Origin of the sequence: Rhodoferax lacus (genome assembly GCF_003415675.1) — a bacterium.
In the GTDB taxonomy this organism is placed as follows: Bacteria; Pseudomonadota; Gammaproteobacteria; order Burkholderiales; family Burkholderiaceae_C; genus Allorhodoferax; species Allorhodoferax lacus.
Genome location: NZ_QFZK01000002.1, coordinates 279,662 through 336,901 on the forward strand (window position 1 = coordinate 279,662; position 57,240 = coordinate 336,901).

Sequence of the window (57,240 nt, forward strand, 5' to 3'; positions counted from 1 at the left end):
CAGGCCGCCACCAGGCCCACTTCCACGGCCACCGTCAGGTCGAACACCACCGTTAAAAAGAACACCGCCAGCAGCGTGGCCCGGTAGGGCATGCGGTACTGGCGCAGATGCAAGAACTCGCGCCACTCGCCCATGTTCCAGGCCACAAACATCAGGATGGCGGCCATCGCCGCCAGCGGGATGTCCTGCGCCAGGGGTGCAGCCACCAGCATCACTAGCAGCAGCGTGAATGCATGCACCATGCCGGCAATGGGCGAGGTGGCACCGCCCTTGACGTTGGTGACCGTGCGGGCAATGGTGCCGGTGGCCGGCATGCCACCAAAAAACGGCGTGAAGAAGTTGGCAATGCCCTGGGCCATCAGCTCCTGGTTGGGGTTGTGGCGGTCGTCAATCATGCCGTCGGCCACGCGCGCGCACAGCAGCGACTCAATGGCCCCCAGCATCGCCAATGTGGTGGCCGGGATGAACAAAAAGCGCACCGTCTCCCAGCTGAACGCGGGCCACTGCAGGCCCGGCAGCGCCGAGGGGATGCCGCCAAACTTGCTGCCAATGGTCTCCACCGGCAGGTGGAACACGGCCACCACCACGGTGGCCAGCACCAATGCCAGCACAGAGCCCGGCACCAGCCGCAGGCGCTGGTTCCAGACCGGGTTGCCAACCAGACGCGGCATGCCGAATTGCCAGCCTACGATCAGCGCCAAAGAGCCCAGCGCGAGCAGACTGGCCGCCGGGTTGAAAGTGGGAAGCGCTTGGATCAGCGCCTGGGCCATGCCGAAGAAATTGGCCGGCAGGTTGGCGATGGACAGGCCCAGAAAATCTTTCACCTGAGAGAGCGCAATCAGCACCGCAATGCCGTTGGTAAAGCCGATGATCACTGACACCGGTATGAAGCGCACCAGCGTGCCCATCTTGAACACGCCCATGGCAAACAGCATGACGCCCGACATGGCCGTGGCAATCACCAGATTGGCCAGACCGTAACGCTCCACGATGCCGTAGACGATGACGATGAAAGCACCGGCCGGCCCGCCAATCTGCACGCGGCTGCCGCCCAGAGCCGACACCAGAAAGCCCGCAATGATGGCGGTGAACAGCCCGGCCTCGGGCTTGAGGCCACTGGCAATGGCAAAGGCCATGGCCAGGGGCAGGGCCACCACGCCCACCGTCAGGCCCGCGCCCACATCCTTGGCAAAGCGTTGCTGGTTGTAGCCCTGCAGGGCGTCGAGCAGGCGCGGCCGAAAGTAATGGTTGAAGCGGGCTGCGATGGAGGGCAGGTCAGTAGCCATGGTGGTCAGTGCGGTTCAATCCAGTTGCGGGCGTCGTTGAGCACCGGGCGCAGCACCAGCAGCAGGAGCAGGACGGACAGGGGGACGGTGGCGTAATAGCCCATGGTCTTGAAGCCAATGGCACCGGCCAGCCCACCGATAAAAAAGCTGCCAATCAGCTTGAGGTGAATGGCCAGGCGCGCACGGTCCGCCACCACCAGCGTGTCGCGCGTCAGGCGGTTGACGTAGAACAGCTTGCCCAGCTCAATGCCCAGGTCGGTCACCAGGCCGGTGACGTGGGTGGTGCGAATCTCGGCGTGCGAGATCTTGGTGATCACCGCGTTCTGCAACCCCATGATGAAGCACAGCAGCAAGACCGTGAGCGGCGCAAACAAAGGCGCAAAGAAGTTGATGCCGGTGCCAAACACGCCGAACACCAGCAGCAAGCCGGCCTCCAGCAGCAGCGGCCGGCCATAAGCGCTTTGCATCTTGTGGCGCAGACCCCAGTTCACCATCCAGGCCGTGGTCATGGCGCCCAGCAAAAAAGCCAGCACCGCAGCGATGCCGGCCAGTGCCAGCTGCACCTGGCCCAGCACCAGGTTGTCAGCCACGGAGGACACGATGCCGCTCATGTGCGAGGTGTATTGCCCCACAGCCAGAAAGCCGCCGGCATTGGTGGCACCGGCCACAAAACACAGCGTGACCCCTAGCCGCAGATTGTTCTGGGCGGTGCGCTGCACCGAAGTCCAGCCGCGCAACAGGGGGATCATGGCTGCACCTAGTGAATCCGCATTCCGGGTGCCGCGCCGGGCCAGGGGTTGAGGATGTAGATGCCCGGGTTGGCCTTCTCATCGCCGTGGCTGGCAGCCAGCACCATGCCCTCAGACACGCCAAACTTCATCTTGCGCGGCGCCAGGTTGGCCACCAGCACGGTGAGCTGGCCGGTGAGCTCCTCGGGTTGGTACATGCTGGCAATGCCGCTGAAGACATTGCGCAGCTTGGGTGCACCGGTGGCGTCCTGCTCGCCAGCGTCCAGTGTGAGGCGCAAGAGCTTGGTGGAGCCTTCCACGGCCGCACAGGCCACGATTTTGGCGATGCGCAAATCGATCTTGGCGAAGTCGTCGATGGTGATGGTGGGTGCGAGTTCCTCGCCGCCGGGGGGCAGAATTTCCACGGTGGGTACGGCGGGCTCGGGGATTTCAAACAGGGCGTCGAGTTGCTTCACGTCCACGCGCTGCATCAGGTGCTGGTAGGGCTGGATGGACACTACATTGCTGTCGATGTCACTCCACTTTTGCATGCCCTGTCCGGTGAAGGTTTCCACCGACTGCGCCAGCGCAGGCAGGATGGGCGCCAGGTAGCGGCTGAGCACGGCAAAGGCGTTGATCAGCACCGAGCAGACCTGGTGCAGGGCCTCGTTGTTGGCGGCATCCTTGGCGAGGTCCCAGGGCTTGTGCTGGTCCACATAGGCGTTCACCTTGTCGGCCAGCAGCATGACTTCGCGGGTGGCTTTGCCCAGCTCACGGCTGTCGTACAGCGCGGCGATGGCGTCTGACTCGCTGCGCAGGTCGGCCAGAATGGCTGCGCCCACAGCGCCAAAGTCTTGCGTCAGTTTGCCCTCAAAGCGCTTGCTCAGGAAACCGGCGGCGCGCGAGGCGATGTTGACAAACTTGCCAATCAGGTCGCTGTTGACGCGGGCCATGAAGTCATCGGCATTGAAGTCAATGTCTTCATTGCGCACCGACAGCTTGGCTGCCAGGTAGTAGCGCAGCCACTCGGGGTTCATGCCCAGGCTCAGGTACTTCAAAGGGTCCAGGCCGGTGCCGCGGCTCTTGCTCATCTTCTCGCCGTTGTTCACGGTCAAAAAGCCGTGCACAAACACGTTGTTGGGGGTCTTGCGGCCGCTGAAATGCAGCATGGCCGGCCAGAACAGGGTGTGGAAGGTGACGATGTCCTTACCAATGAAGTGGTACTGCTCCAGCTTCGGGTTGGCCATGTAGGCCTCATAGTCCTGGCCGCGCTTGTCCAGCAGGTTCTTGAGCGAGGCCAGGTAACCCACGGGCGCGTCCAGCCAGACGTAAAAGTACTTGCCCGGCGCATCGGGAATCTCGATGCCGAAGTAGGGCGCATCGCGGCTGATGTCCCAGTCGCCCAGGCCTTCACTGGTCGTGCCGTCCGGGTTGGTCCGCACCGTGAACCATTCCTTGATCTTGTTGGCCACCTCGGGTTGCAGCTTGCCATCCTGCGTCCATTGCTCCAGGAAGGCCACGCAGCGCGGGTCCGACAATTTGAAGAAGAAGTGCTCCGAGCTTTTCAGTTCGGGCTTCACACCGCTGAGTGCCGAGTAGGGGTTGATCAGGTCGGTGGGCGCGTAGACCGAGCCGCACACCTCGCAGTTGTCGCCATACTGGTCTTTCGCGTGGCACTTGGGGCACTCGCCTTTGATGAAGCGGTCGGGCAGGAACATGTTCTTCTCGGCGTCGAAGAACTGCTCAATCGTCTTGCGCTCGATCAGCGAGCCGCCAGCGGACTCGGGGATGTCGCGCAGGTCGCGGTAGATCTGGCGTGCCAGTTCGTGGTTCTCCGGCGCGTCGGTGCTGTGCCAGTTGTCAAAGGCGATATGAAAGCCGTCCAGGTAGGGCTTGCGTCCGGCGGCAATGTCGGCCACAAATTGCTGTGGCGTTTTGCCGGCCTTCTCGGCGGCAATCATGATGGGCGCGCCATGCGTGTCGTCGGCCCCCACGAAGTTGACAGCCAGGCCCCGCATGCGCTGGAAACGCACCCAGATATCGGCCTGGATGTACTCCATGATGTGGCCGATGTGGAAGTTGCCGTTGGCGTAGGGCAGGGCGGTGGTGACGAAAAGTTGGCGCGGCATGGGGACGTGGGGCTTTCAGGCAGGCTTATGAGCTGGGGTGCTGATTTTAGTCGGGGCGCCAGCCACCCCGACAGAGCGCCACCAGGCTTTGGTCTATCGCACCCGCAAAGGGTCGGACCGCCGCTCCACAAAGGGCTGGCCCGCCCGCACCCGGAAGGTGGCCGCCTCGGGGTCGGTCCAGCCAAAAAACGCACAGACTTCGGCGCGTTGTTTTTGCGCATCGGCATAGCCCAGGGCCATCAGCTCGCTGGTGTAGCTGGATTCAAACAACAGGTAGCTGGCCAGGGCCGAGCCCTTGACGTCGGCCTGGGCCGACGACACGCCCACGCCGCCCAGCATGGTGCGCACCGCGTGTGGCAGCTCGTCAATGTGGCGCGAGGCCAGTACGTCCAGGCGCTGGCTGGGGGCAATCACCAGCAGCTCGATGGGCTTGAGGGCGCTTTGCTGGCGCAGGGCTTCGGGCACCAGCTGCAGGGTGTGGTTGATGCGCCGCACCCGCTCTACGTCCACGGCCAGCGCATCCAGAAAGATGTTGGACAGCGCATGGCCCGCAATCTGCGCAATGCTGGGGTAGCTGTTGGCGCTGCCGTTGTTGCCGGGGGCCTGGCCTTTGGGCTCGCTCATGCGCCCGGCGCCCACCACCAGCAGGCGCTCAGCCCCCAGGTGGATGGCCGGGGCCACCGGCGCGCTCTGGCGCATGGAGCCGTCGCCAAAGTACTCCATGTGCCCGCTGATCTGCAGCTCGGTGGCCGGGAACACAAAGGGGATGGCACTGGAGGCCAGCAGGTGGGCGTGGCTGATGCGCCCGCGCACTGCCAGGCGTTGGGAGCGCACCCAGGGCATGAGGCGTTTGTCGCCGTCGAAAAAAGTCACATGCTCGCCAGAGCTGTAGCTCGACGCCGTGACCGCCAGGGCCTGCACATGGCCCGTGCGTATCAGCTCGGGCAGGCGCTCCAGCGGCACCAAACGGGCCAGCAGGTCACTCAGGGGGCTGTTGTCCAGCAGCGAGCGCGGCTTGATGCGCCGCCACTTGGCCAGCAGCCAGCCGGCCGAGAGCAGGGTCATCCACTTGGCGCCGGAGCGCAGCATGCTCAGGTGGTCGGCGCGGTAGACCTGGTCGGCACTGAAGTGGCGCCAGGTGTCGGCAATCATGCGCACGGTGGCGTCGAAGTTATCGGCGCCACAGGCCAGGGCCGCGGCATTGATGGCGCCGGCCGAGGTGCCGGTGATGATGGGGAAGGGGTTGGGCTCGTTGCCTGCGCCGCAGCGCAGCCGGATATCGGCAATGGCTTCGAGCACGCCCACCTGGTAGGCGGCGCGGGCGCCACCGCCCGACAGCATCAGGCCCGCTGGCCTGCGCCGCTTGGTCTCTGCGACCATGACTTCTGTGTCGTTGCTTCCCATGCGAACGATTATGAAGTGCGACCCTGTTATTTACCGTGTGGAATTTGTGGGGTTAACCCTGAACATCGCGGCTATGCACCTGCGATACCGAGGGCAAAGCCCGGTTCGCTAGACTACCCGGTCCACAGGAGTAAGACATGGCAGTGACAGAACAAGCAATCATGGGCGCCTTGCAGGGCGTCATCGACCCGAACACGGGCAAAGACTTCGTTTCCAGCAAGTGCATCAAGAACCTCAAAGTCGACGGCGGCCAGGTCAGCCTGACTCTGGAACTGGGCTACCCCGCCCAAAGCCAGTACCCGCAGTTCATAGAAGCCCTGACAGCCGCTGCCAAAACGGTAGACGGCGTGCAGGGCGTTGCCGTCACCCCCACCCTGAACGTGACGGCGCATGCCGTGCAGCGCGGCGTGGCCTTGCTGCCCGGCGTGAAGAACATCGTGGCCGTGGCCTCAGGCAAGGGTGGCGTGGGCAAGAGCACCACCGCGGCCAACCTGGCCCTGGCCCTGGCCGCCGAGGGCGCGCGCGTGGGCCTGCTGGATGCCGACATCTACGGCCCCAGCCAGCCCATGATGATGGGCATTGAAGGCCGCCCTGACTCCGAAGACGGCAAGACCATGGAGCCCATGGAAAACTACGGCGTGCAGGTCATGTCCATCGGCTTTCTGGTAGCCCCGGACGAGGCCATGATCTGGCGCGGCCCCATGGCCACCCAGGCGCTGGACCAGCTGCTGCGCCAGACCAACTGGAAAGACCTCGACTACCTGGTGGTGGACATGCCTCCGGGCACCGGCGACATCCAGCTCACCTTGAGCCAGCGCGTGCCCCTCACCGGCGCCGTGGTGGTGACCACGCCGCAGGACATCGCCCTGCTGGACGCCCGCAAGGGCATCAAGATGTTCGAGAAGGTGGGTGTTCCTATTCTGGGCATTGTGGAAAACATGGCGGTGCACGTGTGCAGCAACTGCGGCCATGTGGAACACATTTTTGGCGCCGACGGCGGCAAGAAAATGGCCGCCGACTACGGCATGGACTACCTGGGCGCCTTGCCCCTGGCCATGCAAATCCGCGTGCAGGCCGATGGCGGCAAGCCCACCGTGGTGGCCGAGCCCGACAGCGAAGTGGCCGGCCTCTACAAGGGCGTGGCGCGCAAGGTGGCCCTGGCCATTGCCGCCAAGAACAAGGACTTCTCCAGCAAGTTCCCCAGCATCACCATCAGCAAGAACACCTGATGCCTGCCGCCCGGCCCGAAGTGTCATGAACCTGCTGCCCTCCCTGCGCTACCTGGTGGCGCTGCAAGAGCACAAGCATTTCGGGCGCGCTGCTGCTGCCTGCCACATCACGCAGCCCGCGCTCAGCAACGCCCTGCGTGCGCTGGAGCGGGAGTTCAATGTAGTCATCGTCAAGCGTGACCGCAATTTTGTGGGCCTTACACCCCAGGGCGAGCGGGTGCTGGCCTCGGCCAAGCTGATGCTGCATGAGCATGCCAACCTGCAGCAGGACCTGCAGAGTGAAACCCTGCTGCCACGTGGCGCCATCCGCATAGGCGCAGTACCCACGGCCGTGCCGATTGCAGCGCGCTTTGCGGCCATGCTGCACGCCCGCCACAGCGGCATACAGCCGGTGGTGCTGTCGCTGAGTTCCTCCGAGCTGGAGCGCGGCCTGGAAGACCTGACGCTGGACCTGGCCCTGGGCTACAGCGAACGCATGCGGGTGCAGGAGCGCAAGCTCACCGCCTGGCCGCAGTACACCGAGCATTACTTTCTGCTGCGCCGCGCCCCCAAGCCCAGTGCCAAAGGCCTGCAGCTGGCCAAGCCCATGCGCTGGAAGGACGCCGCCGCCTTGCCCCTGTGCCTGCTTACACCAGAGATGCACAACCGCGCCATTGTGGACGCCGCCTTCACCACCGCCGGTGTGCGCGCAATCCCTGCCATAGAGACCAACTCCATCATGACCATGATGCTTAGCGTGGTCGATGGCAACGTTTGCAGCGTGCTGCCCGGCGCACTGGTGGACACGGTGCGCGGCTACAAGGAGTTGGAGGCCGCGCCCCTGATAGGCCCGGATGTGAAAACCCGCATCGGCTTTATCTCCCACGCCCAGGCGCGCCCCTCGCGGGCGCTGGAGGCGGGTCTTGTGCTGGCGCAGGACGGCGCTTGGCTGCGCCATGCGGCGGCGCATAGTGGGTTGCTGGCGGCTTGAGTTCGGGCGAGTGCTGAGAGGCTGATTGCGGTCTTGTTCGCTCGCTCGCTGCGGTGCAAGGGCTATGCCGGGCTCCTCATGGTGGAGTACCGCAAATCGTCGCCCAGCATAGCCCTTACACCGCGAGTGTGGGTTGGCCGAGGTTCAAAAGCCACTGAGCAGAAAGGTAGGCTGCTGAAGATGGGTGGAGTTGCTCAGAGTGACTGATTGCCAGTAATCAATGGGTTAATTTCGATGTCGGGTTTGCCGCGTTTGCGGTCATACGTCTTTTTCGCTCGCGGCGCGGGAAGGGGGTAGGCCGGGCATCTCATGGCGGGGTACCGCAAATCGGCGCCCGGCCTACCCCCTTCCCGCGCGACCCCCGTGTGAACCCGCGATTCAAGACAGTGCGCGTCGGTTGTACGGTCGGTGTTTGGTATTTTTCGTCAAGCGCAGCCGCGCCCCAGTGAGCAGGAGGGACAAGGGCGGGCGACGATTTGCGGTACTCCGCCATGAGGAGCCCGCCCTTGCCCCTCCTGCGCACCCACCCGCCGGTGCGAGATCTCTGACCGCCAGATACCGGACGTATTTGAAGACCCGCTTCCAGCCCTTCAGAGCCTTTCTCGGCCAAGGCCGCAACAGTTTCTTACGCTGTACCCCTGACTTCCCTCTCCGCAACCAACCCCTAACCCTGGCAGGTGATGCGGGTGCCCGGGCGCAGGCCCCCATTCGCGGTTGCCACAGAGCAGGCCAGACAGCACGTAGTTAACGCAGCAACGCAGCAGCACCCAAAGCAGCCGCCCGCGAGCAGGGCCGGAGAACGGGTACCCGCATCGCCTGCCTCCCACAAAAGCAGGCGCGTGAATCCATAAAAGTTGGAGCGCAAATCCACAAGAACAGGCACGCAACCACCCAAGGCCGCAACGCCAATTGCCGCACCGCGTCATTCAATCCCCGAATCAAGCCATGTAGCGATTCAATTGGACGGCTATCAGTCCGGCGTCCGATACTCCGCCCACGCCGCAAAGACGTCAGTGAATGTCGCGCCGTCAATAGACTCAAAAACATAAACACGTAGGAGACACCATGACAACTGCATCCCCCGGGCTGCTCGACAAAGAGCGCATCATTGCCGGCCCCGGCTTCAACCGCTGGCTGGTACCCCCGGCAGCGCTGGCCATTCACCTGTGTATCGGCATGGCCTATGGCTTTTCCGTGTTCTGGCTGCCTTTAAGCAAGGCACTCGGCATCAAAGAGGCCATCAAGTGCGGGCCCGAGGTGGGCTTTATGGGCCAACTCTTCACTACTACCTGCGACTGGCAAATCTCCACCCTGGGCTGGATGTACACCCTGTTTTTTGTGCTGCTCGGCTCCAGTGCTGCCACCTGGGGTGGCTGGCTGGAACGGGCCGGCCCGCGCAAGGCCGGTGTGGTGTCGGCCGTGTGCTGGTGCGGCGGCATGCTGATCTCGGCATTGGGCGTGTACCTGCACCAGTTCTGGATGATGATTCTGGGCTCCGGCGTGATAGGCGGCATTGGCCTGGGCCTGGGCTACATCTCGCCCGTGTCCACGCTGATCAAGTGGTTCCCGGACCGCCGCGGCATGGCCACCGGCATGGCCATCATGGGCTTTGGCGGCGGCGCCATGATCGGCTCACCCCTGGCGGCTGACCTGATGAAATACTTTGCCACCCCCACCGATGTGGGCGTGATGCAGACCTTCATCGTGATGGCGCTGATCTACTTTGTCTTCATGATGGCGGGTGCCTTTGGCTACCGCGTGCCCGAGACCGGCTGGATGCCCAAGGGCTGGAGCGCGCCCACGGGCCAGACCGCCAACGTCATGATCACCAAAAAGCATGTGCATGTGAAGAAGGTCTGGGGCATTCCCCAGTTCTGGCTGATCTGGATGGTGCTGTGCATGAACGTGAGTGCGGGCATTGGTGTGATCGGCATGGCCTCGCCCATGCTGCAGGAGGTGTTTGGCGGCTCGCTGATTGGCGTGGCCAAGAAGTTTGGTGAACTCGACAAGGCGCAACTGGCCTCCATTGCCACCGTGGCCGCCGGCTTTACCGCGCTCTTGAGCCTGTTCAATATCGGCGGGCGCTTCTTCTGGGCCAGCCTGTCCGACAAGCTGGGCCGCAAGCTCACCTATGTGGTGTTCTTTGTGCTGGGTGGTGCCATGTACTTCAGCGTGCCCGGCAGTGCCGCAGCGGGCAGCACGGTGCTGTTTGTGTCGGCCTTCTGTGTGATTCTGAGCATGTATGGCGGCGGCTTTGCCACCGTGCCGGCTTACCTGGCCGACATTTTCGGCACGCAGATGGTGGGCGCCATCCACGGCCGCCTGCTCACGGCCTGGGCCACGGCGGGTGTGCTGGGCCCGGTGGTGGTGAACTACATGCGTGAGTACCAGCTTGGGCTGGGCATTCCGCGCGAGCAGGTCTACAACCAGACCATGTATATCCTGGTGGGTATGCTGGTGGTAGGTCTCATCTGCAACCTGCTTGTTCGCCCCTTGGACAACAAGTGGTTTATGACCGAAGCAGAATTGGCAGAAGAAAAGCGCCTGGCCCATGACAAGGCCGTGTCCAACGAGGTGCACCGCGCCAATGGCGGCGGCGCCGACACGGTCAGCCCCGCGGTGGTGGTGCTGGCCTGGGTGGCGGTAGGTGTGCCGCTGGCCTGGGGCGTGTACCGCACCCTGCTGAGCGTGGCCAAGTTTTTCGCCTGATCTTTTTATTACTGGTATTGGTAAGAGCACATGCATCCTTCTGCAGCCCCTGATGTGAAGCCCGTGACCCTGGGCACGGTGGACGATATGCGCGAGCGCATCCGTCGCAAAAGCAAACTCAAGGGGCGACAGCCGGATGATGTGTCTCTGGCCGAGGTGCGCGCCCTGATCGGGGCCGCACCGCACCGGCGCGACCTGCTCATCGAGCACCTGCACAAGCTCAACGACGCCTACCGCTGCCTGCATGACCGGCACCTGGTGGCCCTGGCCCGCGAGATGAACATCCCCATGGCCGAGGTCTACGAAGTAGCCACCTTCTATCACCACTTTGAGGTGGTGAAGGGCGACGCCGCCGCACCGGGCTTGACCGTGCGCGTGTGCGATGGCCTGAGCTGTGAGCTGGCCGGTGCCCAGGATTTGCTCAAACGATTGCCCGCGTTGTTGGGCAGCACCGATGTACGTGTCATCCCCGCACCCTGCCTGGGCCGCTGCGAGCAGGCCCCGGTGGCCGTGGTGCACCAGCACCCGGTGCCACAGGCCACGGTGGAGTCTGTGGCCAGCGTGGTCCAGGCCGCCCAAGCCCAGCATCCGCAGGCGCGCATGGACAGCGTGTTTGTGGCGTCTGCCCTGGCCGAGCGCAGTGTCTCGCCCGAGCCGCATGCGGTGGACGTGGCGCCAGACTACACCGGCTACGATGCCTACCGGGCCCATGGTGGCTACAGCCTCGCTGCCGCCTTGGTGAATGGCGAGCACGATGCCGAAGCCGTCATCAAGGCCATGGAAGACTCGGGCCTGCGCGGTCTGGGCGGGGCAGGCTTTCCGGCCGGGCGCAAGTGGCGCATCGTGCGCGACCAGCCCGCACCGAAGCTGATGGCGGTGAACATCGACGAGGGCGAACCCGGCACCTTCAAGGACCGCACCTACCTGGAGCGCGACCCGCACCGTTTTCTGGAAGGCCTGCTGGTGGCAGCCCAGGTGGTAGGCATCGAGAGTTGCTACATCTACCTGCGCGACGAGTACCATGGCTGCCGCGCCATCCTGGAGGCCGAACTGGCCCGGCTGTACGCCAACCCGCCATGTCCCTTGCCGCACATTGAACTGCGCCGCGGCGCTGGTGCCTATATCTGCGGCGAAGAGTCCGCCATGATCGAGAGCATTGAAGGCAAGCGCGGCGAGCCGCGCATGCGCCCGCCCTACATCGCCCAGGTCGGCCTGTTTGGCAGGCCCACGCTGGAGCACAACTTCGAGACCCTGTACTGGGTGCGCGACATTGTGGAAAAAGGCGCAGGCTGGTTCAGCAGCTTTGGCCGTAACGGCCGCAAGGGGCTGCGCAGTTTCAGCGTGAGCGGGCGCGTCAAGCTGCCCGGCGTGAAGCTGGCGCCTGCAGGCATTACGCTGCGTGAGCTGATTGCCGAATACTGCGGCGGCATGCAGGACGGCCACACGCTCTACGCCTACCTGCCCGGTGGCGCCTCGGGCGGCATCTTCCCCGAAAGCCTGGCCGATGTGCCCCTGGACTTTGACACCCTGCAGCCGCATGGCGGCTTCATCGGCTCGGCCGCAGTGATTGTGCTGAGTCAGCACGACTCGGCGCGCGACGCCGCCCTGAACATGATGCGTTTCTTCGCGCATGAGAGCTGCGGCCAGTGCACGCCTTGCCGCGTGGGCACCGTCAAGGCGGCCACGCTGATGGAAGCCCATGTCTGGGACACAGAGACCCTGGAAGACCTCAACCAGGTGATGACCGACGCCTCGATTTGCGGCCTGGGTCAGGCGGCGCCCAACCCGGTGCGCTGCGTGGTGAAATATTTCGCGCACGAAGTACGCGGCGCAGGAGCAGCAGCATGAACGCCCCCACCAAGCTCAACGAAGTCACACCCGCAACGGTCACCTTCACGCTGGACCAGAAGACCATCCACGCCTTTGAGGGCGAAACCATCCTGAAGGCCGCCAAGCGCCACGGCATCGACATCCCGCACCTGTGCTACAAGGACGGCCTGCGCGCCGACGGCAACTGTCGCGCCTGTGTGGTGGAGATCAAGGGCGAGCGCACCCTGGCGCCGAGCTGCTGCCGCAATGCCACCGCCGGCATGGAGGCCTTGGCCAACAGTCCGCGTGCTATCAAGAGCCAGAAGATGGTGCTGGAGATGCTGCTCTCCGACATGCCGGATGTGGGCTACAAGTGGAATGACGCGGAAGATAAACCGTCGGTGCACCCAGGTTCCTCTGACACGGCGGTGACAGTGGGCGGGCCGGGTGACGATTTGCGCTCGCGCCATGAGGAGCCCGGCCTGCCCGCTGGCGCCGCCGGGGCAGAGGCGATCACCCATAACGCAACAAATACAAAAACAACAGGCCAACACGGCGAACTCAGCGACTGGGCCAGCCGCATGGGCGTCACGGTACGTCCCCAACTCAAAGCCCTCCGAAGAGAGCAACCCAAGGCCGACGTTTCACACCCCGCCATGGCCGTGAACCTGGATGCCTGCATTCAGTGCAACCGCTGCGTGCGCGCCTGCCGTGAAGAACAGGTGAATGATGTCATCGGCTACGCCATGCGCGGCTCGCACAGCGAGATCGTGTTTGACCTGGGCGACCCCATGGGCGATAGCACCTGCGTGGCCTGCGGCGAATGTGTGCAGGCCTGCCCCACGGGCGCACTCATGCCCAAGACGCAAATCGGCTCGCAAGTCGTCGACAAAAAAGTCGACTCGGTCTGCCCCTTCTGCGGCGTGGGCTGCCTGCTCACCTACAACGTCAAGGACAACAAGATCGTCAGCGTGGACGGCCGCGACGGCCCGGCCAACCACAGCCGCCTGTGCGTCAAGGGCCGCTTCGGCTTTGACTACGCGGCCAGCCCGCAGCGCCTGACTGTGCCGCTGATACGCAAGGCCGGTGTCGCCAAAGACCCGGCCCTGCTGCAAAACCTGAACCGCGACAGTGCCGACTGGTCCGAGGTATTCCGCGAAGCCACCTGGGAAGAGGCTTTGTCATTCTCCGCAGGCAGCCTGGTGCGCCTGCGGGACACCCATGGCAAGAAATCGCTCGCCGGTTTTGGCTCGGCCAAGGGCAGCAACGAAGAGGCCTATCTGTTCCAGAAGCTGGTGCGCACCGGCTTTGGCAGCAACAACGTGGACCACTGCACCCGCCTGTGCCATGCCTCCAGCGTGGCGGCCCTGTTGGAGGGCGTAGGCTCCGGCGCGGTGAGCAACCAGGTCAACGACGTGCAGCACTCGGACCTGATTTTTGTCATCGGCTCCAACCCCACGGCCAACCATCCCGTAGCCGCCACCTGGATGAAGAACGCCGCCAAGCTGGGCGCAAAAATCGTGCTGGCCGACCCGCGCATCACCGACATCGGCAAGCACGCCTGGCGCACCCTGCAGTTCAAGCCCGACACCGATGTGGCCATGCTCAATGCACTCATCCACGTTGTGATTGAAGAGGGCCTGGCCGACCAGGACTTCATTGCCAAGCGCGCCAACAATTACGAGGCCTTGCGCGAGAACGTCAAGGGCTACAGCCCCGAGGCCATGGAGCCCATCTGCGGCATTCCGGCCCAGACCCTGCGCGAAGTGGCGCGCGCCTATGCCAGCGCCAAGGGCGCCATGATTCTCTGGGGCATGGGCATCAGCCAGCATGTGCACGGCACCGACAATGCGCGGTGCCTGATCGCACTGGCCACAGTCGCCGGCCAGATCGGCAAGCCGGGCTCTGGCCTGCACCCTTTGCGCGGTCAGAACAATGTGCAGGGCGCATCCGACGCCGGACTCATCCCCATGATGTTCCCCAACTACCAGCGCGTGACCAACAAAAGCGCACACGCCTGGTTCGAGAACTTCTGGGACACCAAGCTCGACGACCAGCCCGGCTACACCGTGGTGGAAATCATGCACAAGGCGCTGGCCCCGGAGAGTGACCCACACAAGATCCGCGGCATGTACATCATGGGCGAGAACCCCGCCATGAGCGACCCCGACCTGAACCATGCGCGCCACGCGCTGGCCAGTCTGGAGCATATGGTGGTGCAAGACATCTTCATGACCGAAACCGCCTGGCTGGCCGACGTGGTGCTGCCCGCCACCGCCTGGCCGGAGAAGACCGGCACCGTCAGCAATACCGACCGCATGGTGCAGCTCGGCAAGCAGGCTATTCAAGCGCCGGGACAGGCCAAACCCGATCTGTGGATCATCCAGGACATTGCCCGGCGCATGGGCCTCAACTGGAATTACGAAGGCGAGTTTGACGGCGTGGCCGCTGTCTATGACGAAATGCGCCAGGCCATGCATGCGGCCATCTCGGGCATTACCTGGGAGCGCCTGCAGCGCGAGTCCAGCGTCACCTACCCCTGCCTGAGCGCGGAAGACCCGGGAGCACCCACCGTGTTCCTGGATAAATTCGACACCACGGACGGCCGCGTCAACCTGGTGCCTGCCGACATCATTCCGGCCAACGAGCGGCCCGATGCGGACTTCCCCTTTGTGTTGATCACCGGCCGCCAGCTGGAGCATTGGCACACCGGCAGCATGACGCGCCGCGCGGTGGTGCTGGATGCTATCGAACCGATGGCCACGGCCTCCCTGTGCGGTGCCGACCTGGTCGCCTTGGGGCTGGAGGCAGGCGATGTGGTCACGGTGCAGTCGCGCCGCGGCGAAGTGGCCATCCATGTGCGGCGCGATGACGGCACGCCGCGCGGTGCGGTGTTCATCCCCTTTGCCTACTATGAGGCAGCAGCCAACCTGATGACCAATGCGGCGCTGGACCCGTTTGGCAAGATCCCCGAGTTCAAGTACTGCGCCGTGGCCATACGCCGTGGCGGCACGCCCACGTTTGTGGCGGGCTACGGCACGGCGGCACTGGCGGCCTGAACCCATGACGACCCTAGCCACCCATGCGCCGCTGTACCTCACGCAGGCCAGCGCTGCACTCACGCACAGCGTGGACGTGGTCAACGAGTTTGGCGAGACCTACCAGCTCGCCATCCCATCGGAGCGCGCCCTCACCGTGTATGTGGACAAGCGCGAACTCATCACCGTCATGACCCTGGGCGCACACCCGGAGTGGCTGGTGCTGGGCTACCTGCTCAACCAGCGCCTGGTCAGCAGCTTTGACGACATCGAGTCCGTCACTGTGGATTGGGAGGTGGGTGCGGCGGCCGTGAAAACGCGCAGCGGCATTGCCGACCTGGAACAAAAAACCGCACGCCGCGTGGTCACCACCGGCTGCGGCCAGGGCAGTGTGTTTGGCGACATGATGGACGGGCTGGACGCCCTGCAGTTGCCCGACACCCGCATCACCCAGGCCCAGTTGTACTCCGTGGTGAATGCCATCCGCCTGCAGCAAAGCGTGTACAAAACGGCCGGCTCGGTCCACGGCTGCGCGCTGTTTGCCGGGGAAGAAATGCTGCTGTTTGTGGAAGACGTGGGCCGCCACAACGCCATCGACACGATTGCCGGCTGGATGGCCTTGAACGGCGTGCAGCCCGAGGGCAAGGTGTTCTACACCACCGGGCGCCTGACCAGCGAAATGGTGGTCAAGGCCGCGCAAATGGGCATTGCCGTGGTGGTGTCGCGCAGCGGCATGACCCAGATGGGCCACTCTGTTGCCCAGCGCCTGGGCCTGTGCGCCATAGGCCGCGCCACCAACAAGCGCTTTGTCTGCTTCAGCGGCGCCGGGCGCTTGCAGCTGCAGCCGGAGCTGGCGGGATTGCCGGTGCGGGCGGCTGCATAGCGTCTGATTTCTTAGCGCAGCATGTCGATGTGCGCAATGCCGTCCTCGTCATAGGGCGCTGACACGGTGACAAAGCCAAAGCTGGCGTAGAAGGCTTCCAGGTACTGTTGCGCGCCAATGCGCAGGCGCGCCTCCGGGTACAGCGCTTGGGCTTCTGCAATACCGCGCCTGAGCAGCGCGCGTCCGGCACCGGTGCCGCGGCCTGCTGCGGTGGTCAGCACGCGGCCCAGCGAGGCTTCGGCAAATTTCACACCGGGGGCCAGCACGCGCAGGTAGGCGCAGAGCTGGGCCGTGGGGGTGTCGTCGCTCCAGCCCAGAAGGTGGTGCGCGTCCTGGTCCAGGCCGTCCATGTCCGGGTACAGGCATTGCTGCTCCAGCACAAACACCTGCTGGCGTGCGGATAGCACAGCGTAGAGCTGTGCGCCTGTGAGTTGCTCAAAAGAAAGACACTGCCAGTTCATGGACTCCAATCCTTTCTGGCTCGGCCGTCCGATGGTATGCATCAGCTAGGCCAGCACCAGCAGGTTTTCAAACGCAAAGCTCAGCGACACCGTGTCGCCGCGCACCGGCAGCTTCTGGTTCGGGTCATTGAATACGTCCATGGAAACCACCTCAGCGCCCAGGTGCGTTCGCATACGCACGATGGAGCCCAGAAAGCTCACATCATCCACCACCGTCTGCACCGTGTTCTTGCCGTTGGTGACTGCGCCGGGAGCATCCAGGGTAATGGCTTCGGGGCGGATCGCCAGGGTGCATTTCTGGCCGTTCTTCAAATCATCCAGCGGGTTGCTGGTGACCAGCACCTGCGTGCCCACACGGATCTCGCCCTTGGCCGTGTCCACCACCTCGCCGGAGAGTTGGTTGAGTGTGCCAATAAACGAGGCCACAAAGCGCGTGCGCGGAAAGTTGTAAATCGCCGAGGGCGTGCCGGTCTGCTCCACACGGCCTTCGTTCAGAACCACGATACGGTCGGAGATGGACAGGGCCTCCTCCTGGTCGTGTGTGACAAACACGGTGGTGATGTGCAGCTCGCGCTGCAGCTCGCGGATTTCTTCGCGCAACGAGATGCGGATCTTGGCGTCCAGCGCCGACAGCGGCTCGTCCAACAACAAGACCTTGGGGCGGTTGGCCAGTGCGCGCGCCAGTGCCACGCGCTGCTGCTGGCCGCCCGACATCTGCCAGGGGTAGCGCTCGGCCAGGGCATCGAGCTTGATGAGCTTGAGCATCTCGCGTACGCGCGCTTCGGTCTCGTCTTTGCCCACATTGGCTACCTTGAGGCCAAAGCCGATGTTCTCGGCCACCGTCATGTTGGGGAACAGCGCATACGACTGGAACACCATGCCCACATTGCGCTTGGCTGTTGGCACATGCGTGACATCCTTGCCGTCAAACACGATGCTCCCTACCGAGGGTGCTTCAAACCCCGCCAGCATGCGCAGGATGGTGGTCTTGCCGCAGCCCGAGGGGCCCAGGAAGGTGATGAACTCGCCCTTCTCGATCGAGATGGAGAAGTCATGCACGGCGGTCTGGCTGCCGAAACGCTTTTGTATGTTGGAAATTTCCAGGAAGGCCATGGCGTGAATCTTTTTATTGGGTGGGTTAGCGGGTGGGCTTGGTGTGGGCGTTGCGGCCAAACACATTGATAAGGCCCATGGAGGCCCAGGTCACGATGAAGGCAATCACGGCCAGGGCCGACGGCTCATACGCCCGGTTGGCGCCTATAAGCTGCAGGTAAGGGCCAAAGGCCGGGCGGTCCAGCAGGCTGGCCATGGTGAACTCGCCAATCACCACGGCGAAGGTCAGGAAGGCACCCGACAGAATGGCCGAGCTGATGTTGGGAAATATCACCCGCAACAAGATGGTGGCACGCTTGGCACCCAGCACCTCGGCGGCCTCGGTGAGTGTGCGCACATCAATCGTGCGCAGGCCCGTATCCACCGAGCGGTACATATACGGCAGGGACAGCGTCACATAGCTGCAGACCAACAAAAAGTCGGTGGCGTGCTCGCTGCCGGTGAGCGGAATGATGGAGCTGCTGTTGTACATGCGCAGGTAGCCAAACACGATGACAATGGCCGGTATCACCAGCGGCAGCAGCGTGATGAACTCCACCAGCGGGCGCAGCTTGGGCATGCGCAAATGCACCCAGTAGGCGGTGGGCACCACCAGCAGCACGCCCACCAGAATGGTGGCAATCGCCATCACGATGGAGTAGCCAAAGGTGGCCTGGAACTGCGGGTCGCCAAACACCACCTTGTAGGCCTCAAAGCTGTACTCACCGCGCTTCATGCGCAGGCTGAATTCAAAGGTGGCAATCAGAGGCAGCAGGAAGTAGGCGCTGCCCACAGCCATGGCAATCCATGCACCCAGGCGCGATTCTTTTGTGGCTTTGCTCGCGGTGCTCATGCGCTCCTCCGGTCGGTCTTGCTGCGCAACACCATGTAGCCGGCGTTGGCCAGGCCGGTGATGACAATCATGCCCAGGGCCATGGCGTAGCCCAGATTCGGGTTGTGCAGCACGTCGCCGCGTATCTGCGCATAGAGCAGGATGGGCACGATGTTGAGCGAGCTGCCGGTGAGCGCATAGGCCGTGGCCACCGCGCCGAAGGCGTTGGCAAACAGCAGCAGCATGGCGCCCAGGATGCTGGGCCATAGCACCGGCAGGGCAATAAAGCGCCAGTACTGCAGGGTGCTGCCGCCCAGGCAATCGCAGGCCTCGCGCCACTCTTTCTTCAGGCCTTCAAGTGCCGGTGTGATGATCAGCACCATGAGCGGAATCTGGAAATATAAATAGGTGAGCGTGAGGCCCGTGAAGCTCAAAATCGAAAAGCCGGTGGAATAGATATTGATATCCAGATAGGTGCGCAGCAGGATGGTCACCAGCCCCATACGGCCCAGCGTGGCCAGAAAGGCAAAGGCCAGCGGCACACCGGCAAAGTTGGAGGCCACACCCGAGAAGGTCATCAGCGTGGGCCGTATCCAGCCCGGCAGCTTGCCCAGTACTGCAGCCCAGGCCAGCAGGCAGCCCAGCAGGCCACCCGCCACGGAGGAGGCGATGCTGATCTTGAAACTGATCCAGTAGGCGCTCAGCACATTGGGCTCCAGCAGGCCGGCCAGGTTGTTCAGCGTGAAGTGTCCCTCGGCATCCTGGAATGCGCCCACCATCAGGTAGGCCGTGGGCAGCAGCATGAACATCAGCGCAAACACAAAGAAGGGCAGCACGCCCAGCAGGTTTAGGTTGAGTGGCTTGTTGCCAGGGGGCGCCGGTATGCGCCCGGGGTTTGGAATGGAATCAGCAGACACGGTGCAACTCACTGGTGAAACAGGGCAGGCCGGGGCCCAAACAAAATCGGGCATGACCGCAAGAGTCATGCCCGATGGGAGGCTGTCAGCGGGTCAACTTACTTGACCGCTGCACCTACGACGGCATCCCACTGCTTGGTGATGACTTCCTTGGCAGCACCCTGCTGATCCAGCGTGGGGAACAGGGCCTTGGCATAACCAGCAGCCGGAGGCAGCTTGTCCAGTGAGGCCTTGCTGAACTTGTTCTTGGCAACCATGTCGTTGAAGCGGATGGGGTGGCAGTAACCGTTGAGCAGGCCTTGCTGGCCTTCGTCAGAGTACAGGTACTCCATCCACAGCTTGGCGGCATTGGGGTGGGGTGCGTAGGCGCTGATGGCCTGCACATACACGCCCGCCACCACGCCGGTCTTGGGCACTACCACGTCGACCTTGGGGTTGCCAGCGAGCTTGTCGCGGTCGGCCAGGGCGTTGTAGTCCCAGCTGATGATGATGGGGGTGGTGCCCTGGGCCAGCGAGGCCGCCTTGCCGATCACCGGCACAAAGTTGCCGGCCTTGTTCAGGTCAGCAAAGAATTTCAGGCCCGCAGCGGCGGCCTTGGAGGTGTCGCCACCGGAGATGCTCAGGCCTGCAGCGTACACACCCTGGATAGCCTGGTTGGAGGCACGTGGGTCGCCAGCCAGGGCCACGGCGTTCTTGTACTCGGGCTTCTGCAGATCGGCCCAGTCTTGCGGTGGCTTGACCATGTCGGAGTTGACCTGGAAGGCCAGCACGCCGTAGTAGTCGCCAACCCAGTAGCCTTCAGGATCCTTGGCGCTGTCAGGGATGCTGGCCCAGGTGGATACCTTGTAGGGCTGCAGCAGACCGGCGGCCTTGGCGCTGGGGCCAAAGGACAGGCCGACGTCAATGGTGTCGGGGGCCTGGGGGCCCTTGTTGTCCTTGTTGGCCTTGATGGCCTCGATTTCATCGCCGGAACCTGCATCGGGATTGAGCTCATTGACCTTGATGCCGTACTTGGCCTTGAAGGCGTCAATGATGGGGCCGTAGCCACACCAGCTGCGCGCCAGCGCGATCACGGTCAGCTGGCCTTCGGCCTTGGCTGCGGCAATCAGCTGGGCCGACTGGGCGGACGCGCTTTGCGCACCGCAAACGGCCAGGGCGGCCAGGGCCAGTGAAGTCAATTTATTTACATGCATAACGGTTCCTATGAAGTTGCCAGCGCAGTGTGGCGTTAAAAGAAGTCAGTTCCGTGACAATCAGTTTACAGTTAGCAAACGTATTTGGATACAAATAAAAATGGATCAAGATTTAGTGACGATGACCATGCACCTGGTAGGTGCCATGGCAGTCGGTGGTGTGATTGGACTGGAGCGCAGCTACCACGGCCGACCGGCGGGTTTTCGCACCCACACCCTGGTGTGCCTGGCGTCGAGCCTGCTGATGCTGGTTACGCTGTACCAGAGCAAATGGCTGCCGGCCGGGGCCTCCATGGACTCCTTCCGCACCGATCCCACCCGCATGGCACAGGGCATCATGACGGGCATCGGCTTTTTGGGCGCGGGGGTGATCTTCAAGGAGGGCCTGAGCGTGCGGGGCCTGACCACGGCCGCATCGATCTGGATCACCTCGGCCATTGGCGTGCTGATCGGCATCGGGTTCTATTACCCCGCCATCGTGGCCACCATACTCACCGTGGGTATTCTGTCGCTGTTCCGTTTGATAGAGGCGCGCATACCCTCGCACCACTATGCCCAGCACTTCATTGCCTTTGACCGCAACAACGCCATGGAAGAAGAAGAGGTGCGCGCACTGCTGGAGAAGCATGGCTTCACCATCGCCAACATCAGCTACCGGGTGTCCGACGATGGGGCGGATTTTGAATACCGCATGGTCATACGCACGTCGGATGCCCACAAATTCTCGGCACTGGCCCGCTACCTGCGCGCCAGTGTGCAGATCAAGACCTTCCGCATCTCGCCCACGGGCGATTGAGACAGCGCGCACATGCCGGGCGCTCATCGTTAGCACAGCGGCAGGCCTTTGCGCTTGTGGTTACGCACACTTACATTCGAAACAGTTTGCTCACGACTTATCCATAAGATGCATGCCGGCTTTGGCGATACTGGACTCTACGTATTTACTTGACGGAGCTACCCATGAGCCTTGCAGAATCTGCCAAACGCATTCACCCCCTGGTTGCAGTCGCAGCCGGTGCAGTCACCCTCTTCAGTCTGGTGGGCATTGCCGCCATCACGGGGCTGCTGCCCAACTCGTATGGCACCACCGCAGAAGGCAACCGCGACAATCTGCAAGGCACTTCCATGTCCGCGCCTGACCAACGCAGCGCAGACAACTGGGACAACGGTGTGCCCGCAGCCAAGAGCCAGCAGCAAAGGCCTGTCAGCCACCTCAAATCCGGCAACACAAACGTGGCCGCGCAGGACACGGCACAGCGCAATGCACCCGTTGCACCTCCCGCACAGCCAGCACCGGTTGCCCACAAGGCGCCACAAAACAGCCCGGTGGGCATTGGCGTGGGCGCCGTCGTAGGCGGTGTGCTGGGCAACCAGGTGGGCAGTGGCGACGGCAAGACCCTGGCCACCATCCTTGGCGCCGTGGGCGGCGGCTACATTGGCAACGAAATCGCCAAGAAAAATCAGTAAGCACCTGCGCACACCGTGGCCCTACCGGCCACTGGGGCCAGTCTGGCACTTTGCCGCCCTGGCGCTCCTGCTGTGCGCCAGTGGCTGTACCACCGTACTGTCCGAGAGTGCCAAAAGGGCTGCTGAAAGCCGCAACAGCAGCGACTTCATTACCGACGCCCAGATCGGTACCAGCCTGTTTTCCGCGCTGGCTCAAAAGGACACCGCCTTGGCCATGGACGTCAACATCGATGTCTGGGAACAGCGTGTGCTGCTGACCGGCACGGTGGCAGACGCCCGCACGCGGAACGAGGTGGCGCAGTCCGTGCGCGCCGACAAGCGCGTGCTCAAGGTCTACGACGAAATCCAGATTGTGTCTGCCGAAGAGTTGGCCCGACGCCGTGCCTCGGTCGCCAAGCGCGACGCCAACAAGAAGGAAGGCCTGGAGCGCTTTGCCAGTGACTACTGGATAGAGACCAAGATCACCGGGCAACTGCTCTCCACCCGCGATGTGTCGTCTGTGAACTTGCGCTGGCGCTCTGTGCGCAACACTGTCTACGTCCTGGGCCGGGCCCAGTCCGCAGACGAACACCGCAAGGCCATGGAGGCCATACGCGCGGTAGACGGCGTGGCGCAGCTGAAGTCGTTTGTGGAAATCAAAAAGTATCCCTAGCCAACTTCGCTGGATGCGACGCCGTCTGGTCTGCTTTCGACGTGCTGGCACAGCAGCCTCACACGCAAAAGCCCATCCGTCAGATACTGCTGTGCTCTGAACTAGGAGCGCCATGCAAGACGAAGACAAGTTCCCGGGCCGCGTGGCCCGCATGCTCAGCCGCTGGTCTGGGCAGCGCCTGACCTTCACCCGCAAAACCACAGAAGAAGGCGAGGTGCTGCAGCACACGCCGCCCGCACCAGGCGAGCTGGATGCTGACAAAGGCGTCTACATCGAGGCACCCAAGGCCTTGCCCATCCTGGCCGAATGCGAGGTGCTGGTGGTGGGCGCGGGTCCGGCCGGACTGTCTGCCGCACTGGCCGCGCGCCGGGCCGGTGCCGATGTGGTCCTGCTGGAGCGCTTTGGCTGCTTTGGCGGCGCCATCACCACCGTGGGCATGGAAACCCTGTCCTGGTACCGCTACGAGGGCACCATCGAGTCCGAAGGCATTGGCATCGAAATGGAGCGCCGCGCCGCCGCCATGGGCGGCACGGTGAAGTGGCCCTACAACGACAGCGAATGCCTGGATGCCGACTTCTTCAAGGTGGTGGCCGACCACCTGGTGCGCGAGTCCGGCATACGCCCCATCCTGCATTGCTATGCGGTGGATGTGATTTTTGAAGAAGGCTCCAAGCGCCTCAAGGGCATCATCACCGAGAGCAAATCGGGCCGCCAGGTGGTGCTGGCCCAGCGCATCATCGACTGCACTGGCGACGCCGACATTGCCCACCTGTCTGGTGCCAGCTACCGCAAGACCCCCAAGGACAAGATGCTGGGCATGACCACCGTGTTCAACGCCTCCGGCGTGGACAAGGAACGTTTTCTGGAATACACCGAGGCGCAACCGGCCACCTACGCCGACTGGAGCCGTACCTGGCAGCAGCAGACCACGGGCAAGGAAGAAGCCTTGCGCAGCCCCTACCTGGACAAGGAGTTTGATACAGCCCGCGCCCTGGGCGTGATCCCGCAGGACAGCACCAACCTGGGCGGCTCCTGGTCTTCGCTTACAGAGGCAGGCGAGGCCAATAACCTCAACCTGGTGCACATGTACGGCTTTGACCCCACCGACGTGAACGACCTCACCCGCGCCGAGATGCAGGGCCGCGGCGAAGCCCTGCAGGCTCTGCTGGCCCTCAAGGCCGTGGTGCCAGGCTTTGAGAAAGCCAAGCTGCGCAACTTCGCCATGACGCTGGGCGTGCGCGACTCGCGCAAGATCATCGGCCGCACCAACCTCACCGGTGACGATGTGCGCAACCAGGCCACCTTCAGCGACTCGATTGGCATCTTCCCGGAGTTCATCGACGGCTACGCGGTGCTGATCCTGCCCAGCACCGGTCGCTACTTTGAGGTGCCCTATGGCTGCATGGTGCCGCTCGAAGTGGACAACCTGCTGGTGGCCGGGCGCTGCGTGGCCGGTGACATGGTCTCGCACGCGGCCATGCGCAACATGATGGCCTGCACCGTTACCGGCCAGGGGGCAGGCGTGGCGGCAGCTGTCTCCATCCGCCAGAAGCAGAGCACGGCCGAGGTGGATATGGCCGCCGTGCAGGCCGAGCTGGAACGCCAGGGGGTGCGGCTGCATTGAGCAAGCAGGGCCGGCACCTGCGGTGGCGACTGCCATCGCACCGCAAGCCATAGGCCTTCTGTGGGTTGCTGCACCGTGCATACACACACATGCGCTATGGTTGCGCCATGAAGCAATCTTTTTGGAGCCTGGGCTGGCAAAGCCTGTGGCGTGATGTACGCAGCGGCGATTTGCGCCTGCTGATCGTGGCCGTGACACTGGCCGTGGCCGCACTCAGTGCCGTGGGCTTTTTTGCCGACCGCCTGCAGGGTGGTTTGCAGCGTGATGCGCGCCAGCTCTTGGGCGGCGACGCGGTCATCGCCAGCGACAACCCGACGCCTGAAGTGTTTGTGGCCAAGGCGCGGGCACTGGGCCTGTCCATGGTCACCACACTGGGCTTTCCCACCATGGCGCGTGCAGACGACGCCAAGGGCGGCGGCTCCAAGCTGGTAGCGCTCAAGGTAGTGGAGCCGGGCTACCCGCTGCGCGGCAAGCTGATGCTGGCCACCGGCATTCCCTCCAAAGATGAGGCCGCCACCGGCATTCCCCGGCCCGGCGAAGTCTGGGTCGATCCCTCCCTGCTGGAGTCGCTGGGTGTGGTGCGCGGCGACAGCTTGTTGCTGGGCGATAGCCGTTTCACCATTGGCGGCGTGATTGCGCTGGAGCCGGACCGGGGCGCGGGCTTCATGAACTTTTCGCCGCGCGTGATGATGCGCAGTTCTGATGTGGCCGCTACCGGCCTGATACAGCCTGCCAGCCGCCTGAACTACCGCCTGGCTGTGGCCGGTGCCGATGAGCCGGTCAAGACGTTTGTGGACTGGGCCGACAAAGAGGTGAAAGACGGCGCCAACCGGGCCGAGCGCGGTGTGCGCGGCGTGCGCGTGGAGTCGCTGCAGACCGGGCGGCCGGAGATGAGCCAGACGCTGGACCGCGCCAACAAGTTCCTCAGCCTGGTGGCCCTTCTGGCCGCCTTGCTGAGCGCGGTGGCCGTGGCCCTGGCCGCGCGCGCCTTTGCCGCCAAGCACCTGGACGACTGCGCCATGCTGCGCGTGCTGGGCCTGAGCCAGCGCGCCATAGCGTCCAGCTACACGGTGGAGTTTGCGCTGGTGGGCGTGTTTGCCAGCGCCCTGGGCGTGCTGCTGGGCTTTTGTGTGCATTACCTGTTTGTGGCGCTCATGGCGGGCCTGCTCAACACCGCGCTGCCAGCGGCAAGCCTGTTGCCGGTAGCCCTGGGCATGGGCATGGGCCTGACCCTGCTGCTGGCCTTTGGCCTGCCGCCGGTGTTGCAACTGGCGCAGGTGCCGCCGCTGCGCGTGATGCGCCGCGATGTGGGCAATTTGCGGCCCGCGTCCATGGGCGTGCTGGCCGTCGGTGTGCTGGGCTTTGCCGCGCTGCTGCTGGTGGCCAGCAGCGACCTGACACTGGGCCTGATCGCCGTAGGTGGTTTTGCCGGGGCCGTGCTGCTGTTTGCAGCCATGAGCTGGCTGGCCGTCAAGCTCTTGCGCCGCAGTGTGAGTGAGCAAACCGCGCCACGCTGGCTGGTGCTGGCCACGCGCCAGATTGCCGCGCGCCCGGCCTTCGCCGTGGTGCAGGTCAGCGCGTTGTCGGTGGGCATGCTGGCGCTGTTGCTGCTGGTGCTGTTGCGCACCGACCTGATTGGCAGCTGGCGCCGCGCCACCCCGCCGGATGCGCCCAACCGCTTTGTCATCAACGTCATGCCCGAACAGGGCCCGGACTTCCGCGCCGCATTGGCCAAAGGCGGTGTAGAAAAGTACGACTGGTACCCCATGATCCGCGGCCGCCTGATTGCCATCAACGGGCGCACCGTGTCGCCCGAGGACTACACTGACGAGCGTGCCAAGCGCCTGGTGGACCGGGAGTTCAACCTTTCGCACAGCGCCACGCAGCCGCCACACAACGAAATTACGGCCGGTGCCTGGACGGCCGAGGAGGCGGGCGCCATCAGCGTGGAAGTGGGCATTGCCAAGACTCTGAGCCTCCAGTTGGGCGACAAGCTGGAGTTCGACATGGGCGGCGTGCAGACGCAGGCGCGCATCACCTCGCTGCGCAAGGTGGACTGGAGCTCCATGCGCGCCAACTTCTTTGTGCTGTTCCCGGTGGATGTGCTGGCCGACGTGCCCAGCACCTTCATGACCGCCTTCAAGGCCCCGGCCACGGCCGGCTTTGACAACGCGCTGGTGCGCCAATTTCCCAACGTTACCGAGGTGGACATGAGCAGCGCCCTGAACCAGGTGCAGCGCGTGCTCGACCAGGTGATCCGCGCGGTGGAGTTTTTGTTCGGCTTCACGCTGGCCGCCGGGCTGGTGGTGCTGTTTGCTGCCGTGAGCGCCACGCGCGAAGAGCGCGCGCAGGAGTACGCGGTGATGCGCGCCGTGGGCGCCCAGGCCAGCCTGTTGCGCCAGGTGCAGCGTGCCGAGCTGGCCGGGGTGGGTTTGCTGGCGGGCTTTCTGGCCTCGTTGGTGGCCAATGCCGTGGGCTGGGCGCTGGCCCACTATGTGTTTGAGTTTGAATGGACGGTGAGCCTGTGGCTGCCCATCTGGGGCGCTCTGTGCGGAGCCGTATTGGCGCTGGCAGCAGGCTGGTGGGGCTTGCGCGATGTGTTGCGCAGGCCGGTGGTGGAAACCTTGCGCAGGGCGGCCAGTTAGGCGTTGCTCAGGCTGCTGCCGAAGCGCGCGGTTCCTGTTGCGTGGCGCAGTGCACGCTGCCGCCACCAGCGGCGATGGCGTCCATGCGCAACTGCTCGACCACTCTCCCGGCAAACACCTGCTGCAGCAGGTGCCTGGCAGCCTGGTCCGCCTTGTCATCACCAAATTTTTGCGAAATAACGGCGCCATTGCACAGGTAAAAGCCGATGTAGCCCGCCGCAAAGTTGGCGCCTTGCGCCTTTGGGCCCAAGGCTTGCGGCGCTTGCAAAACCGCCACCTCCAGTTGCAGGCCTCGGGCGTCCCGGGCCTTGCGCAGAATCTGCAGGTGCGCCTGGGTCACCGCGTGGTCATAGGATTGGGGGTCGGGGTCATAGCCGGCCACTACAACACCGGGCCTGGCAAAGCGGGCATAGAAATCGGTATGCCCATCGGTGATATCACGCCCGCGGATGCCTGGCAACCAGATGATCCGGGTCAGCCCCAGCAGGCGCTTGAGTTCGGCCTCTACAGCTTCTTTTCCCAGGCCAGGATTGCGGTTGGGGTTGAGAACGCAACTCTCCGAGATGATGGCCGTGCCCTGTCCATCCACCTCCAGACTGCCGCCCTCCAGCACCAAGGGGGTGTGCAGCAGTGGCACGCCTGCATGCCCGCTTATCAAAGCCGCCACGCGGGCGTCCTGGGCATGGGCCTGCTTGTTGCCCCAGCCATTGAAGTTGAGCTGCAGCGCGCCCCGTTCCCCGGGACGGCTCGGATTCACCACAAAGCTGGGGCCGGTGTCGCGTATCCACAAATCATCCAACGCAGCCTCAATCAGACGGATGGGCGCGCCAGCCAGCAGCTTTTCGGCGGTGGCGCGCTCTGCGTGACGCACCAGCATGGAGACCGGCTCGTAGCGGGCAATCGTTCGTGCCAGCTCCGCCAGGTCGCGCTGCACTGCGGGTAGCAACGCCTGGCCCCATATGTCGGCACTGGCACCAAACGCCATCCAAGTCCGCAAGTGCGGTTCCCCCTCATCGGGCATGCGCCACGGAATCTGCGCTTGGCTGTGGCCCGGCGAAGCCCAGGACAGCACACTAGCACCCACGCATGCTCCGGTTTTTGTAAGCAGTGTGCGGCGTGTGCCCATAGGATTTGTCTCCTCTACAAGGCCTGCATCAGACAAAGGCCGAAACAACCATGCTTGAAAACGCCACCACGATGCCGCCCATATAGAGCCGCAGCGTGCGCGTGTAGTAGCGAGTCATGTCCTGTGGCTGCGCCGGTGCAAGCATGCGGTACAAGGCGACCAGCAGCAGCACCACACCCAGCAAGCAGCCAGCAAAGACGATGTAGTCGGCCCCACTGCCCAGATGGAAGGCCGGCTCAGTCACCCACTGCCCCAAAAAGCCCATCAAAAAACCCAAAATGACACCGATCGACGTCACCATGGGCTGCCGGTAGTCTTTGATTTCCATGGGTGTGGCCCTTTCCATTTCCTGCGGTCAGCGCATTGTTAACCAAATCGTGACGCGCAAACTACCGACGTTTGGGTGCTGCTCACGGTTCACTGCGCACGCCTTGTGGGCCACGGTGCCTGCCCCGTGCATGTGAAAATGGCCCACCCCCAGACTTGAGAAAGCCCGTATGAATGACGAAGAGACGCAGGGCGAATCGGCCTTTGCAGTGATCGGCGGCGAGCCTGTAATCCACGCCCTGGTGGAGCGCTTCTACGACCTGATGGACCTGGAACCCGCCTACAAGGAATTGCGCGCCGCACACGGCAGTGACCTGGTGCAGGCGCGCGAAAAGCTCAATTGGTTTTTATGCGGCTGGATGGGCGGGCCGCAGCACTACACCGAGCGCTTTGGCCACCCGCGCCTGCGTGCGCGCCACATGCCCTTCAAGATCGGCATCCAGGAGCGCGACCAGTGGCTGGCCTGCATGGGCCAGGCCATGGCCGAGGTGCAGGTGCCCGAGCCTTTGCGCACCCGCCTGCAGGAGTCGTTCTTCCAGACGGCCGACTGGATGCGCAACCTCTGAGCCCCTGGTGCGCTGCGGCGCGTCGCGCTAGCGAACAATAATCGCCATCGCCTCCTCCACGCTGTCCACCAACTGGATGCGGCGCTTCAGGTCGTCATTGGATATCAGGCCCCGCGCCAGCACGGTGTTCTCCAGCCATTCCAGCAGGCCAGACCAGAAGGCGCGGCCGAACAACAGCACGGGTACCTCGGGCATCTTGCCGGTCTGTATCAGGGTCAGGCATTCAAACAGTTCGTCCAGGGTGCCTACGCCACCCGGCATGCAGACGAAGGCCCGGGAGTGGCGGCAAAAGGTGATCTTGCGCGATGCAAAGTGTTCAAACATCAGCGACAGGTCGTGGTGCTGGTTGGGGGTCTCAAAGGGCAGCAGGATGTTGAGCCCCACGCTGGCGCCGTGCATGCCCGCGCGTGCTCCCTTGTTGGCCGCCTCCATGATGCCGGGGCCTCCGCCCGAGATCACCGGTATGCCGGCTGCAGAAATGGTGCGCGCCAGCTCTATGGTGCTCAGGTAGCAGGCGTCGTCGGGCTTCACGCGGGTGCCGCCAAAGATGGTGACTGCCGGAGCCAGGCTGTGCAGCACCTGGTTGGCGCTTTCGAGTTCCATGGTGATGCGCTTGCCGATGCTGGATGTGAATGGGGACGTCATGGTCTTGGTTTCCTTCTAGATGGCCGTCAGGCCGATAAGGGTGATGCACAGTACGCTGGCACTGATCTCCCAGGCCCGCAGCGCCTGGCCGGTCTGGTGCTTGCAAAGTGGGTACACGGCAAACAGTGCGAACAAGGTCATTGACAGGCTTTGGGTGAGCAGCAGGGCCAATACGGCCGTGCCAACGAGGTAGGGCAGTTCGCGGGGAATGTGTTGGCCGGCGCCGCCGGGCGCTGCGGTGGAGCCCTCGGGCATGGCGGCAATCGCGTGCCGGGCAATGATGAAGCCCACATAGGCCAGGCCCACCACGCAGGCGCACACCGGTATGCGCTGCGCCAGCGGCGCCAGAAACACCAGGGCGGCAAAGCCCGCTGCCATCAGGCCTGCAGCCCACAGTGTGCGTGCCCCACTGAGCACGCCGCCCAGGCTTTCAAAAAACACCAGCAAGGGCGCACTGCCCAAAAAAGGGCTGATCAGGAACACCACGCCGCTCATCACCAGGCTGCGCTCAAAATGCTTCAGGCGCCCATCGGGGGTGCACAACTGTGGCGCGCAGGCCGCCATCGTTTCCAGAGTGGCCACCACGTCAACCACCACCACATAGAGCAGCATCAACCCATCGCCCAGAAAGCGCCATTGCAGTGCATCGGCAAAATCGGGCAGCACCAAAGCAAGCGGTGCGGTGGGCACCGTGGAGGTTTGGGGGGTGAGGTTGGACAGCCATGCCAGGACAGACGCAATAGCGATGCCAGCCAGAATGGCATAGCCATTCCACTTCCTGCTCCGGCTAACCAGAAACACGCCCAGCAGCCCGGCCAGAAACAAAAAGGCTTCGGCGCCCAGGTGCAAGCCCGGTGCGGAGTTGCCGCCGCCCAGCCCCACCACCCGCAGGGCAGCCATCAGCAAATACAGGCCGATGGCCATTTGCCCCGTGGCTTTGAGCACCGGCGGCATGCGCCTGAGCGCTGCCTGCAGACCACCGCAGCACGCCAGCGCCAGAAAGGCCAGGCCCGCATAGAACTCCAGTCCCAGAACGGTTTGAAAGGGCACGCCACGGGCCAGCATGGAGGCCACCAGGCTGGCCGGAACAATGCCCGGCCCCACCGCAAACGGCAGCCGGGTGACGCAGGCAAATAGCAATGTGCCCACCGCACAGGCCAGTGCGGTAGCGGCTACCGTGCTCAGGTTGTGGTCCAGCATGGAGGGGATCAGCATGGTGATGTAGACACTGCTGAGCAAAGTGACAAGGCCGCCGCGCAGGTCGTGGATCCTGTTGGGCAAGCGGGCTGCAAGATTTTGGGTCATGGATTGAGTGGGGTGGGCCATGCGGCGGCTCAACCACCCATTGGAGTGGCCTGGCGCATGGCAGTGGATAGGGAAGGGGGCTGGTGAACGCGGTGGTTCAGCGTCTGGGGTTCAGTGTGGCGGCTGTTTGGGGTGGCATGGGGCTTGAATGCGTTGTGTCGCTGGGTGCGATTATTGGGCCCAATTTGCCAACCGGGTACGACTTGAATTGAATGCTACTGAGTGGTATGTAACGCCGAAAATCCAGCTGGCTTTGTGCTGGTTCGGGCCTTACACTGCATGCCAAAACTACAGGGAAACCCATGCATTTAGCTCTTCGATCGCTGGCCGTTGCTTGTTGCGGCGCGCTTGGCGCGGCCGCACTGGCGGCCCAGCCCCCGCTGCACAGCGGCGACTCCCTGGAGCCCGCGCTGCTGGAGTCCCAGGGCATCTACATGTTCGACGGACTGTTGGCCACGGCCCTGATGTACGGCGTGCAGAACATGGGCCAGGTCAGTGATGCCGGTCTGAATTTGCTGGGCCCGCATGTGGACTGGAACACCGGGGCCAGGCCCTTTCGCAGCGCGGCCAAGCGGGCCCTGCTGGATGCGCGCCAGGCCTGCAAGACCCTCCACGAAACCTTTGCCCAGAGGGACTGCCAGAAGGCGCTGGCGCAAGGCTTTTCGGACTATGGGCGCAACGCCAGCCAGGCCCCCTTCATCCGGGTGGCCTACAAGGGGGTGTTGCACTGGAACGAGAACAGCGAAAGCCTGGACATGGTGAATGCCAATCCGCAGGCGTTTGGCCGCTCCGAAGGCTGTATGCCCAATGCCATTTGCGCCTCGGCCGGTGTCTACAACGCGCAGGGCTCGCACAATGTGTTGTGCCTGCATCTGCCGCCCCAATACAGCGACCATATCCAGGCCGGCCCCCTGCCAGAGCCGCTGGCCCGGACCCTGTCGGGCCAATACGGCAACATCATGGCACTGGGCGCCAGCATGGTGTTTGAAGTGACCAAGCCTGTGCGTGCGCTGAGCCAGTACCGCCAATGCACCAACCCCTGGTTCAAAGGTGACAGGCTCTGGGCCGAAGGCTGGATCACGCCCAGGGCCATGCTGTTTGGCGACGCACAAAATGCCGGCTTTGTAGCGACACAGCTCCGCTTTTTGCCCCGACCCTAGCCAGGAAAGCACAACGCCATGGGATGGATGGACATCGCTGATGCCCACGGCGTGCACAGGCAGTCAACGGTACGCAGGCAGGCGCCTTACTGGCGCTGGCGGGCGCCCAGTTTGCGGTACACCGTGGCCCGGCTGATGCCCAGGGCCAGTGCGGCTTGTGCCACATTGCCGCGGGCCTGCTCCACGGCTTGGTGAATCAGGGCGGTCTCCATGTCCTTGAGTCCTATGCCGCCGGCCAGCACATGGCCCTTGTCAAAACGGGCGGGCATGTTCTCGAAAGCCGGCTGCACCGCCATCGCACTCAGGCTCAGGCCACTCCACAGCGGCAGGTCCAGGGTGTTGTGGCTGCGCCGTGCCGCGTCAAACAGCATTTGCAGGGGCAGGCCAAAGAGGTCGCTGGCATGCACACGTGCGCTGGTCTGCAGGCCCGACACCATGTGCCGCGCCACCCGGTTGGCACCCGTCACCCAGCCGTCTGCGTCCAGGCACAGCATGCCGTCGGCATCAGTGCCCAAGGCGTTGCCCGGCCAGTTCAGGCGCAGCAGCAAGCTGTGCGATTGCGCCAGCACCAGTGCATTGCCAATCTTGCCCGCCACCTGTGTCACCAAGTGACTGAGCTCGGGCCGCTCCATGGCCTCGATGCCGGTGAGGTCCAGCATGCCTACGCAGTCGCCCGCGGGGCCAAACACCGGGGCTCCGGCGCAGCTGTAGGCAGACGTGTTGGAGAAAAAATGTTCGCCCCGGTGCAGCCACACCGGCTGCTGCTCGGTGAGTGCCGTGCCAATCGCCGTGGTGCCCACGCGTTGCTCGGACAGGTCGGTGCCGATGCGGGTGATCAGGTCGGCGCGGCGGTCACTGCGGTCTATGGGGCCGTTCACATCCACCACCACACCGTGCTGGTTGGTCAGGATCACAAAGTAGCCGGTATTGGCAATCGCGCGCCCCAGGTTTTCCAGCAGGGGCTTGGCGGTTTGCACCAGGTGGCTGTTGCCCTCGCTGGTCTGGCGGCTGTGCGTCTGCGAAATCAGCTCGAACTCGGCCGCCCTGTTGGGTGCCATGCCGGACAGCAGGCAGCGCTGCCAGGAGCGCGCCACCCAGGGCGGCACCAGGCTGTCCAACTGCTTGCGCTCGCCCAGCAAATCCTGGCGTGCCAAGGCGATGCTGTCCATGCGGGCGCTGGTGGTTGACGGGGCGTTCACGGTGGGCATGGGTGGGGCTGAAAGTGGGGGTCCGCTGGGCTGTTGGCCCTGCCGAGGTTACAAGCCCATTGTGTTGCAAATTGAGAAATTCCGGCTTTGCGCAATCCCGACTAGGGTTATCCCTAGACGGTCTGTGGTCTATCGCTTCAACAATGCGTAGGCAAATCATTTCATAGGCACGGCACTGCATAGGTTGCAGCCAGGCCTCATGCCCACATACAGGAGTAAGCATGCAAAAGCTGTTGCATATCAACGCCGACAAGTGCACCGGATGTCTGCAGTGCGAGATGGCCTGTTCTTTCGAGAACTACGGCACCTTCGCTACCGCCAAATCGCGCATCAAGGTCTTCAATTTCCACGAAACCGGCAAGAAAGTGCCCTACACCTGCACCCAGTGCGACGAAGCCTGGTGCCTGCATGCCTGCCCTGTAGAAGCCATCACCGTGGACAAAGCCACCGGCGCCAAGGTGGTCAACGAAGCCACCTGCGTGGGCTGCAAGGTCTGCACCATCGCCTGCCCCTTTGGCACCATCAACTACGTGGAAGAAACCGGCAAGGTGCAGAAGTGCGACCTGTGTGGTGGCGACCCGGCCTGTGCCGATGCCTGCCCCACCAGCGCCATCACCTTCATCGACGCCAACTGGACGGGCCTGGGCAAGATGGAAGCATGGGCCAACAAGCTGGGCAACCAGCCCTCTGCATCTTAAGGAGCACCAAAAATGTCTTGGGCAGGAAAAATTCTTCGCGTTGACTTGACCGCAGGTACCGTCAAGTCCGAACCCCTTAATATGGAATGGGCCCGCGCCTACATCGGCTCGCGCGGCCTGGGCACCAAGTACCTCTGCGAAGAGGTGGATGCCACCGTGGACCCGCTGTCTGCTGCCAACAAAATCATCTGGGCCACTGGCCCCTTGACCGGCACCATGGCCTCTACGGGCGGACGCTACACCGTCATCACCAAAAGCCCGCTCACCGGCGCCATTGCCTGCTCCAATTCGGGCGGCTACTGGGGTGCCGAGTTCAAGATGGCCGGCTGGGACATGGTGATTTTTGAAGGCGCTTCACCCAAGCCCGTGTACCTGTACGTCAACGACGATGTGGCCGAGCTGCGTGATGCCGCCCACCTGTGGGGCAAGAGCGTGTGGGAGACTGAGACCACCCTCAAGAAAAGCCTGCAAGATCCGCTGACCCGCGTGTCGAGCATCGGCAAGGCCGGTGAAAACGGCGTGCTGTTTGCGGCCGTGGTGAATGACATGCACCGTGCGGCTGGCCGTTCGGGCGTGGGCACCGTGATGGGTAGCAAAAACCTCAAAGCCATTGCCGTGCGCGGCACCAAGGGCGTGGGCAACATCAAGAACCCCAAGGCCTTCATGCAGGCCGTCAAGGACAAGAAGAAAATCCTGGCCGAAAACGGTGTCACCGGCCAAGGCCTGCCCATTTACGGCACCCAGGTGCTGATGAACGTGATCAACGAAGTGGGCGCCTTGCCCACTCGCAACCACCGCGACAGCCAGTTCGAAGGCGCCAAGGATATTTCCGCCGAAGCCATGGCCACACCGCGCGCCACCGACGGCAAGAAGCACCTGGTCACCAACCAGGCCTGCTTTGGCTGCACCATTGCCTGCGGGCGCATCAGCAAGATGGACCAGAGCCACTTCACCGTCTCCACCAAGCCGCAGTACTGGGGCGCCAACGGCGGCCTGGAATACGAAGCAGCCTGGGCCCTGGGGGCGGCCAATGGCGTCAAAGACCTCGAAGCCCTGCAATACGCCAACCTGATCTGCAACGAAGAGGGCATTGACCCCATCAGCTTTGGCGCCACCATCGGTGCGGTCATGGAGCTGTATGAAATGGGCGTGCTGACCAAGGAGCAGCTGGGCATCGATGCCAAGTTCGGCTCGGCCGAAGCACTGGCCTTTCTGGTGGATGAGACGGTGAACGGCCGCGGCTTTGGCAAGGAAATCGGCCAGGGCTCCAAGCGCCTGACCGCCAAGTACGGCCACCCCGACCTGAGCATGAGCAGCAAGGGCCAGGAGTTCCCGGCCTACGACGGTCGCGCCATCCAGGGCATTGGCCTGGCCTATGCCACCTCCAACCGTGGCGGCTGCCACCTGCGCGGCTACACCATTGCGTCCGAGGTGCTGGGCATTCCGGTCAAGACCGATCCGCTGGAACACGAAGGCAAGCCTGAGCTGGTGAAAGCCTTCCAGGACGCCACCGCTGCGTTCGATTCGTCGGGCTTGTGCATCTTCACTACCTTTGCCTGGGGCCTGGCCGATCTGGCACCGCAGCTGCAAGGCGCCATCGGCGACGAGTTCACCACCGAAGAGCTGGCCCATATTGGCGAGCGCATCTGGAACATGGAGCGCGAGTTCAACAACCGTGCCGGCTTCACCGCCAAAGACGACAGCCTGCCCAAGCGCCTGCTGACCGAAGCTGTGAACAGCGGCCCGGCCAAGGGCAAGGTCAACATGCTGGCCGAGATGATGCCCAAGTACTACGCCGCCCGCGGCTGGGATTCGGAAGGCCGCCCCACAGCGGACACCCGCGCGCGCCTGGGGCTGTAGACCAGCGCGCTGACCGCTGCTGCCCAACGCCACGCGCGCAGCAGCAGCGGCTGGCAGCGGTCGGCAGTGTCTGGCACCAGTTGGTGAATGTTGGCAGCAAGCAGCCGCAGACCATTTGCCAACAGTCCCTGTCACAAAGGCGGTCATCCACGGGCCGCCTTTCCTTTTTTCTGGAGTACACCCCATGACCCACCACTTGATTTTGGGCGCTGGCCCGGCCGGCGTGATTGCCGCGGAAACCATACGCAAACTGGCGCCGCTGGACCGCATCACCATCGTCGGTGACGAGCCCGAGCCCAGCTACTCACGCATGGCCATTCCCTATTTGCTGATTGGCAACATCGACGAGCGCGGCACCTACCTGCGCAAGAGCCCCACGCACTTTGCCGACCTGAAGATCGAGGTGCTGCAGGCCCAGGTCACGGGCGTGGATGCCAAGGCCAAAACCGTGGCCCTGAACAACGGCCACAGCCTGGCGTTTGACACGCTCTTGGTGGCCACCGGCTCGCACCCGCTGCACCCGCCCATTGCCGGCATCGACAGCCCCGGTGTGCACACCTGCTGGACGCTGGACGATGCGCGCAAGATTGCGGCCCTGGCCACCCAGGGTGCGCGCGTGCTGCAGCTTGGTGCAGGCTTTATCGGCTGCATCATCATGGAAGCGCTGGCAGCCCGTGGCGTGCAATTGAGTGTGGTGGAAATGGGCGACCGCATGGTGCCCCGCATGATGGGTCCCACCGCCGGCGGCATGATCCGCGACTGGTGCGAGGCCAAGGGCGTGCAGGTGTTCACCTCCACCAAAGTGGAGTCCATCACCCCGGGCAAGCCGCTGCAAGTGAAGCTGTCCAACGGAACCACCGTAGAGGCCGATCTGGTGATCAGCGCCGCCGGTGTGCGCCCGGCCATTGGCTACCTCAAGGACTCCGGCATCACCTGTCTCTTGGGTGTGTTGACCGACGAGCATTTGCAGACCAATGTGCCCGGCATCTTTGCCGCCGGAGACTGCGCCGAGGCCTTTGACAAGGTCAGCGGCAAAACCATTGTGTCCGCCATCCAGCCCAATGCGGCCGAGCAGGCCCGCATTGCCGGCGCCAACATGGTCAGCCAGGCGCGCGGCCAGGCCTTGAGCGCCGAGCTCAAGGGTGTCACGCAAATCAATGTGCTCGACACCCTGGGCCTGATCTCCACCAGCTTTGGCGACTGGCAGGGCCGCCCCGGCGGCGAGCATGTGGAGCTGACCGATATAGCAGCAGGGCGCCACCTGAGCCTGCAGTTCCAGGGCGATGTGCTGGTGGGCTGCAACAGTGTGGGCTGGACCGAGCATGTGGGCGTGATGCGCGGCTTGGTGGAAGGCCAGGTCAAGTTGGGCGACTGGAAGGACGTGCTGAAGAAAGACCCCACCAAACTGGTGGAGGCTTACCTGGGTGCGGCTCAGGGGCAACAGGAATGGTCGGGTGCCGATGATGCGCGCAGGCGCTAGCATGCAGGCTCAAACCGTGTGCCTATGAAAATCACCTTCAAGCTGTTTGCTTCCCTCACCGACTTCCTGCCGCAGCAAGCCCGCTACGCCAACCAGGTCGAGCTGGAGGTGGCACCCGGTGCCACCATTCTGCAGATCATCGAGCCTTTTGGGTTGCCTGAGAAAATGGTGCATCTGGTGCTGATCAACGGCCGCTATATCGCGCCCGAGGACCGCGCCACGCTGGCCCTGCAGCCCGGTGACGTGCTGGCCATCTGGCCACCCATTGCAGGCGGCTAGTATGGCCCCCACGTTCGCCCACTGCGTGTGGCTCTCTGCCCCCCGAGGGGGCGCGTTTCGCCTTGGGGCGGCCCGGCGGCGAAACATGGCCCCCACGTTCGCCCACTGCGTGTGGCTCTCTGCGGCCTGAACTTCTTTATGCAATCTGTTTACGAAGAGCGCTTTGAGCGCGATATGGCCTGCACCGAGGCCGACTGGCTGCGCTGGCTGCCCGAGGCCATTGGCCAGCACCACTGGAAGCGCCAGGAGCGCACCGTGGGTGTGCGCATTGGTGACGGTGCCTTGGGGCTGAAGTGGCAGGTGGCGGAACCGCGTGTGATTGCGCTGGTGGCTATGCCGCGCCTGGCGGTGAGCTTTCGTTTTGCGGGGGTGGATGATGTGGCCCGCCACGCTTTCATGAAGCGCTTTGATTTGTATATGCAGCGTGGAGGCGGCTAGCTCCTGCTGGTCCCGGCAGGCCCTAGGCTTTGGGCAGCACGGCGTACAGCATCATGGGGCTGAGCAGTTCCAGTCCCACCAGATACGCGCCTTGTGGTGCATGGGCGGCTTCGGCCCTGGCCTGGCTGCACCAGGCAATGCGGCCAAACACTTCGAGCTTGACATGGCTGTCCTGGTATTCCAGCGTGACACCCTCGGACTCCGGCAACTCATGGGTGAGGAAGAAGCTGATTCCCGCGTGTGAAATATCACGCAGGCGTTCCACGGCGATACGCCTGCCCTGCATCAGCAATGTCACGGCTCCCGGAGGCACCGCGCCCAACTGGATCCGGGGTATGAGTCGTTTTTCCTGGTAGGACATGGTGTATATATATGGCTTATAAAACCGAATGGCGGAGTCCGTCCCATTTACTGTAAGCTAGTTATGGGAACGGAGGGCTGAAAATGGCCCCGGTCAGGGAAGATTCAAATATAAATTGGGGCTAGGCTAAGTGGCAACACTCACAACACCAGAGCTATTGCGGCGCGTGCCGCTCTTCGAGCATCTGTCCGATACGCAGGCGGTATCGCTCATGGGTGCACTCGAGAAAAAGCGCTACAAGCGTTCTGAGCGTCTGGTCGAGGCAGGCCAAAAGACCAACATGCTGTTCGTCATCCTGTCGGGCACGGCCAACGTGGTCGTCACCAACTCCAGCGGCAAGGAACTTGTCTTGGCCACCCTGGGCGCGGGCGACTGCATTGGCGAAATGAGTTTGCTGGACAACCAGCCGCACTCGGCCACCGTGGTCACCGCTACGCAGGTAGACGTGCTGGTACTCACCCGCGACGGATTCAACAGCTGCATATTGCACAACGCCCAGATGGCCGTGGCCGTCATGCGCGGCTTGGTCAAGCGGTTGCGCAAGGCCAACCAGAAAATTGCATCCCTGGCGCTCTTGAGCGTGTTTGGCCGGGTCGCACGCTACGTGCTTGAAATGGCCGAAGAAACGCCCAGCGGCCAGCTCATAGTCAGAAAAAAGATATCGCATGCCGCGATTGCCCGCGAGGTGGGTGCCTCGCGTGAAATGGTGAGCAAGGCGCTCAAGGAATTCGAGGCCCAGGGCTTTATCCGCAAGACGCCCGATGGCATGCTCGCCATCACCGAGCGGCGCACCAAACCCCGGCCATGAGTTACCCTGCCTGTGCCCTGCTGCTGGGTGCCTTGATAGGCTGCCAGAGCCATGCACAGGTGTATACCGGCCTGAGCGAGAGTGGCTCGGTGGTGTTGTCCAGCAATCCGGATGACGCGGCCACCACGCTGCTGATTGCGGCCGAAAAAGTGGTGGTGCAACTGCCCTTGGCCGAACCCGCGTTTTCGAGTGCAGTGCCTGCCAGCTATTGGCCCTTTATCCAGGAGGCCAGCCTGGCCTACCAGTTGCCCTCGGAGCTTATCCATGCGGTCATCCTGGTGGAGTCCAACTACAACCCGCGCGCCAGGTCAGCCAAGGGTGCCCAGGGCCTGATGCAGTTGATGCCGGCCACGGCCCGGCGCTTCGGCTTGGCCGACAGCTGGGACCCGCGCCAGAACATCCTTGCCGGCAGCAAATACCTGCGGTGGCTGATGGACTATTTTGGCGAGGATATGGAGCTGACCGTTGCCGCCTATAACGCGGGTGAGGGTGCGGTGATGCAGGCCGGGCGCCGGATTCCCCGGTTTGCCGAGACCGAAAAATATGTTCCCAAAGTGCTGTCCATCTATAAGCGGGCCAAGCGCCTGGCCTGACAGGTTGGAGCCACCCTAGCGGGTGCGCGGCACGGGCTGGATGTAACCAGGCGGCGTAGGTGTGTTGGGGCGCGCCTGCGGCGGCAGCGGTACCACAGGGCCTGCCGTTCCAGGGGTGGTATAGCCCTGGCCTGCGGCCAGCACGGGGTTGGCGGCCGGCAGGGCCGAGCGAAACACCCACTCGGCATATTGCTCCTTGTCCACCATGTCCTTGTCGCGCAGGGAAAAACCAAAGACCTTGAGGGGCTTGTCAGTGGAGGGGCTGTACACGCCCACCAACTGGCCACTGGGCAGGCGAACCTCGCCCCATTGGGTGCTGTTGGTGATGGGGTCGGCGTAGAGCTGGCGCAGATGGCGCAGGGGCTTGTCGGGTGTGCGCACGTCCTCCAGCAACTCCTGCAGGCTCAGGGGAAAGCGCCGCGCTGCGGGCGGCGACTGCAGATAGAAGCGGGTAATGGCCTGGCGAAACTGGTTGCCTACAAACAGCAGTTCCTGCTCTTTTTCGCGCTGGCGTGTCAGGGTCCAGACCTCCGAGGTGGCGCCCAGGCCAATGCCCAGAATGGCCAGTCCAATCAGCAGCGCGATATAGACAAAACCACCCTGACGGGGAGCCAGGCTACCACTCGGCATAGGGAATGCCATCATCGCCCGCACCTTCGGCGCCGCTGTTGATGTTGTAGACACCGCCGCCCTGGCCGTCTGCGGGGGGAATGATCAGCCAGGCCTCGGAGCTGTCGGCAATCGGGTCCCAGGGCAGGGTGCGCAAATAGCGTTTGGCCACCAATTCGGCGAGCTGCTCCGGGTAGCGTCCGGTGTCGGCGTGGAACTTGTCCAGCGCATCGCGGGTGCTGGCCAGATTGGCCTTGAGCACCGTCTCCTTGCTGCGCTCAATCGAGCGGAAATAGCGCGGTGCGGCCAGCGTGAGCAGCAAGCTGATGATGGTCATGACCACGATCAGCTCGATGAGTGTGAAACCCCGGTGTCGAGTGCGCATCACCAGTCCTTGTAGGCTATGCCGTTCAGGCCGACGGCGGCCGAGCGCGAGTACACATCAAACACATCCGCGCCGGGCTGTGGATTGGTGGCGGGGCTGGCGTAGCTCCGCAGCCCCCATTGCGTGGCGCCCTCAGGCCCGGCCTGCGCCATCAGGGGGTCGCGGGGGAGTTTGCGCAGGAAGTACATCATCTGGTCGCGCTTGGGGCTCTTGGCATCGGGCACGCCGGTCACCAGAACCTCCAGGGTGGGTGGGTAGCCACTGCCCTTGGTCTCTTCCAGGATGCGGCCCTCGTCCACGGCCTGCTTGTAGTTGTCCAGCGCGGTGCGTATCTGGCGCAGCGCCTCGCGCAGTTCGCGCTCGTTGCTGCGGCGTTCGGCGAGCTCCAGCATGGGAAACGCGACCGTAGACAGCAAGGCCACGATGGTGACCGTTACCAGCATTTCGATCAGCGTGAACCCGCGTGGGCGCACAGATGCGCGCAGGGCTTTCATTGTGCGGGCTTGGGGTCCTGCTCGGGCACAGCGGTGTCTGCAGCTGGCTCGGCTGCCGGGGCCAGCATGGGCACAGGCGCCAGCAGATTGACTGGGGCGGGTACAGGTGCCGGTGCGGGCACGGCCGGGCGAGCCAATCTTGAACCCGTAGGAGCCGGAGCTGCAGCGGGTGCGGCTACGGCAGGTGCAGCAGCCGCCGAGGAGGCCGACGAGGCTGACGAAGACGAAGCCTGGCGGTTGCCAAAGCGCATGTTGTTTTCTGTGCCCGACCACATTTCCAGCAAGTCACTGTCGACCTGGCGGTTGTTGCGGATGATGCGCGGCGTGATCGACATGATGATTTCTTTTTTGTTCTTCACATCTGTCTGCTTGCCAAACAGGCGGCCCAGGATCGGGATGTCACCCAGGCCTGGCACGCGCGTGGCGGCGCTGGTGTCCTCGTCCTGGATCAGGCCGCCAATGACTTCGGTCTGGCCGTCTTTCAGGCGCAGCACGGTGTTCACGCTGCGGGTGCCAATGGTGTAGGCAATGGTGCCGGTCTTGGCTGCATCGGCATTGGGGGCACCCGCCGAGCTCACCTCCAGCGCCATGCGGATGGCCACTTCACCGTCGGCGTAAATGGTTGGTTCGGCCTCAATCTTGATACCCACTTCCACGTACTGCACGCTGGTGTTGTACACCGCCCCCACACCGGTTGTTGCGGTGGAGCCTGGCACGGCTGCGGTGGAGATCACGGGCAGGCGGTCACCCACCAGGAACTTGGCCTTTTCCTTGTTGCGTACGCGGATGCGTGGTGTGGCCAGTGTGTTGACGTCCGAGTCGGTCTTTTTGGCCGTGACCGTCACACCCGTTGTGGACACGAAGTCCCCCCGGCCCAGCGCAGCCAACTGGTCCAGCGTCATCGAGGTCAGGCTGGTGCCAAAGGTGGTGGGCAGGTCTATGCCCAGGGCCAGGGCGCGGTCGCGCGAGACTTCCATCACATCGACTTCCAGCATCACCTCGGGCTCGGGCTGGTCCATGGCCACGATGAGCTTCTCGATCATGCGGATGATTTGCGGCGTATCGCGCACCACCAGCGAGTTGGTCTTTTCGTCTATAAAAATGTCTTTGGTCTTGGTCATGGTCTTGACCATGGCCATGACGTTTTTCGGGTCCGCATTGGTCATGGCAAAACGGCGGATCTTGAGTTCAGCGTACTCACGCGACTTGGCCTCGGTATCGGCATAGATCAGGATCGAGTTCTCGCTCAAGATGCGTTTGGCTGTCTGGGTCTGCATCAGGATCAGGTCGATGGCCTCCTCCACCGGCGTGTCGCGCACAAAGATGGTGACCTTCAGGTCGGTCTTGACGTCCTTGTCGAACATCACGTTCAGGCCGGTGGTCTTGGCAATCGCCTCCATCACCATGCGCAGGTTGGCATCGCGGAACTGCAGGGTGACGGGCTTCTTGCCCTTGAGGTTCAGGGCGGCGCCATTGAGCAGGCTGTTCTGCGCGGTGGCCTGGATGATCTGGCTGCGCAGTGCCAGCGCACGCACGTGGGAGGGGTTTTCCACCAGCACGCGGGCTATGGTGTTGCTGGCGGCATCCAGGTCGCCCTTGCCATATTGCAGGGCCGCATCGTCCACGCGGGCGGACTGGCGGCGTTCGGCGGTGATGTCGTTGCTGGCCTGGCGGGCGGCGATGTTGCCGCGGTCCAGCGTCAGCACGCGGGCATAGCGCTGCAATGCTGCATCCCAGCGTTGCTCGCTGCGCTCCTTCTCGGCATCGCGCAACAGGCGCGCTGTCAGGGCGTCGCGCTGCAGAATCCAGTCTTTCTTGAAGTTGGCGTTGCCGGGGTCAGCCTGTTTGGCCTGCTCCAGCTTGCTCAGGCCCTCTTCAAGCTTACCTTCATCGATAAGGGAGAGACCCTCACTGTGCATGCGGTCTGCAGCACAGCCGGCCAGAGCCAGGGCCAGCAGGGCAGCCAGCACGGTACGGGATGGAAATTTTATTGTTTTCACTGGGAACCCCCGGTGGATAAAGATTGCGAAGTGCCCAAGGGCAAATAGGTGAGTGTCACTTTGCTGGCCTCAATGCGATCAATGCGGTAGGTGTTTTCAAGCGTTTCGCCCACGCCTGCCGTCAGCACACGGTTGCCCCGTACCAGCATGACCACATGGGTATCGCCCTGTGCGAACTGGCCCATGTAGACATAGGGCAGGGCAGGCGCAGTGGGCGGCGGTGTAGGAGCGGGCGGTGGCGGTGGGGGGGGAGGGGGCGGTGGCGGCGGCGGCGGGGGCACCACCACCCAGGTGCTTTTGGCAAACAGGGTGCTGGCGCTTTTTTCGTTCAGCGTGCCGCGCTCCTGCGAGCCCTTGAGGGTCTGGTCCAGGCTGGTGGCCGCTGCAACCAGCGGGCTGCTGTCTGCCGCTGAAGCTGGGCGCAACTTGAGGGTCTTGCCGGCCTTGGCCGGCTCCGACACTGCCTGCTCGTCCGGGCCCGGAGCAAACCAGATCAGGGCCGCCGTCAGTGCAGCGCCTGCGCCTATCAACAGTCGGGTGCGCGCAGGTGTCATGGCTGTGTGTCCATATAGACCAGGTACACCAGCTTGGCTTCTATGGCCTCGTCGTCCACCTTGTCGCGCTTGAAGACGGCGTTCTCCAGAGCCACGGTATTGTTTTCCTGCAGCACGCTGTCCATGAAGCCCAGTACCTGCCTGAAGCTGCCCTTGACCGGCAGCGAGACGCGAAACCGCGCCAGCCGGTCGGTGCCGGTCTGCAGGCGCGCGTACTCCCCTGTCTCCAGGGCCAGGCCCTGCTTTTCGGCAGCCTTGTAGATGCGCTGCAGGGTCTCGGGCAGCTTGTCGGTGGGTGCAAAGCCGCTGTAGAACACACGCAGCTGCTCTTCGTGGTCGAGCGCCGAGTTCACCGGCAAGCTGCTTTTGGTAGCCACCTGCTGCTGCAGCGATTGCAGCTTGCGCTGGGTGCTGGCCAGGTCCTTCTCACTGGTTCGCACCAGCGTGTACCAGCCAGCCAGAGCCATCAGCAGCAGGACTATGCCCAGGCCGCCGGTGATGCCAAGCTGGTCCATGCGGTAGCGCAATTGGCGCTGCAAAGCCACACGCGTCATTCGGCAATCCTCCAGATGGCGGAGACACGGAAGCGCACCGGCTTCTCCGGCATGTCCTTGTTGATGGCATGCGACTGCAGCACCACCTCGGAGAAGTCGGTGCTGGCCTGCAGGTCGCCCACAAACTGCAGCATCGATTCCAGCGTGCGGGCCTCTGCCACCAGCACCACCGAGCCCTTTTGCGTGTCCGGCTCAACCGAGATGAAGGCCACCTTGCCGGCTATGGAGGACTTGCCCAACTGCACAAAAAACCGTTGCCAGGGCAGGCCGAGTTGCACCGAGGCACTGTGCGCGCGCTGCCAGGCCTGTGCCAGGTCCTTGGGGTTCATGGCGGCCACTTTGGGGGCCGTGCCCAGGCGGGTCATTTCGGTCTGCACCCGCTGATGCTGCCCGGCCAATGCGGGCACCTGCACCAGCTGCCAATAGGCCAGCACGCAGGCCAGTGCCAGGGCGCCCAGCAGCAGCACGCTGGCGCGCAGCCAGTAAGTGCTGCGCGGCAGGGCCACCAGATCAAAGTAAAAGCCCTTCATGTCCTGGCTCCCAGCAGTGCAAAGGCGTACTTGGCGCCGGGCTCGCCGGGCGGCGTTTTCAGGGGTGTGAACAGCACGCCGTCCAGCGTGCCAAAGGGCAGGTGCTCAAAGGCCGGTGCATGCACAAAAATCTGCAGCAACTGCGATGCCTTCAGGCTGGTAGAGGCCAGCATGATCTCCTGGTGCACGCGCGCCAGCAGCTCTTGCGGGCTGTCAAACTCGGCATGCACCGAATAGATCCAACTCCAGGCATCGTGGCTCCAGCAGCCCAGCGTCAGGCGCCCCTCTTCCAGGTTGATGAGCCAGCCACTGGGCCCCAACGCACTGCGGTGGGTTTGCAGGGTGGCGGTAAATGCGGTTTGAACCGAAGCCACCTTGCAGCCGCTTTGCCCCACATGGTTTTGCAGCAGCGCAAACAGGGTTTTGGGAATGGCAACCGACAGCCGCGACTGGCCAGGCCGCCCGGCGCTGAAGCCGAAGTGCCAGTCCGCGCTGGCGTTGGCGCCGTACACGTCATCAAAATTGAGCATCGCCATGGCCAGGTCTTCGTCGGCGTTGCGCAGCCCGGCCTGCCAGGGGAAGCAGGCGTAGCGCGCCAGTTTGTCCGACAGCACCACGTGCAGGCGTGTGGTCTGGGTCTGGCGCACCAGCTCGCCTGCCACGCGCACCAGATCCTGCCAGTTGTCGGCGATCTGTATCGAGGCGTTGCGCTGGTGGACTTCCACGGGACGCTGCCCCATGCCCACGGTCTTGACGGCCTGGATGCGGTCCGGCGTGACGTACAGCAGCAGGGTGTCAGGCGATAAAAGTGACACGGTTGATCTCGCTTAATGTGGTTTCGCCGCGGCGCACCAGGTCCAGGGCCGATTCCCGCAGCAGCCGGGTCCCGTTGGACTGGGCTGCCTTCTTGAGTTGCCGGATCGGCGCACGCGCCACGATCAGCTCGCGGATTTCGTCATTCAGGCTGAGCACCTCGGCAATCGCCTTGCGCCCCTTGAAGCCGCTGCCACGGCAGTGGCCACAGCCCCGTCCGGCACGAAAGCGCCAGCCGGCTACATCGTCTTCGTGCAGGCCCGAGGCCTTGAGCAGGTCCGGGGCGGGGTAGTCGTCGTCTTCGCAGTGCTTGCAGTTCACCCGCAGCAGGCGCTGGGCCAACACCCCGTTGAGGGCCGACACCAGGCTGTACATGTCCACGCCCATGTGCATGAAGCGGCCAATCACGTCAAACACATTGTTGGCGTGCACGGTGGTAAACACCAGGTGGCCGGTGAGGGCCGACTGGATGGCGATCTGCGCGGTCTCGGAGTCGCGGATTTCACCCACCATGATCTTGTCCGGGTCATGCCGCAGGATGGAGCGCAGGCCACGGGCAAAGGTCAGGCCCTTCTTTTCGTTCACCGGAATCTGCAGCACGCCGGGCAACTGGTATTCCACCGGGTCTTCAATGGTGACGATCTTTTCCGCACCGGTGTTGATCTCGGAGATGGCCGCATACAGCGTGGTGGTCTTGCCGCTGCCGGTGGGGCCGGTGACCAGCATCATGCCGTAGGGTTCGGCGGCCAGTCCGCGCAGCACGGCGGCCACGTCTTCATCAAAGCCCAGCGTGGTGAGCTGCAGGCCCTTCATCTGGTCCGAGAGCGACTGCTTGTCCAGAATCCGCAGCACCGCGTCTTCGCCGTGGATGCTGGGAATGATGGAGACGCGCAGGTCAATCAGCCGCGCCTGCAGGCTCACCCGAAAGCGCCCGTCCTGCGGCACCCGGCGCTCGGAGATGTCGAGCTCCGACATCACCTTGATGCGCGAGATGGTCTGCTCGGCCAGGTCTGACGTAGCCACCGAGCCCACTGTGCTCAGCACGCCGTCGATACGGTACTTGATGACCATGCCAGCGCTGGTGGACTCCAGGTGGATGTCACTGGCGCCCGCGCGCAGCGCATCAAAGAGGGTGGAGTTGACGAACTTGATAACCGGGCTGGCGTCTTCGCTGATGGTGCGAAAGCTCAGCTCTTCCACCGACTCGTCCTGCAGGGGCACGCTGCCGCCCTGGCCGCCGCCCAGCGACTCCATGGCGCGCAGGCCTTTTTCCTGGCGTGTCAGGTAGGCCGTGATGTCGCTGCGGTGCGACAGGCATTTGCTGTAGGCGAAATCCAGGTTGGCATCGGCCCACTGGCGCAGCTTCTGGTCAAACGGGTCGGAGACGATCAGGTTGACCTGTCCTTCTGTGTCACGCAGCAGCAGGCATTCGTGGCGCAGCATGTCCGGGAAGGACATCAGGTCCATGGCGGCCACCATGCTGTTGATGGAGGCCATGGACACCACGGGCAGGCCCACGCGCTGGCCCAGGGCTTCCAGAAACTGGGTGTTGTCGAGTTCCAGGATTTGCTGCAGCGGCTCCACCATCGGGCGGTTTTCCACCGTGGCCCGGTCCTGTGCCTCACGCATGAGGCCCATGAAGGCCGAGGGGGTGGCGCTGGCTTTGTCGTTCATCGGATGCTTCCTGCGAGTTCGAAGATCGGGAAGTACATGACCACCACGATGAAGCCAACAACCAGGCCGATGAAGGCCATCAGCAGTGGTTCGAACAGTTTGACGAACCAGTCAATCCACTGGCTGATCTCGCTGTCATAAAACAAGGCAATGCGCTCCATCATTTCACCCATCTGTCCGGTTCTCTCCCCCACGCGCAGCATACGCGCGGAAACCGCGCTGGTCAGGCCGGTTTTCTCCATGGCCTGCGAAATGGGGGTGCCTTCCCGTATCAATTGGGTAGCAATACCCAGTTGCTGGCTGAGCGCGCCGGGCAGCAGGCCCGACACCAGCTCCAGCGAGCCCACCGCCGGCATGCCGCCACGCAGCAACATGCCCAGCGAGCGGTAGAAGCGCGCCAGCTGGTAGATGCGGATGCGCTCGCCCAGTGCCGGAATGCGTTGCAGGGCCTTCACGATGTGTGTGGGTGTTTGTGGCCGGGTGAGCCAGTAGCCCAGCGCCACGATGCCCAGGCCAATGGCCACCAGCAGCGCCATGCCGTAGTTCTGGGCAAAGTGCCCCCAGCTGATCAGCAGGCGCGACATCCAGGGAATTTCGCCGCCCAGGTCTTCAAAAATCTTGGCAAAGCGCGGCACCACATAGCCCATCAAAAAGGCAATCACCAGGGTGCCCACCACCATCAGCAGCACGGGATAGATGCTGGCGCTGATGATCTTTTTCTTGACCGTGTCGAGCTGGCTTTGGTAGGCCACATATTTTTCCAGCGCCTCGGGCAGTCCGCCGGTGCGTTCACTGGCGCGCACCGTGGCCACGAACAGGGGCGGGAAGGTGCCGGGGAACTGCGCCAGCGCGTTGGAGAGCGAGCTGCCGCGAAACAGGTCCTCCACCAGCTTGCCCAGAATGTCTTTGCGCTCGCTGCGGGTTTCCTTTTCGTTCAGCGTCTCGATGGACTCCACCAGCGCCAGGCCGGCATTGAGCAGGGTCAGCAACTCCTGGCTGAACTGGCCAACCGGAAAGTCACTGCTGCGCTGGCGCCTGCCGGGCAGGCCGATGGCGCTGCCACCCGTGACCGAGAGCACGCGCAGACCCCGTTCGGCCGCGGCCTTGAGGGCCAGTTCGCGGCTCGATGCCTCCAGCGTGAACGTACTCACTGCGGCAGACCGGTCGATGGAACGGATGGTGAATTGCATGGATAGCGCAAGCGTGCCGGTTTCTGCCGTGCACCGGGGCTATTCCCAGCTGCCCAGGTCGGCGTCTTCACCGGTGCCGCCGGGCACACCGTCCTTGCCGAACGAAACGATGTCGTATTCGCCGTGGGTGCCCGGGCGCTTGTAGGTGTACTGCGCCCCCCAAGGGTCGGCGGGCAGGCCCTTCTTCAGGTAGGGGCCGTCCCAGCGCGCTTCATCGGCGGGCTTGGCGGTCAATGCCGCCAGTCCCTGCTCGCTGCTGGGGTAGTGCCCGGTGTCCAGGCGGTATTGGTCCAGGGCCTTGCCAAAGGATTCAATCTGGGCACGCGCCACCTTGACCTCGGACTTGCCGACCTGCTTGAAATACATGGGCGCCACATAGCCCACCAGCAGGCCGATGATCACCATCACCACCAGCAGTTCCAGCAGCGTAAAGCCGCGCGCCTTCAGGGTTGTGCGTTGCATGGGTTCAGCTCTTGCGTTGGTCGCGGTACTCTTTGACGACTTGCTCGGCCGAAGGGAAGCCCTCGATCTGCACCCAGCTCCTCTTGCCGCCGCCGTTGATGAACATCAGCGGCACATGGTTCATCTTGTCGCCGCGGTAGGCGCCAAAGGCCTTCTGGATGGCCACGCTGTTGGCCAGCGTGCCGCTGTAGTGCTGCCACTGCGGCTTGGCTTCAAAGTTCTTGGCGTAGGCCAGCAGGCGCTCGGGCGTGTCGTACTCGGGGTCAATCGAGATGGACAGCATGCGCACGTTTTTCAGTTCGTTGCCCAGCAGGTCCTGGGTGCGGGAAAGTATCTGGCTGGTGACCGGGCAGACCGTGGTGCAGGACGTATAGATAAAGGCCAGGATGACCGGCTTGTTGCCTTCGAGCTCACGGGCCAGTGTGGTCTTGCTGCCGTCCTGGCGCACCATGGGTGTGGCCGTCACGGTGACATCCACCATGCTGCGCTTGGTGGGCGCGCTCTTGTCTGGGTGGGCGTGGTGGGCATGCGGGTCCATGGCGGACATGTCGTGGCCGGTATGGTTTTCCTGTGCCAGCGCGCCAGGCGCCTGTGCCAGCCCCGTTGCCAGCAAGGCTGCCGCCGCTGCACGCGCCACGTGGCGCAATTGATTTGCACATTTCATTATTTATATTCCCAAAAATTAATCGGGCGCCCCTGTTCCGATGTTACGTGAGGTCAGCCACGGGCGACTTAAAACCGCTTAAGAATCGCAGCACTGCCTGCGCATGTGTTGCGTAAGCGCGGTCGCTGCGTTGCTTACTGGCCCAAACGCGCCTGGTAGGTTGTGCGGTCCACAGCCAGGTAGCGGCGCGAAATGGCTGGATTGGTATTCATGTAGTTGGCGGCCGACGCCTCCTGCACCATCAGGTTGCGGTATTGCGAGAGGATGGCCTGGATGCCGGTCAGCGGGGCGGCCGGTGTGGTTGCGCCCGCACTCGTGCCAGTGCCGGTGGAGCCGCTGGCTGTAGTTCCCGTCGTTCCGGTGCCGCCGTCAGTGCCGGATGCGCCGGGCGCGCCCGGGGTATAGGTGGCGCCATACGAGCCGCCAGCGGAGGGCTGGGCGCTGCTGGTGGCCAGCGACTTGCTTTCGCTGGCCGCACTGCGGCTTTCGGCATCCGACGCCTGGTAGCTGTCCATGGCGCTGGAGCTGCTTGCCGTGTCTGCCTCCTGGGGGCCTTCTTCGGCGACCGTGTCGGTGTCCTGTGCGTCCTTTGCAGGGTCCTTGTCGGCCAGGCGTTTGCCCCGCAGTGTGGACCTGGAGGCTTGCACGCTCTGGCGCGGCACGGGCATTGCCAGTGTGGCGGCAGCAGCGGTATTGGCAGGGCCTTCTGCGACCACAGCCTGGCCGGCATCCGGCTCATCCAGATTGGTTAGTTCTATGGTTTCGGACGCGCCCTGGCGCAGCGTGATGTTGCCAGCAGCCCAGGTGGGCAGTTGCAGCGTGGCGCCCAGCAGGATGCAGAGGGCAAGGGTGCGGGAAGTCGGCTTGGTCATGGCAATTCTCCTGATGTAATTCACGGAACAATCCAAGGTGTTTCGGTAACCAGCAAGTCCGGCGCCGAGGCGTCGTAATGTGCGATGTATGCGCCCTTGGACGCATAGCGTTGGCCGGGGCCCAGGTTCAGGCGCGGGTAGATGGTGGTGCCTTCGCGCTTGCCATCCATGTGCTCGGCCCTTCCGGGGGCAAAGCTGGGTTGGGGAATGCCTGCTTCCATGGGGATTTTGCGGACCCGGGGGCGCACCAGGGTCTGGTCGCGCATCTCGTCCTCGGCCTTGCGGCCCTCGCGCTGGCCGATCATGTTTTCGGCCCGCTCCACCATGTAGTCGCGGTACAGGTTGTCCAGCATTTCTGCCAGGGTGTCGGTCAGGAAGTTGACGGCGAAATACACCTCGGACTGCAGCGCCAGATCCACGATGGGGATGCGCCTGAGCTTGAGCCAGACGTACAGATAGCCCATGTTGGTGTCGCGCACGGAAGGGGTGGCATAGGGGTAGACCAGGCGCATGTTGCCGCGCAGGGACTCTGGCATCAGGCCCACGCCGCCACCCAGCAACTGGCCCGACGCCACGCGCACTGCAGGCACCTGTGCCAGCACCGGCTCCAGCAGCCGCAGGTCGGCCGGGCGCAGCCACAGCATCAGGGTGTCAGCGGCCGTCAGGCTCTTGAGTTGCTGCTGCAGTTTGCCGGGCATCTCGGCCTCGCTCCATTGGCTCAAGTCGAGCACGGTTGTCTTGAGGCCTTTGGTTTCGCTGGCCAGGCCCAGGGTTTTGGCCAGTGCGTCGGCTGCGCCCAGGCTGGCATCACTGCTGCGTGCGATTTGCACCAGGCGGCCTTTTGCTTTTTGTTCGCGCAAGTAGCTGCCCAGCACCTCGGCTTCCAGGGGCAGGCCCTTGTTGAAGTAGAACGCGTAGCGCGGGGGCGTGGAGCGTTGCGGCGCTGATGCCACCGAGGGAAACCAGCAGGGAATATGTTCGGATTCGCAGAAGGCCTCCACCGGAGCCCAGGTGGTGTTGCTGATGCCGGAGAGCAAGGCGAAGGGCGGGGCCAGGCGCTTGTATTCCTGCAACTGGGCGGCCCAGGTGTCTGGTGCGCCTTGCAGTTCCCAGACATCGAGGGCCCATTTGTTTTCGGTGCCCAGCACCAGCTCGGCTGCGCTGACCATGTGGCGGCGCGCGGTGTTGCCCACCACGGTGCTGCCGTTTTTTTGCATGAAGGCGGTGCGCAGCATGTCGAGCATGATCTTCTTGCGCTCCGGCTCCACGCCGGGGGTGATGACCGTGGCGAAACGGATGGTGCGGTCTTCCACGCCCGGGGATGGTGACACAGAGAGTTGGCGCAGGTAGTCACTCACCAGTTTCAGGTCGGCATCGGCCAGCGCGTAGCGCGGCATCAGCGGGCTCAGGATCTGGCCATTGCTGCCCACGCCTTCGCGCAGGGCCTGTCCCAGTGACGCTTCGGTGTGGGGCGCGCGCTTCTGGCTCATGCGCTTGCCGATGCGCGGGTCCATCACGGCCAGTGGGCGTTCGCCCTCTTGCGGAAACAGGAAGCGCCCGGAGATGGGCGCCACCTGGATGTCACCCTCCACCGAGCCCATGCCGCTGGGGCGGTGGCAGTTGGCACAGGCCGCGGCACTGCCCACCAAGCTGGTGCCATCGGCCCGGGCGCCGCTGAGCTTGGCGCCGTTGGCCAGCACGCCCTCTTCAAACAGGCGCCGACCTGCGCCCAGCCGTGCATCGGCAGGGTCCTGCGCCAGGGCCGGAGCAGCCAGGCTGGCCAGCAGGCACAAGCCCGTTGCCCATGACTGCAGTCGGGAGGGTGTGGAGAAGCGCAAGCGGGTCAGCACGGGTTGGGCCTTTCAGGTTCAGGGCTTGGTGATGCTGACCAGTTCCACCTCGAACACCAGTGTTTCGTTGGGTCCGATCTCTGAGCCCACACCGCGCGTGCCATAGGCCAGGTTGGGCGGAATGACGATGGTCCACTTGGAGCCTGCGGGCATGAGCTTGAGGGCTTCCTTCCAGCCCATGATCAGGTTGGCCAGCTTCATGTTGGCGGTCTTGCCTTCGGGCGTGGCGTCAAACTCGTAGCCGGTGGTCAGCGTGCCGCGGTACTTGACGACGATGCCGTCTTCATCCGTGGGCTTGGGGCCTTTGCCTTCGGTGTTCACCAGGTACTGCACACCGTTGGACAGCGTTTTGACGCCCGCGCGCTTGGCAAAGACTGCGCGGAACTCATCGCCACGCTTGCGGTTGATCTCTTCGGCGTCCTTGCGGTTGGCGGCCATCTTCTGGCGCATTTCGGTCACGATGCTGTTCATCGCGGCCTTGATGTCCTTCTCGGGCATCAGCAGGCGCTGGTTGCCCAGTGCGTCCTGCATGCCTTTGAGCACCAGGTTCAGGTCCAGTTCCACGCCGTCCTTCATCAGGTTGCGCGCGGTGGTCACACCAATGGCATAGCTGGTGGCTTGCCGGGGTTCCTTGATCGGGTTGTCAGACTCCGGCGCTGTGGCCGTTGCGGTGGCCGGTGCAGCCGGGGCTGCGGTTTGTGCCTGCGCCAGCGGACCGGCCAGCAGGGCGGCCAGCAACAGCGGTGTAGCCAGAGCGGTTGAATATGTATTTTTCATGTGGAAAGCACTCGCAAGAGTGCTGTCTGTGTATCTGCGTTTATAGGGGGAAAAACCGGCACCTGCCTTACAGGCGGGTGCCGGTCAAACCCGAGTCAGCCGTTCGCGGATCAGGGTGCGCGCACCCCTGTCGTTGTTGTCACATAAGAACTGCCGCCTGCTGCGTTTGTGGCCTGCACACGGAAGTAGTAGGTGAGTAGACGCACGACGTTGAACGATGCGCTGTTTGCATTAGCCGGCGCAGTGGTGCCGTTGACCCAGTTGGTTCCATTGAGGGAATACTGCACCGTATAGCCGGTTGCTGTTGCATCGCTGCTGCCCCAGGTCACAGTGGCCCGGTCTTGCGCAAAATTGCCAGTGATACGCGCTATCGTGGGAACGCCGATGCTCGAAGGCGCAGCCGGAACGGGCATGGCCGGTACCGTATCCGTCACATTCGACTCGGCCGAGTTGCCCGCAGCATTGAAGGCGTAGACCTTGTAGACATAGGCCAGGTTGGCAACAGCGCTGGTATCCCGGTAGGTGACCGTGCCTGTTCCATTGGCTGCACCCACAGCGCCATTGAGTGTGGTGAAAGCACCCACCACGCCATTGGTCACCGTTGCACGCATCACCCGGAAGCCGGCCTCAGCCACCGAGTTGTCGGTCCAGCTCAGGTTGACACCGGCATTGGTCCTGGTCGTGAAAGCCAGCAGGGTCGGTGCGTTGGGCGCGGTGGTCACTGCCAATGTGGTGCTGGCAGAGCCGTTCTGGCCAATGGCGGTCACACGGTAGCGGTAGGAGCCATCGGTCTGCGGGGGCAGCAGCGTCACCGTGGTGCCGGTGGCGTTGGCCAGCGCGGTGATGGTGTCGGCAGCCACGCCGCCATTGCCGCTGGTGAAGGTCTCGATGGTGTACTTGAACTCGGTCTGTGCGTTGTCGACCCAGGTCAGCTTGTTGCCAACCAGGTTCAGGCCGGTGGGTGCCAGGGCGCCGGCTTCAGCGGCGTCAAATACCAACGGACGCATGAAGTCGTTTTCCTCATGGCCCAGGATGTGGCAGTGCCAGACATATTCCCAGCCGTAGTCGACCATCTTGTTCACCACGTCAGCCGGGTTGCCGGTTACCGTGTCCACTTGCGTGAAGCCGGTGGGCACGCCCAGAGGCTGCGACGGGTCCATGGCACGCACGCTGTTGGGCAGACCGAAGCCAGCCAACACCGGCTTCTTGGGACGCATGGCCACCACCACGTCTTCCAGCGGGTTGAAGCGCAGGGTTTCTTTCCAGCCGCGTTCGTTGTCTGCCGGTGGTTTGATGGTGCCATCCCAGCCGATGCGGTTGATCACCTGCACGTTCATCAGGTGGAAGTGGATCGGGTGGGCATCCACACCGTTGTGCGTGATCTTCCAGATCTGGGTTTCGCCGTCGGTGAACTGCTCGGTGGCAGGGTCCACATAGCCAAGCGGAATGGTGGTTTGCACCAGTGCGCTGGTAAAGGGCAGTTCCACGCCCAGGGTCGCGTTCATGCGGCCGTAGGTGGGGTCAAACAGTTCCTGGATGGCCTTGTTCTTCACCACCAGGCTGCCGGTGTTGCTGGCCGTTGCCTTCGCAGCGACTCCACCTGCAATGAGGTTTCCACCCGTGAAGGAAATCGTGGGCAGCGTGGCGTAGGGATTGCCAGGGTTGGTGATGCGTACATCAAACACCGAGCCAATGGGTGTGGCCGCAGCAGCAACACCATTGGCCAGCTGGGGCGCGGACAGGGTGACTGTCAGATCCGCCATTCTGGCGTAGCCGCCACCGCCGGCCTGGTTGGGCTTGGTGGGGTTGGAGACAACGACGCTGACCTCGGCCACACCGCCAGAGCTATGGGCGACGGCCTGACGGCCCCCCACGGCAGGTGCACCAATGCTGACCGTGGGCGCGCCAGCGTAGCCCTTGCCCGCGTTGGTGATGGTGATGCCTGTGACCCTGCCGCCGACAATGGTTGCCGTGCCGGTTGCCTGGACGCTGCCCGTGGGCTGGCCGTTGCGCATCAGCGGCGGGCTGGTGGGCGCCGAGAACGTGACCTTGGGCGCTGCCACATAGCCGCTGCCCTGGTTGTCCATGATCACCTGTACCACCTTGAGGGTGGCCTCGGCAGTGGCACCCGAGCCCGGTGCGCCCACGTTGTTGGTAATCGTGACACGGGGTGCCACGGTATAGCCGCTGCCTGCGGTGTCTACATTGAAGGCGCCGACCCGCAGCGAGGATACGGCCTGCGCCGTGCCAGCGCTGAACCGCACAGCTGGCGCAGTCCTGTAGCCCAGACCACCGGTGTGGGCAGTCGCTGCGCTGTCAGGTGCCAACAGCACGCTCAGGCCGCTGCCCGATCCGGGTTGGTAGTTGAAGGCGGGCTCCTGCAGTGTGCCGGTAAAGATGCCGGCATAGGCACGGGTGCCATCGGTGTTTACCGAAGTGCCTTCGCTCCAGCTCTTGGCGCCACCCGCCACCGAGTTGTTGTAATAACCCTGGCCCACGAGGGGCGCTTCCTGGGTGCTGGCATACACAGCGGGCAACGCGGTAACGGCTTTGGCAATCACGCCAGGATTGGGCACGGCGGCGGTGTCACCCACAACGAATTGCATCACGGTGCGGGTGTTGGGGCCAAAGCCGGCTTGTGGGGTTTCCACGCTGCCAGCGTCGGCTTCGTCGGGCTTGCCGGTCCAGTGGTCGTTGCGCGGGTCGAAGGCGGGCACGGGAGCGGGTGCATCGCTGTACAGGATGATCTTCTTGCCGGCATAGGCGCTGAAGTCAATCAGCACGTCTGCACGCTCGGCATTGCCGAGGAACAGGCCGTTGGTGAAGGTGTTGAGCACGGTCACGCTGCGGCGGTTGTACTCGTAGCCCATGGGCGTGGCGTCGATCTTGGCCACTTTGGGCAGCAGGCCACCTTCGTTGCCAATCTGGTAGAAGGCCGGGCCCACAGTGGCAGGGTCGGGCACGCCGCCGTCACGGCCGTCGGTAGGCCAGGTGGAGGGCCAGCAGGGGGCTGCGGCGGTGGGGGGCAGTTCAGCGCCACTGGCGTCGGTACCGCAGGCAGCAATGCCGCTGGCGACCTGGGGCACGGCGGGCACCATCTTGACTTCGGTTTCCACCACGGTGGCGGTGGCTGCTGCGCCAGAGCCCAGGTTGTCCAGCGATGTGATGCGCACGCTGGGCGGCACGTTCTTGTCATAGCCCGTGCCGGCGTTGATCACGCGAATGGCCGAGATGGCGCCTGTGGCGTCGACTGCGGCTTCGGCGGTGGCGCTGGTCACAGCGCCCGCTGCGTCCAGAACCTCAACCAGCACCTGGCCTGCGGTGTAGCCTGTGCCGCCGCTGCTGAGGTTGATGGTGGACACCTGGGTGTCGGCCACGAACATGCTCAGGTTGAGCATGCGGTCATTGGCGGCATTGAGAATGCGGAAGCGGTAGGTCTTGGGCTCCACTGCCAGTTTGGGGTAAGCCACGCCGTTGACCAGCGGGGTATCCATCCAGGCTTCGGGCGTGAGGGTCACGTCATCCACAGCACCGGTAGGCAGGTTGTAGAGCGCGGGGAACACCGGCCAGAAGTAAGGGCCCCAGTCCCAGCGGCCAACCGCATTGGTGCCGTCCACCGAGTTGTTGGGATCCTGGTTGAGTTCGTACACGTGGGGGTACCACATGTCGCCTGCCTGGCCCCAGATTTCCTTGGCAGCGCCGGTATTGGTCTTGTTCCAGCGTGCATCCTGCAGGGCAATGTCGTCGGGCACAAAGGTCTTGTCCTGGATCACCAGGGGAATGGCTTCCATTTCACCCGGAATGCCCTGGCTGGTGAGCAAGGCGTCCTGCACGGGGTCCTTCAGCACATAAGGCGCAGCCATGCCGGCGTACACATTCAGGCGGGTCAG

Annotated in this window: 51 protein-coding genes (2 of these 51 only partly in view); 20 read left to right on the forward strand and 31 right to left on the reverse strand. The window is 63.6% G+C overall.

Annotation, left to right across the window (positions count from 1 at the left end):
* The 4 genes from DIC66_RS04960 to DIC66_RS04975 all read right to left on the reverse strand — a co-directional run.
* On the reverse strand, nt 1–1,286 hold the 5' portion of the coding sequence (locus DIC66_RS04960; protein WP_117174659.1) for a SulP family inorganic anion transporter. 439 nt of this gene lie to the left of the window's left edge; the window shows 1,286 of its 1,725 coding nt (coding positions 1–1,286); its start codon is at nt 1,284–1,286; the stop codon falls past the left edge of the window.
* Between the two features lie 5 nt (nt 1,287–1,291).
* Nucleotides 1,292–2,035, reverse strand: coding sequence for a YoaK family protein (locus DIC66_RS04965; protein ID WP_117174662.1), 744 nt, complete (start codon nt 2,033–2,035; stop codon nt 1,292–1,294).
* A gap of 8 nt (nt 2,036–2,043) precedes the next feature.
* Complete coding sequence (metG, locus tag DIC66_RS04970) at nt 2,044–4,143, reverse strand: methionine--tRNA ligase (protein ID WP_117174664.1); 2,100 nt, start codon at nt 4,141–4,143, stop codon at nt 2,044–2,046.
* 93 nt (nt 4,144–4,236) lie between these two features.
* Nucleotides 4,237–5,547 (reverse strand): patatin-like phospholipase family protein, encoded by a 1,311-nt coding sequence (locus DIC66_RS04975; RefSeq protein WP_233505786.1) that lies wholly within the window; start codon nt 5,545–5,547, stop codon nt 4,237–4,239.
* Nucleotides 5,548–5,684: 137 nt separating this feature from the next.
* Between DIC66_RS04975 and apbC the strand changes: the two genes are divergently transcribed.
* From apbC to DIC66_RS05005, 6 genes are all read left to right on the forward strand, one after another.
* On the forward strand, nt 5,685–6,776 hold the full coding sequence (gene apbC, locus DIC66_RS04980; protein ID WP_117174666.1) for an iron-sulfur cluster carrier protein ApbC: 1,092 nt from the start codon (nt 5,685–5,687) through the stop codon (nt 6,774–6,776).
* Between the two features lie 25 nt (nt 6,777–6,801).
* A complete protein-coding gene (locus DIC66_RS04985; RefSeq protein ID WP_117174668.1) occupies nt 6,802–7,746 on the forward strand; it encodes a LysR family transcriptional regulator in 945 nt (314 codons plus the stop codon).
* 1,065 nt (nt 7,747–8,811) lie between these two features.
* Entirely contained in the window at nt 8,812–10,455 is a 1,644-nt protein-coding gene (locus DIC66_RS04990) for an OFA family MFS transporter (RefSeq protein WP_117174670.1), read from the forward strand.
* A 30-nt stretch (nt 10,456–10,485) separates the two neighbouring features.
* Nucleotides 10,486–12,303, forward strand: coding sequence for an NADH-ubiquinone oxidoreductase-F iron-sulfur binding region domain-containing protein (locus tag DIC66_RS04995; protein WP_117174672.1), 1,818 nt, complete (start codon nt 10,486–10,488; stop codon nt 12,301–12,303).
* Entirely contained in the window at nt 12,300–15,323 is a 3,024-nt protein-coding gene (gene fdhF / locus DIC66_RS05000; RefSeq protein WP_117174674.1) for a formate dehydrogenase subunit alpha, read from the forward strand. Before DIC66_RS04995 ends, fdhF begins: the two co-directional genes overlap by 4 nt.
* A gap of 4 nt (nt 15,324–15,327) precedes the next feature.
* Nucleotides 15,328–16,185 carry a formate dehydrogenase accessory sulfurtransferase FdhD gene (locus DIC66_RS05005; RefSeq protein ID WP_117174675.1) on the forward strand — a complete coding sequence of 286 codons (858 nt, stop codon included), beginning with the start codon at nt 15,328–15,330 and terminating at the stop codon, nt 16,183–16,185.
* 11 nt (nt 16,186–16,196) lie between these two features.
* Here the strand turns inward: DIC66_RS05005 and DIC66_RS05010 are convergent, their stop codons facing one another.
* The 5 genes from DIC66_RS05010 to DIC66_RS05030 are packed head-to-tail and all read right to left on the reverse strand — an operon-like array spanning nt 16,197 to nt 20,680.
* Entirely contained in the window at nt 16,197–16,646 is a 450-nt protein-coding gene (locus DIC66_RS05010) for a GNAT family N-acetyltransferase (RefSeq protein ID WP_117174677.1), read from the reverse strand.
* A gap of 45 nt (nt 16,647–16,691) precedes the next feature.
* The gene (locus DIC66_RS05015) at nt 16,692–17,759 is read right to left on the reverse strand and encodes an ABC transporter ATP-binding protein (RefSeq protein ID WP_117174678.1); all 1,068 of its coding nucleotides are present in this window, start codon (nt 17,757–17,759) and stop codon (nt 16,692–16,694) included.
* A 25-nt stretch (nt 17,760–17,784) separates the two neighbouring features.
* On the reverse strand, nt 17,785–18,591 hold the full coding sequence (locus DIC66_RS05020) for an ABC transporter permease (RefSeq protein WP_117174679.1): 807 nt from the start codon (nt 18,589–18,591) through the stop codon (nt 17,785–17,787).
* Nucleotides 18,588–19,541, reverse strand: a complete 954-nt coding sequence (locus DIC66_RS05025) for an ABC transporter permease (protein WP_117174680.1) — start codon at nt 19,539–19,541, stop codon at nt 18,588–18,590. The genes DIC66_RS05020 and DIC66_RS05025 overlap by 4 nt, the downstream gene beginning before the upstream one ends.
* Nucleotides 19,542–19,585: 44 nt before the next feature.
* Nucleotides 19,586–20,680 (reverse strand): ABC transporter substrate-binding protein, encoded by a 1,095-nt coding sequence (locus DIC66_RS05030; protein ID WP_117174681.1) that lies wholly within the window; start codon nt 20,678–20,680, stop codon nt 19,586–19,588.
* A gap of 100 nt (nt 20,681–20,780) precedes the next feature.
* Here DIC66_RS05030 and DIC66_RS05035 point away from each other — a divergent pair, with 100 nt between their 5' ends.
* The 5 genes from DIC66_RS05035 to DIC66_RS05055 all read left to right on the forward strand — a co-directional run bounded on the left by DIC66_RS05035 (nt 20,781) and on the right by DIC66_RS05055 (nt 27,068).
* Nucleotides 20,781–21,476: an MgtC/SapB family protein gene (locus DIC66_RS05035; protein ID WP_117174682.1), complete on the forward strand. Its 696-nt coding sequence runs from the start codon at nt 20,781–20,783 to the stop codon at nt 21,474–21,476.
* Nucleotides 21,477–21,640: 164 nt separating this feature from the next.
* Nucleotides 21,641–22,147 (forward strand): glycine zipper 2TM domain-containing protein, encoded by a 507-nt coding sequence (locus tag DIC66_RS05040; protein ID WP_117174683.1) that lies wholly within the window; start codon nt 21,641–21,643, stop codon nt 22,145–22,147.
* Entirely contained in the window at nt 22,116–22,799 is a 684-nt protein-coding gene (locus DIC66_RS05045) for a BON domain-containing protein (RefSeq protein WP_158558844.1), read from the forward strand. The genes DIC66_RS05040 and DIC66_RS05045 overlap by 32 nt, the downstream gene beginning before the upstream one ends.
* A 112-nt stretch (nt 22,800–22,911) precedes the next feature.
* Entirely contained in the window at nt 22,912–24,423 is a 1,512-nt protein-coding gene (locus tag DIC66_RS05050; RefSeq protein ID WP_199534664.1) for an FAD-dependent oxidoreductase, read from the forward strand.
* 107 nt (nt 24,424–24,530) lie between these two features.
* Entirely contained in the window at nt 24,531–27,068 is a 2,538-nt protein-coding gene (locus tag DIC66_RS05055; protein WP_117175100.1) for an ABC transporter permease, read from the forward strand.
* Nucleotides 27,069–27,075: 7 nt separating this feature from the next.
* On the opposite strand, the gene DIC66_RS05060 is transcribed toward DIC66_RS05055, so the two are convergent.
* Both DIC66_RS05060 and DIC66_RS05065 read right to left on the reverse strand, forming a co-directional pair.
* Nucleotides 27,076–28,194, reverse strand: a complete 1,119-nt coding sequence (locus DIC66_RS05060) for an agmatine deiminase family protein (protein WP_117174686.1) — start codon at nt 28,192–28,194, stop codon at nt 27,076–27,078.
* Nucleotides 28,195–28,222: 28 nt separating this feature from the next.
* On the reverse strand, nt 28,223–28,522 hold the full coding sequence (locus DIC66_RS05065) for a hypothetical protein (RefSeq protein ID WP_147321240.1): 300 nt from the start codon (nt 28,520–28,522) through the stop codon (nt 28,223–28,225).
* 169 nt (nt 28,523–28,691) lie between these two features.
* Between DIC66_RS05065 and DIC66_RS05070 the strand changes: the two genes are divergently transcribed.
* The gene (locus DIC66_RS05070) at nt 28,692–29,087 is read left to right on the forward strand and encodes a group II truncated hemoglobin (protein ID WP_117174689.1); all 396 of its coding nucleotides are present in this window, start codon (nt 28,692–28,694) and stop codon (nt 29,085–29,087) included.
* 27 nt (nt 29,088–29,114) lie between these two features.
* Here DIC66_RS05070 and DIC66_RS05075 read toward each other — a convergent pair whose 3' ends face one another.
* Complete coding sequence (locus DIC66_RS05075; RefSeq protein WP_117174691.1) at nt 29,115–29,732, reverse strand: LOG family protein; 618 nt, start codon at nt 29,730–29,732, stop codon at nt 29,115–29,117.
* A gap of 15 nt (nt 29,733–29,747) precedes the next feature.
* Complete coding sequence (locus tag DIC66_RS05080) at nt 29,748–31,037, reverse strand: solute carrier family 23 protein (protein WP_158558845.1); 1,290 nt, start codon at nt 31,035–31,037, stop codon at nt 29,748–29,750.
* A 302-nt stretch (nt 31,038–31,339) separates the two neighbouring features.
* On the opposite strand from DIC66_RS05080, the gene DIC66_RS05085 reads away from it, so the two are divergent.
* A complete protein-coding gene (locus tag DIC66_RS05085; protein WP_117174694.1) occupies nt 31,340–32,197 on the forward strand; it encodes a hypothetical protein in 858 nt (285 codons plus the stop codon).
* A gap of 86 nt (nt 32,198–32,283) precedes the next feature.
* On the opposite strand, the gene DIC66_RS05090 is transcribed toward DIC66_RS05085, so the two are convergent.
* Complete coding sequence (locus tag DIC66_RS05090; protein ID WP_117174696.1) at nt 32,284–33,405, reverse strand: helix-turn-helix domain-containing protein; 1,122 nt, start codon at nt 33,403–33,405, stop codon at nt 32,284–32,286.
* Between the two features lie 221 nt (nt 33,406–33,626).
* On the opposite strand from DIC66_RS05090, the gene DIC66_RS05095 reads away from it, so the two are divergent.
* The 5 genes from DIC66_RS05095 to DIC66_RS05115 all read left to right on the forward strand — a co-directional run bounded on the left by DIC66_RS05095 (nt 33,627) and on the right by DIC66_RS05115 (nt 38,160).
* The gene (locus DIC66_RS05095) at nt 33,627–34,103 is read left to right on the forward strand and encodes a 4Fe-4S dicluster domain-containing protein (RefSeq protein ID WP_117174697.1); all 477 of its coding nucleotides are present in this window, start codon (nt 33,627–33,629) and stop codon (nt 34,101–34,103) included.
* A gap of 12 nt (nt 34,104–34,115) precedes the next feature.
* On the forward strand, nt 34,116–35,963 hold the full coding sequence (locus DIC66_RS05100; RefSeq protein WP_117174699.1) for an aldehyde ferredoxin oxidoreductase family protein: 1,848 nt from the start codon (nt 34,116–34,118) through the stop codon (nt 35,961–35,963).
* Between the two features lie 184 nt (nt 35,964–36,147).
* Nucleotides 36,148–37,443 carry an NAD(P)/FAD-dependent oxidoreductase gene (locus DIC66_RS05105; protein WP_117174701.1) on the forward strand — a complete coding sequence of 432 codons (1,296 nt, stop codon included), beginning with the start codon at nt 36,148–36,150 and terminating at the stop codon, nt 37,441–37,443.
* 24 nt (nt 37,444–37,467) lie between these two features.
* A complete protein-coding gene (gene thiS / locus DIC66_RS05110) occupies nt 37,468–37,722 on the forward strand; it encodes a sulfur carrier protein ThiS (protein ID WP_117174702.1) in 255 nt (84 codons plus the stop codon).
* A 138-nt stretch (nt 37,723–37,860) separates the two neighbouring features.
* Entirely contained in the window at nt 37,861–38,160 is a 300-nt protein-coding gene (locus DIC66_RS05115) for a hypothetical protein (RefSeq protein ID WP_117174704.1), read from the forward strand.
* Nucleotides 38,161–38,182: 22 nt separating this feature from the next.
* Here the strand turns inward: DIC66_RS05115 and DIC66_RS05120 are convergent, their stop codons facing one another.
* Nucleotides 38,183–38,521, reverse strand: a complete 339-nt coding sequence (locus DIC66_RS05120; protein ID WP_117174705.1) for a PilZ domain-containing protein — start codon at nt 38,519–38,521, stop codon at nt 38,183–38,185.
* Nucleotides 38,522–38,651: 130 nt separating this feature from the next.
* Here DIC66_RS05120 and DIC66_RS05125 point away from each other — a divergent pair, with 130 nt between their 5' ends.
* Nucleotides 38,652–39,329: a Crp/Fnr family transcriptional regulator gene (locus DIC66_RS05125; RefSeq protein ID WP_117174707.1), complete on the forward strand. Its 678-nt coding sequence runs from the start codon at nt 38,652–38,654 to the stop codon at nt 39,327–39,329.
* Nucleotides 39,326–39,922 carry a lytic transglycosylase domain-containing protein gene (locus DIC66_RS05130; RefSeq protein WP_117174709.1) on the forward strand — a complete coding sequence of 199 codons (597 nt, stop codon included), beginning with the start codon at nt 39,326–39,328 and terminating at the stop codon, nt 39,920–39,922. The genes DIC66_RS05125 and DIC66_RS05130 overlap by 4 nt, the downstream gene beginning before the upstream one ends.
* A gap of 15 nt (nt 39,923–39,937) precedes the next feature.
* Here the strand turns inward: DIC66_RS05130 and DIC66_RS05135 are convergent, their stop codons facing one another.
* From DIC66_RS05135 to DIC66_RS23215, 16 genes are all read right to left on the reverse strand, one after another.
* On the reverse strand, nt 39,938–40,552 hold the full coding sequence (locus tag DIC66_RS05135; RefSeq protein ID WP_117174710.1) for a type II secretion system protein: 615 nt from the start codon (nt 40,550–40,552) through the stop codon (nt 39,938–39,940).
* Entirely contained in the window at nt 40,539–40,916 is a 378-nt protein-coding gene (locus DIC66_RS05140; protein WP_117174712.1) for a type II secretion system protein, read from the reverse strand. Before DIC66_RS05140 ends, DIC66_RS05135 begins: the two co-directional genes overlap by 14 nt.
* On the reverse strand, nt 40,916–41,410 hold the full coding sequence (locus DIC66_RS05145; RefSeq protein ID WP_117174714.1) for a type II secretion system protein: 495 nt from the start codon (nt 41,408–41,410) through the stop codon (nt 40,916–40,918). The genes DIC66_RS05140 and DIC66_RS05145 overlap by 1 nt, the downstream gene beginning before the upstream one ends.
* Nucleotides 41,407–43,410: a secretin N-terminal domain-containing protein gene (locus DIC66_RS05150; protein WP_147321242.1), complete on the reverse strand. Its 2,004-nt coding sequence runs from the start codon at nt 43,408–43,410 to the stop codon at nt 41,407–41,409. Before DIC66_RS05150 ends, DIC66_RS05145 begins: the two co-directional genes overlap by 4 nt.
* The gene (locus DIC66_RS23210) at nt 43,407–43,964 is read right to left on the reverse strand and encodes a hypothetical protein (protein WP_199534665.1); all 558 of its coding nucleotides are present in this window, start codon (nt 43,962–43,964) and stop codon (nt 43,407–43,409) included. Before DIC66_RS23210 ends, DIC66_RS05150 begins: the two co-directional genes overlap by 4 nt.
* A complete protein-coding gene (locus DIC66_RS05165) occupies nt 43,961–44,518 on the reverse strand; it encodes a hypothetical protein (protein ID WP_117174721.1) in 558 nt (185 codons plus the stop codon). The genes DIC66_RS23210 and DIC66_RS05165 overlap by 4 nt, the downstream gene beginning before the upstream one ends.
* The gene (locus tag DIC66_RS05170; RefSeq protein ID WP_117174723.1) at nt 44,515–45,048 is read right to left on the reverse strand and encodes a hypothetical protein; all 534 of its coding nucleotides are present in this window, start codon (nt 45,046–45,048) and stop codon (nt 44,515–44,517) included. Before DIC66_RS05170 ends, DIC66_RS05165 begins: the two co-directional genes overlap by 4 nt.
* Nucleotides 45,045–45,863, reverse strand: coding sequence for a hypothetical protein (locus DIC66_RS05175; protein WP_117174725.1), 819 nt, complete (start codon nt 45,861–45,863; stop codon nt 45,045–45,047). Before DIC66_RS05175 ends, DIC66_RS05170 begins: the two co-directional genes overlap by 4 nt.
* Nucleotides 45,844–47,535: a GspE/PulE family protein gene (locus tag DIC66_RS05180; RefSeq protein WP_233505788.1), complete on the reverse strand. Its 1,692-nt coding sequence runs from the start codon at nt 47,533–47,535 to the stop codon at nt 45,844–45,846. The genes DIC66_RS05175 and DIC66_RS05180 overlap by 20 nt, the downstream gene beginning before the upstream one ends.
* Entirely contained in the window at nt 47,532–48,725 is a 1,194-nt protein-coding gene (locus DIC66_RS05185) for a type II secretion system F family protein (RefSeq protein ID WP_117174727.1), read from the reverse strand. Before DIC66_RS05185 ends, DIC66_RS05180 begins: the two co-directional genes overlap by 4 nt.
* A 39-nt stretch (nt 48,726–48,764) precedes the next feature.
* The gene (gene gspG / locus DIC66_RS05190; RefSeq protein ID WP_117174729.1) at nt 48,765–49,187 is read right to left on the reverse strand and encodes a type II secretion system major pseudopilin GspG; all 423 of its coding nucleotides are present in this window, start codon (nt 49,185–49,187) and stop codon (nt 48,765–48,767) included.
* A gap of 4 nt (nt 49,188–49,191) precedes the next feature.
* Entirely contained in the window at nt 49,192–49,851 is a 660-nt protein-coding gene (locus DIC66_RS05195) for an SCO family protein (RefSeq protein WP_117174731.1), read from the reverse strand.
* A gap of 134 nt (nt 49,852–49,985) precedes the next feature.
* Complete coding sequence (locus tag DIC66_RS05200; protein ID WP_117174733.1) at nt 49,986–50,723, reverse strand: hypothetical protein; 738 nt, start codon at nt 50,721–50,723, stop codon at nt 49,986–49,988.
* A gap of 20 nt (nt 50,724–50,743) precedes the next feature.
* Nucleotides 50,744–52,573, reverse strand: coding sequence for a c-type cytochrome (locus tag DIC66_RS05205; protein ID WP_147321243.1), 1,830 nt, complete (start codon nt 52,571–52,573; stop codon nt 50,744–50,746).
* Nucleotides 52,574–52,591: 18 nt separating this feature from the next.
* On the reverse strand, nt 52,592–53,350 hold the full coding sequence (locus DIC66_RS05210) for an FKBP-type peptidyl-prolyl cis-trans isomerase (RefSeq protein WP_117174737.1): 759 nt from the start codon (nt 53,348–53,350) through the stop codon (nt 52,592–52,594).
* Between the two features lie 110 nt (nt 53,351–53,460).
* Nucleotides 53,461–57,240, reverse strand: the 3' portion of a protein-coding gene (locus DIC66_RS23215) for a multicopper oxidase domain-containing protein (protein WP_199534666.1). Its footprint extends 1,119 nt past the window's final position; only the last 3,780 of its 4,899 coding nucleotides appear in the window; the start codon falls outside the window, past its right edge; it ends in the stop codon at nt 53,461–53,463.

Coding starts and splice junctions, on each gene's coding strand:
- DIC66_RS04965 (WP_117174662.1), bottom strand. CDS start 2,035: ATGATCCCCCTGTTGCGCGGCTGGACTTCGGTGCAGCGCACCGCCCAG.
- metG (WP_117174664.1), bottom strand. CDS start 4,143: ATGCCGCGCCAACTTTTCGTCACCACCGCCCTGCCCTACGCCAACGGC.
- DIC66_RS04975 (WP_233505786.1), bottom strand. CDS start 5,547: ATGGGAAGCAACGACACAGAAGTCATGGTCGCAGAGACCAAGCGGCGC.
- apbC (WP_117174666.1), top strand. CDS start 5,685: ATGGCAGTGACAGAACAAGCAATCATGGGCGCCTTGCAGGGCGTCATC.
- DIC66_RS04985 (WP_117174668.1), top strand. CDS start 6,802: ATGAACCTGCTGCCCTCCCTGCGCTACCTGGTGGCGCTGCAAGAGCAC.
- DIC66_RS04990 (WP_117174670.1), top strand. CDS start 8,812: ATGACAACTGCATCCCCCGGGCTGCTCGACAAAGAGCGCATCATTGCC.
- DIC66_RS04995 (WP_117174672.1), top strand. CDS start 10,486: ATGCATCCTTCTGCAGCCCCTGATGTGAAGCCCGTGACCCTGGGCACG.
- fdhF (WP_117174674.1), top strand. CDS start 12,300: ATGAACGCCCCCACCAAGCTCAACGAAGTCACACCCGCAACGGTCACC.
- DIC66_RS05005 (WP_117174675.1), top strand. CDS start 15,328: ATGACGACCCTAGCCACCCATGCGCCGCTGTACCTCACGCAGGCCAGC.
- DIC66_RS05010 (WP_117174677.1), bottom strand. CDS start 16,646: ATGAACTGGCAGTGTCTTTCTTTTGAGCAACTCACAGGCGCACAGCTC.
- DIC66_RS05015 (WP_117174678.1), bottom strand. CDS start 17,759: ATGGCCTTCCTGGAAATTTCCAACATACAAAAGCGTTTCGGCAGCCAG.
- DIC66_RS05020 (WP_117174679.1), bottom strand. CDS start 18,591: ATGAGCACCGCGAGCAAAGCCACAAAAGAATCGCGCCTGGGTGCATGG.
- DIC66_RS05025 (WP_117174680.1), bottom strand. CDS start 19,541: ATGCCCGATTTTGTTTGGGCCCCGGCCTGCCCTGTTTCACCAGTGAGT.
- DIC66_RS05030 (WP_117174681.1), bottom strand. CDS start 20,680: ATGCATGTAAATAAATTGACTTCACTGGCCCTGGCCGCCCTGGCCGTT.
- DIC66_RS05035 (WP_117174682.1), top strand. CDS start 20,781: ATGGATCAAGATTTAGTGACGATGACCATGCACCTGGTAGGTGCCATG.
- DIC66_RS05040 (WP_117174683.1), top strand. CDS start 21,641: ATGAGCCTTGCAGAATCTGCCAAACGCATTCACCCCCTGGTTGCAGTC.
- DIC66_RS05050 (WP_199534664.1), top strand. CDS start 22,912: ATGCAAGACGAAGACAAGTTCCCGGGCCGCGTGGCCCGCATGCTCAGC.
- DIC66_RS05055 (WP_117175100.1), top strand. CDS start 24,531: ATGAAGCAATCTTTTTGGAGCCTGGGCTGGCAAAGCCTGTGGCGTGAT.
- DIC66_RS05060 (WP_117174686.1), bottom strand. CDS start 28,194: ATGGGCACACGCCGCACACTGCTTACAAAAACCGGAGCATGCGTGGGT.
- DIC66_RS05065 (WP_147321240.1), bottom strand. CDS start 28,522: ATGGAAATCAAAGACTACCGGCAGCCCATGGTGACGTCGATCGGTGTC.
- DIC66_RS05070 (WP_117174689.1), top strand. CDS start 28,692: ATGAATGACGAAGAGACGCAGGGCGAATCGGCCTTTGCAGTGATCGGC.
- DIC66_RS05075 (WP_117174691.1), bottom strand. CDS start 29,732: ATGACGTCCCCATTCACATCCAGCATCGGCAAGCGCATCACCATGGAA.
- DIC66_RS05080 (WP_158558845.1), bottom strand. CDS start 31,037: ATGACCCAAAATCTTGCAGCCCGCTTGCCCAACAGGATCCACGACCTG.
- DIC66_RS05085 (WP_117174694.1), top strand. CDS start 31,340: ATGCATTTAGCTCTTCGATCGCTGGCCGTTGCTTGTTGCGGCGCGCTT.
- DIC66_RS05090 (WP_117174696.1), bottom strand. CDS start 33,405: ATGCCCACCGTGAACGCCCCGTCAACCACCAGCGCCCGCATGGACAGC.
- DIC66_RS05095 (WP_117174697.1), top strand. CDS start 33,627: ATGCAAAAGCTGTTGCATATCAACGCCGACAAGTGCACCGGATGTCTG.
- DIC66_RS05100 (WP_117174699.1), top strand. CDS start 34,116: ATGTCTTGGGCAGGAAAAATTCTTCGCGTTGACTTGACCGCAGGTACC.
- DIC66_RS05105 (WP_117174701.1), top strand. CDS start 36,148: ATGACCCACCACTTGATTTTGGGCGCTGGCCCGGCCGGCGTGATTGCC.
- thiS (WP_117174702.1), top strand. CDS start 37,468: ATGAAAATCACCTTCAAGCTGTTTGCTTCCCTCACCGACTTCCTGCCG.
- DIC66_RS05115 (WP_117174704.1), top strand. CDS start 37,861: ATGCAATCTGTTTACGAAGAGCGCTTTGAGCGCGATATGGCCTGCACC.
- DIC66_RS05120 (WP_117174705.1), bottom strand. CDS start 38,521: ATGTCCTACCAGGAAAAACGACTCATACCCCGGATCCAGTTGGGCGCG.
- DIC66_RS05130 (WP_117174709.1), top strand. CDS start 39,326: ATGAGTTACCCTGCCTGTGCCCTGCTGCTGGGTGCCTTGATAGGCTGC.
- DIC66_RS05135 (WP_117174710.1), bottom strand. CDS start 40,552: ATGCCGAGTGGTAGCCTGGCTCCCCGTCAGGGTGGTTTTGTCTATATC.
- DIC66_RS05140 (WP_117174712.1), bottom strand. CDS start 40,916: ATGCGCACTCGACACCGGGGTTTCACACTCATCGAGCTGATCGTGGTC.
- DIC66_RS05145 (WP_117174714.1), bottom strand. CDS start 41,410: ATGAAAGCCCTGCGCGCATCTGTGCGCCCACGCGGGTTCACGCTGATC.
- DIC66_RS23210 (WP_199534665.1), bottom strand. CDS start 43,964: ATGACACCTGCGCGCACCCGACTGTTGATAGGCGCAGGCGCTGCACTG.
- DIC66_RS05165 (WP_117174721.1), bottom strand. CDS start 44,518: ATGACGCGTGTGGCTTTGCAGCGCCAATTGCGCTACCGCATGGACCAG.
- DIC66_RS05170 (WP_117174723.1), bottom strand. CDS start 45,048: ATGAAGGGCTTTTACTTTGATCTGGTGGCCCTGCCGCGCAGCACTTAC.
- DIC66_RS05180 (WP_233505788.1), bottom strand. CDS start 47,535: ATGAACGACAAAGCCAGCGCCACCCCCTCGGCCTTCATGGGCCTCATG.
- DIC66_RS05185 (WP_117174727.1), bottom strand. CDS start 48,725: ATGCAATTCACCATCCGTTCCATCGACCGGTCTGCCGCAGTGAGTACG.
- gspG (WP_117174729.1), bottom strand. CDS start 49,187: ATGCAACGCACAACCCTGAAGGCGCGCGGCTTTACGCTGCTGGAACTG.
- DIC66_RS05195 (WP_117174731.1), bottom strand. CDS start 49,851: ATGAAATGTGCAAATCAATTGCGCCACGTGGCGCGTGCAGCGGCGGCA.
- DIC66_RS05200 (WP_117174733.1), bottom strand. CDS start 50,723: ATGACCAAGCCGACTTCCCGCACCCTTGCCCTCTGCATCCTGCTGGGC.
- DIC66_RS05210 (WP_117174737.1), bottom strand. CDS start 53,350: ATGAAAAATACATATTCAACCGCTCTGGCTACACCGCTGTTGCTGGCC.